The 57,083-nt window shown below is 64.1% G+C and carries 49 protein-coding genes and 8 pseudogenes; 22 read left to right on the forward strand and 35 right to left on the reverse strand.

Going from position 1 to position 57,083, the window contains the following annotated elements; all coding sequences use genetic code 11:
* The 4 genes and pseudogenes from WS62_RS18220 to WS62_RS34065 all read left to right on the forward strand — a co-directional run.
* Positions 1–358, forward strand: a pseudogene (locus WS62_RS18220) (type VI secretion system tip protein VgrG); the annotation flags it as partial.
* Between the two features lie 13 nt (positions 359–371).
* Positions 372–2,612: a DUF3274 domain-containing protein gene (locus WS62_RS18225; protein ID WP_066573485.1), complete on the forward strand. Its 2,241-nt coding sequence runs from the start codon at positions 372–374 to the stop codon at positions 2,610–2,612.
* Positions 2,613–2,630: 18 nt separating this feature from the next.
* Positions 2,631–4,289: a type VI lipase adapter Tla3 domain-containing protein gene (locus WS62_RS18230; RefSeq protein ID WP_066573488.1), complete on the forward strand. Its 1,659-nt coding sequence runs from the start codon at positions 2,631–2,633 to the stop codon at positions 4,287–4,289.
* A 9-nt stretch (positions 4,290–4,298) separates the two neighbouring features.
* Positions 4,299–4,562 carry a PAAR domain-containing protein gene (locus WS62_RS34065; RefSeq protein WP_082721065.1) on the forward strand — a complete coding sequence of 88 codons (264 nt, stop codon included), beginning with the start codon at positions 4,299–4,301 and terminating at the stop codon, positions 4,560–4,562.
* A gap of 123 nt (positions 4,563–4,685) precedes the next feature.
* Here the strand turns inward: WS62_RS34065 and WS62_RS36590 are convergent, their stop codons facing one another.
* The 3 genes from WS62_RS36590 to WS62_RS36600 are packed head-to-tail and all read right to left on the reverse strand — an operon-like array spanning position 4,686 to position 5,620.
* A complete protein-coding gene (locus WS62_RS36590) occupies positions 4,686–4,844 on the reverse strand; it encodes an SMI1/KNR4 family protein (protein ID WP_156441033.1) in 159 nt (52 codons plus the stop codon).
* Positions 4,841–5,074: an SMI1/KNR4 family protein gene (locus WS62_RS36595; protein WP_156441034.1), complete on the reverse strand. Its 234-nt coding sequence runs from the start codon at positions 5,072–5,074 to the stop codon at positions 4,841–4,843. The genes WS62_RS36590 and WS62_RS36595 overlap by 4 nt, the downstream gene beginning before the upstream one ends.
* Before the next feature lie 21 nt (positions 5,075–5,095).
* Positions 5,096–5,620 carry a hypothetical protein gene (locus tag WS62_RS36600; RefSeq protein WP_156441035.1) on the reverse strand — a complete coding sequence of 175 codons (525 nt, stop codon included), beginning with the start codon at positions 5,618–5,620 and terminating at the stop codon, positions 5,096–5,098.
* 418 nt (positions 5,621–6,038) lie between these two features.
* On the opposite strand from WS62_RS36600, the pseudogene WS62_RS34070 reads away from it, so the two are divergent.
* The 4 genes and pseudogenes from WS62_RS34070 to WS62_RS18245 form a co-directional block, all read left to right on the forward strand.
* Positions 6,039–6,206 (forward strand): annotated as a pseudogene (locus WS62_RS34070) (IS66-like element accessory protein TnpA); the annotation flags it as partial.
* 58 nt (positions 6,207–6,264) lie between these two features.
* Positions 6,265–6,993, forward strand: a complete 729-nt coding sequence (locus WS62_RS18235) for an IS6 family transposase (RefSeq protein ID WP_066573491.1) — start codon at positions 6,265–6,267, stop codon at positions 6,991–6,993.
* 210 nt (positions 6,994–7,203) lie between these two features.
* The gene (locus WS62_RS18240; RefSeq protein WP_066573494.1) at positions 7,204–7,821 is read left to right on the forward strand and encodes a LysE family translocator; all 618 of its coding nucleotides are present in this window, start codon (positions 7,204–7,206) and stop codon (positions 7,819–7,821) included.
* Positions 7,822–7,921: 100 nt separating this feature from the next.
* Positions 7,922–8,170 (forward strand): hypothetical protein, encoded by a 249-nt coding sequence (locus WS62_RS18245; protein WP_066573499.1) that lies wholly within the window; start codon positions 7,922–7,924, stop codon positions 8,168–8,170.
* Between the two features lie 40 nt (positions 8,171–8,210).
* On the opposite strand, the gene WS62_RS18250 is transcribed toward WS62_RS18245, so the two are convergent.
* The 7 genes from WS62_RS18250 to pobA all read right to left on the reverse strand — a co-directional run bounded on the left by WS62_RS18250 (position 8,211) and on the right by pobA (position 15,210).
* Entirely contained in the window at positions 8,211–9,566 is a 1,356-nt protein-coding gene (locus tag WS62_RS18250) for an MFS transporter (RefSeq protein ID WP_066573502.1), read from the reverse strand.
* 140 nt (positions 9,567–9,706) lie between these two features.
* Complete coding sequence (gene pcaC / locus WS62_RS18255; protein WP_066573510.1) at positions 9,707–10,090, reverse strand: 4-carboxymuconolactone decarboxylase; 384 nt, start codon at positions 10,088–10,090, stop codon at positions 9,707–9,709.
* Positions 10,091–10,105: 15 nt separating this feature from the next.
* A complete protein-coding gene (gene pcaD / locus WS62_RS18260) occupies positions 10,106–10,891 on the reverse strand; it encodes a 3-oxoadipate enol-lactonase (protein ID WP_066573512.1) in 786 nt (261 codons plus the stop codon).
* A 12-nt stretch (positions 10,892–10,903) separates the two neighbouring features.
* Positions 10,904–12,262, reverse strand: a complete 1,359-nt coding sequence (locus tag WS62_RS18265; RefSeq protein ID WP_066573514.1) for a 3-carboxy-cis,cis-muconate cycloisomerase — start codon at positions 12,260–12,262, stop codon at positions 10,904–10,906.
* 128 nt (positions 12,263–12,390) lie between these two features.
* On the reverse strand, positions 12,391–13,047 hold the full coding sequence (locus tag WS62_RS18270) for a CoA transferase subunit B (RefSeq protein WP_066573521.1): 657 nt from the start codon (positions 13,045–13,047) through the stop codon (positions 12,391–12,393).
* A gap of 17 nt (positions 13,048–13,064) precedes the next feature.
* Positions 13,065–13,778 carry a 3-oxoacid CoA-transferase subunit A gene (locus WS62_RS18275; protein WP_066489267.1) on the reverse strand — a complete coding sequence of 238 codons (714 nt, stop codon included), beginning with the start codon at positions 13,776–13,778 and terminating at the stop codon, positions 13,065–13,067.
* A gap of 154 nt (positions 13,779–13,932) precedes the next feature.
* Complete coding sequence (gene pobA, locus WS62_RS18280) at positions 13,933–15,210, reverse strand: 4-hydroxybenzoate 3-monooxygenase (protein WP_066573527.1); 1,278 nt, start codon at positions 15,208–15,210, stop codon at positions 13,933–13,935.
* Between the two features lie 116 nt (positions 15,211–15,326).
* Between pobA and WS62_RS18285 the strand changes: the two genes are divergently transcribed.
* The 3 genes from WS62_RS18285 to WS62_RS18295 all read left to right on the forward strand — a co-directional run bounded on the left by WS62_RS18285 (position 15,327) and on the right by WS62_RS18295 (position 17,920).
* Positions 15,327–16,250, forward strand: a complete 924-nt coding sequence (locus tag WS62_RS18285) for a LysR family transcriptional regulator (RefSeq protein ID WP_066573530.1) — start codon at positions 15,327–15,329, stop codon at positions 16,248–16,250.
* 134 nt (positions 16,251–16,384) lie between these two features.
* The gene (folE, locus tag WS62_RS18290; RefSeq protein ID WP_066573533.1) at positions 16,385–17,116 is read left to right on the forward strand and encodes a GTP cyclohydrolase I FolE; all 732 of its coding nucleotides are present in this window, start codon (positions 16,385–16,387) and stop codon (positions 17,114–17,116) included.
* The gene (locus WS62_RS18295; RefSeq protein WP_066573538.1) at positions 17,117–17,920 is read left to right on the forward strand and encodes an SDR family oxidoreductase; all 804 of its coding nucleotides are present in this window, start codon (positions 17,117–17,119) and stop codon (positions 17,918–17,920) included.
* An 82-nt stretch (positions 17,921–18,002) separates the two neighbouring features.
* Here WS62_RS18295 and epsC read toward each other — a convergent pair whose 3' ends face one another.
* On the reverse strand, positions 18,003–18,926 hold the full coding sequence (epsC, locus tag WS62_RS18300; protein ID WP_066573540.1) for a serine O-acetyltransferase EpsC: 924 nt from the start codon (positions 18,924–18,926) through the stop codon (positions 18,003–18,005).
* Positions 18,927–19,049: 123 nt separating this feature from the next.
* Positions 19,050–19,286: an HlyU family transcriptional regulator gene (locus WS62_RS18305; RefSeq protein WP_009914080.1), complete on the reverse strand. Its 237-nt coding sequence runs from the start codon at positions 19,284–19,286 to the stop codon at positions 19,050–19,052.
* A 269-nt stretch (positions 19,287–19,555) separates the two neighbouring features.
* On the opposite strand from WS62_RS18305, the gene WS62_RS18310 reads away from it, so the two are divergent.
* Positions 19,556–19,972, forward strand: coding sequence for a DUF3005 domain-containing protein (locus WS62_RS18310; protein WP_066573542.1), 417 nt, complete (start codon positions 19,556–19,558; stop codon positions 19,970–19,972).
* A 423-nt stretch (positions 19,973–20,395) separates the two neighbouring features.
* On the opposite strand, the gene WS62_RS18315 is transcribed toward WS62_RS18310, so the two are convergent.
* From WS62_RS18315 to WS62_RS18330, 3 genes are all read right to left on the reverse strand, one after another.
* Positions 20,396–21,337: an SMP-30/gluconolactonase/LRE family protein gene (locus WS62_RS18315; RefSeq protein ID WP_066573608.1), complete on the reverse strand. Its 942-nt coding sequence runs from the start codon at positions 21,335–21,337 to the stop codon at positions 20,396–20,398.
* 5 nt (positions 21,338–21,342) lie between these two features.
* Positions 21,343–22,923 carry an aldehyde dehydrogenase (NADP(+)) gene (locus WS62_RS18320; protein WP_066573544.1) on the reverse strand — a complete coding sequence of 527 codons (1,581 nt, stop codon included), beginning with the start codon at positions 22,921–22,923 and terminating at the stop codon, positions 21,343–21,345.
* Positions 22,924–23,619: 696 nt separating this feature from the next.
* On the reverse strand, positions 23,620–23,850 hold the full coding sequence (locus tag WS62_RS18330) for a hypothetical protein (RefSeq protein ID WP_066573550.1): 231 nt from the start codon (positions 23,848–23,850) through the stop codon (positions 23,620–23,622).
* 421 nt (positions 23,851–24,271) lie between these two features.
* Between WS62_RS18330 and WS62_RS18335 the strand changes: the two genes are divergently transcribed.
* Both WS62_RS18335 and fnr read left to right on the forward strand, forming a co-directional pair.
* The gene (locus WS62_RS18335) at positions 24,272–24,739 is read left to right on the forward strand and encodes a universal stress protein (protein WP_066489245.1); all 468 of its coding nucleotides are present in this window, start codon (positions 24,272–24,274) and stop codon (positions 24,737–24,739) included.
* Positions 24,740–24,887: 148 nt separating this feature from the next.
* Positions 24,888–25,643, forward strand: a complete 756-nt coding sequence (fnr, locus tag WS62_RS18340; protein WP_010107321.1) for a fumarate/nitrate reduction transcriptional regulator Fnr — start codon at positions 24,888–24,890, stop codon at positions 25,641–25,643.
* A gap of 30 nt (positions 25,644–25,673) precedes the next feature.
* Here the strand turns inward: fnr and WS62_RS18345 are convergent, their stop codons facing one another.
* Positions 25,674–26,567 carry a LysR family transcriptional regulator ArgP gene (locus WS62_RS18345; protein ID WP_066573560.1) on the reverse strand — a complete coding sequence of 298 codons (894 nt, stop codon included), beginning with the start codon at positions 26,565–26,567 and terminating at the stop codon, positions 25,674–25,676.
* A gap of 107 nt (positions 26,568–26,674) precedes the next feature.
* Here WS62_RS18345 and WS62_RS18350 point away from each other — a divergent pair, with 107 nt between their 5' ends.
* The gene (locus WS62_RS18350; protein ID WP_066489241.1) at positions 26,675–27,295 is read left to right on the forward strand and encodes a LysE/ArgO family amino acid transporter; all 621 of its coding nucleotides are present in this window, start codon (positions 26,675–26,677) and stop codon (positions 27,293–27,295) included.
* 393 nt (positions 27,296–27,688) lie between these two features.
* On the opposite strand, the pseudogene WS62_RS38255 reads toward WS62_RS18350, so the two are convergent.
* Positions 27,689–28,054, reverse strand: a pseudogene (locus WS62_RS38255) (GNAT family N-acetyltransferase); the annotation flags it as partial.
* A gap of 223 nt (positions 28,055–28,277) precedes the next feature.
* Positions 28,278–29,498 (reverse strand): alpha-hydroxy acid oxidase, encoded by a 1,221-nt coding sequence (locus WS62_RS18360; protein WP_066573564.1) that lies wholly within the window; start codon positions 29,496–29,498, stop codon positions 28,278–28,280.
* Positions 29,499–29,598: 100 nt separating this feature from the next.
* On the opposite strand from WS62_RS18360, the pseudogene WS62_RS18365 reads away from it, so the two are divergent.
* Positions 29,599–30,159 (forward strand): annotated as a pseudogene (locus tag WS62_RS18365) (LysR family transcriptional regulator); the annotation flags it as partial.
* 230 nt (positions 30,160–30,389) lie between these two features.
* Positions 30,390–31,181: a hypothetical protein gene (locus tag WS62_RS36605; RefSeq protein WP_066573566.1), complete on the forward strand. Its 792-nt coding sequence runs from the start codon at positions 30,390–30,392 to the stop codon at positions 31,179–31,181.
* A 246-nt stretch (positions 31,182–31,427) separates the two neighbouring features.
* On the opposite strand, the gene WS62_RS38260 is transcribed toward WS62_RS36605, so the two are convergent.
* From WS62_RS38260 to WS62_RS18400, 7 genes are all read right to left on the reverse strand, one after another.
* The gene (locus tag WS62_RS38260; RefSeq protein ID WP_331460080.1) at positions 31,428–31,898 is read right to left on the reverse strand and encodes a helix-turn-helix domain-containing protein; all 471 of its coding nucleotides are present in this window, start codon (positions 31,896–31,898) and stop codon (positions 31,428–31,430) included.
* 54 nt (positions 31,899–31,952) lie between these two features.
* Positions 31,953–33,629, reverse strand: a complete 1,677-nt coding sequence (locus tag WS62_RS18375; RefSeq protein WP_066573569.1) for a glycosyltransferase — start codon at positions 33,627–33,629, stop codon at positions 31,953–31,955.
* A 44-nt stretch (positions 33,630–33,673) separates the two neighbouring features.
* On the reverse strand, positions 33,674–34,867 hold the full coding sequence (locus WS62_RS18380) for a phytanoyl-CoA dioxygenase family protein (RefSeq protein WP_066573571.1): 1,194 nt from the start codon (positions 34,865–34,867) through the stop codon (positions 33,674–33,676).
* 51 nt (positions 34,868–34,918) lie between these two features.
* Entirely contained in the window at positions 34,919–36,181 is a 1,263-nt protein-coding gene (locus WS62_RS18385) for a glycosyl transferase (RefSeq protein WP_066573573.1), read from the reverse strand.
* A gap of 26 nt (positions 36,182–36,207) precedes the next feature.
* The gene (locus WS62_RS18390) at positions 36,208–38,832 is read right to left on the reverse strand and encodes a methyltransferase domain-containing protein (RefSeq protein ID WP_197422860.1); all 2,625 of its coding nucleotides are present in this window, start codon (positions 38,830–38,832) and stop codon (positions 36,208–36,210) included.
* A gap of 73 nt (positions 38,833–38,905) precedes the next feature.
* The gene (locus tag WS62_RS18395; protein WP_082721069.1) at positions 38,906–40,432 is read right to left on the reverse strand and encodes an ABC transporter ATP-binding protein; all 1,527 of its coding nucleotides are present in this window, start codon (positions 40,430–40,432) and stop codon (positions 38,906–38,908) included.
* Positions 40,422–41,228, reverse strand: coding sequence for an ABC transporter permease (locus WS62_RS18400; protein ID WP_082721070.1), 807 nt, complete (start codon positions 41,226–41,228; stop codon positions 40,422–40,424). The genes WS62_RS18395 and WS62_RS18400 overlap by 11 nt, the downstream gene beginning before the upstream one ends.
* A 220-nt stretch (positions 41,229–41,448) precedes the next feature.
* Here WS62_RS18400 and WS62_RS18405 point away from each other — a divergent pair.
* The 4 genes and pseudogenes from WS62_RS18405 to istB all read left to right on the forward strand — a co-directional run.
* Positions 41,449–41,613: pseudogene (locus WS62_RS18405) on the forward strand (transposase); the annotation flags it as partial.
* 92 nt (positions 41,614–41,705) lie between these two features.
* Positions 41,706–42,522 (forward strand): annotated as a pseudogene (locus WS62_RS34100) (IS5 family transposase).
* 274 nt (positions 42,523–42,796) lie between these two features.
* Positions 42,797–43,924 (forward strand): annotated as a pseudogene (locus tag WS62_RS18415) (Mu transposase domain-containing protein); the annotation flags it as partial.
* On the forward strand, positions 43,921–44,751 hold the full coding sequence (gene istB, locus WS62_RS18420; RefSeq protein ID WP_066573584.1) for an IS21-like element helper ATPase IstB: 831 nt from the start codon (positions 43,921–43,923) through the stop codon (positions 44,749–44,751). The pseudogene WS62_RS18415 and the gene istB, both read left to right, overlap by 4 nt.
* On the opposite strand, the gene WS62_RS18425 is transcribed toward istB, so the two are convergent.
* From WS62_RS18425 to WS62_RS37470, 9 genes and pseudogenes are all read right to left on the reverse strand, one after another.
* Positions 44,710–46,260 carry an integrase catalytic domain-containing protein gene (locus WS62_RS18425; protein WP_231748339.1) on the reverse strand — a complete coding sequence of 517 codons (1,551 nt, stop codon included), beginning with the start codon at positions 46,258–46,260 and terminating at the stop codon, positions 44,710–44,712. The two genes, istB and WS62_RS18425, sit on opposite strands and share 42 nt — an antisense overlap.
* A gap of 212 nt (positions 46,261–46,472) precedes the next feature.
* Entirely contained in the window at positions 46,473–46,808 is a 336-nt protein-coding gene (gene tnpB, locus WS62_RS18430; RefSeq protein ID WP_066573611.1) for an IS66 family insertion sequence element accessory protein TnpB, read from the reverse strand.
* Positions 46,805–47,701, reverse strand: coding sequence for an ATP-binding protein (locus WS62_RS18435; RefSeq protein WP_197422861.1), 897 nt, complete (start codon positions 47,699–47,701; stop codon positions 46,805–46,807). The genes tnpB and WS62_RS18435 overlap by 4 nt, the downstream gene beginning before the upstream one ends.
* A gap of 17 nt (positions 47,702–47,718) precedes the next feature.
* Positions 47,719–49,275 carry a hypothetical protein gene (locus WS62_RS18440; protein ID WP_066573591.1) on the reverse strand — a complete coding sequence of 519 codons (1,557 nt, stop codon included), beginning with the start codon at positions 49,273–49,275 and terminating at the stop codon, positions 47,719–47,721.
* Positions 49,274–49,870 (reverse strand): annotated as a pseudogene (locus WS62_RS18445) (amidohydrolase family protein); the annotation flags it as partial. The gene WS62_RS18440 and the pseudogene WS62_RS18445, both read right to left, overlap by 2 nt.
* A gap of 277 nt (positions 49,871–50,147) precedes the next feature.
* Positions 50,148–51,467, reverse strand: a complete 1,320-nt coding sequence (locus WS62_RS18450) for an MFS transporter (RefSeq protein ID WP_066573594.1) — start codon at positions 51,465–51,467, stop codon at positions 50,148–50,150.
* Between the two features lie 258 nt (positions 51,468–51,725).
* Positions 51,726–51,935: a response regulator gene (locus WS62_RS18455; protein ID WP_066573597.1), complete on the reverse strand. Its 210-nt coding sequence runs from the start codon at positions 51,933–51,935 to the stop codon at positions 51,726–51,728.
* Positions 51,910–52,383 (reverse strand): hypothetical protein, encoded by a 474-nt coding sequence (locus WS62_RS36610; RefSeq protein ID WP_156441038.1) that lies wholly within the window; start codon positions 52,381–52,383, stop codon positions 51,910–51,912. Before WS62_RS36610 ends, WS62_RS18455 begins: the two co-directional genes overlap by 26 nt.
* Before the next feature lie 290 nt (positions 52,384–52,673).
* Positions 52,674–53,684 (reverse strand): hypothetical protein, encoded by a 1,011-nt coding sequence (locus WS62_RS37470; protein ID WP_197422862.1) that lies wholly within the window; start codon positions 53,682–53,684, stop codon positions 52,674–52,676.
* Between the two features lie 142 nt (positions 53,685–53,826).
* On the opposite strand from WS62_RS37470, the gene WS62_RS18465 reads away from it, so the two are divergent.
* Entirely contained in the window at positions 53,827–55,806 is a 1,980-nt protein-coding gene (locus WS62_RS18465) for an O-linked N-acetylglucosamine transferase family protein (protein WP_066573601.1), read from the forward strand.
* Positions 55,807–56,004: 198 nt separating this feature from the next.
* On the opposite strand, the gene WS62_RS18470 is transcribed toward WS62_RS18465, so the two are convergent.
* Positions 56,005–56,751 carry an EAL domain-containing protein gene (locus WS62_RS18470; RefSeq protein WP_066573613.1) on the reverse strand — a complete coding sequence of 249 codons (747 nt, stop codon included), beginning with the start codon at positions 56,749–56,751 and terminating at the stop codon, positions 56,005–56,007.
* Positions 56,752–57,083: the final 332 nt, after the last annotated feature.

Here is a 57,083-nt window from a genome sequence, read left to right on the forward strand (position 1 = left end):
CGCGCCGAAGATCCGGCTCGTCGCCGAGGACGGCAGCTATCTCGAGATCGGCGACGGCATCACGCTCGGCACGAACGGCGACATCAAGCTGCTGTCGGCGTCGCACCAGTGGGGCGGGCCGTCGACGGCGCAGGCGACGAAGAGCGCGTTCAACCATCAGCCGACGGATCAGCGGTTCAAGCTGCACTACCCGGGCGAGAACGGCGATCTGCTGGCGGCGGCAAACAAGTCATTCCGGATCACACTGGACGACGGGCGCGTCATCGAGGGCAAGACCGATGCGAGCGGCCTGACGGATCTGGTCAAGGACGACGCGATGCGTATTGCGAAGATCGACTATCTGAAACCGAAGCTGTGAACCCGAGCGAACGATGAACGGTATCAACGATCAGTGTTTCACCGCCGCCCGCGGGGCGGGCGTGACGATGGCGAATCGGCCGGGCGACCGGCCCGTCCTGATTCCGCGCGATCTGCCGGGCGTGGCGATCTTCATTCACGGCGTCAACGATCCCGGTGCGGCTTATGCCACTGTGGAGCGCGGGCTGTGCCAGGGGCTCAATGAGCGCTTGTCGCGAGGCGATCTGCGGCCGGGCGAGTATGGCAGGGAATATGCCGAAGCCATCAAAGCGAAAAACCAAAAGAGCCCGTTTTTCGATAGCAGAATCGCTAACGATCCGGACATGTATCTGTATCGACGTGCGGAGACCGGCGGCACTCACAGCATGTTCCTGCCGTTCTACTGGGGCTATCGGGCGTCCGACAACGAGATCGCGAAGATCAGCCATCCGGGCGAGGTCAAGAGCCGCGTGGCGGACAGCGACGGCAACCTGATGACGCGCGGCCAGTATCAGGACATCCACGGCAACCGGCTCGACGCCCATTTCGGCAAGGGCGGCGGTTTTTTCGCCAACGCGACGAACAACATCCCGCAGATGTATAGCCAGGGTTTCGAACCGGACAAGCTGGAGCGCACGGTCATGCAAAACGCGCTCGCCGGCAATACGATCTTCGCCAGCAAGTCGCCCGAGCGCCGTTACTTCGTGCTTGCCGCGGCTCGCCTGGCGAATCTCATCAAGACCATTCGGACCATTCAGCCCTCCGCGCTCGCGCTCGAACATGGAATGGACCCTCAGCACGAAACCATCACGGTGATGGGGCACAGCCAGGGCACGATCATCACGCTGCTCGCACAGGCGATGCTCAAGCAGCAAGGGCAGCGCTGCGTCGATTGCATCATCATGGTCGATACGCCGTACAGCCTGCAGTTCACGAAGGACGGCAGCCAGCAAACCGGGCACGCGAAACTCAAGACGCTGGTCGACATCGTCAACGCGGTGACGAGCGAGCCGCATTCGATTCCGGACCTGGCCAAGCTGATGATCGATTCGGCCCATTCGTGCGGCCGGGCCGGACAGAACTGGAGCCAGACGCAGGGAAAGCGGCTGGACAAGAGCGGCAAGCACTGGATCACGTTCGACGAGCGCGACAACCGCGGCAAGGTCTATCTCTACTTCTGCTCGGAAGACACCGTGGTCGGCCTCGACAAGGTGCGCGGGATCGGCACGTTCGGCGTGCCCGACGAGGTTCCGGCCGATGGCGCGGCCGCCAAGCGGGGCAAAACGATGCCCGCGATGACGGCGCTTGAGCCGAAGCGCTTCTTTCAGCGCATGTGGACGCGGCTCGAGCGCGACCAGGACGGCAGGGGGAAGCGCTCGAAGGTCGCCGTCGGCACGCCGCCCGCGCGCGTGCCGGTTCGCGACCCGTTTCAGCGATTGACGCCAGGCCCCGACACGGACGGCACGATGCTTGGTACCTTGGTCGAATCCGGCAAGAACATGGCGCTGCAGGCATCGTTCAAGCGCAACGACATTCGCCTCATCAACGGCGAGCAACTGAAACCGCCGCACGAGCCCGATCTGTACGGAGGCGAGGTTCAGAAAGGCGGACAGGTGCCGGGGCACGCCGATGTCGCCGGGTTGATGCGTCCGGACGACGTGACGAAAAACGTCGCGCTCGGCAACCAGTACGCGAAGTTCCAGTGGAAGGACGTTGCGACGACGGACGACCCGGGCGCCAGCATCGAGCTGCACAAGCAGGCGTTCAATCGCGGCCGTCCGGTCGACGAGCAGTCGCATAACTGGCGCATCGTGCCGAGCCGGTCGCTCGGCTCGATGCTGTCGGCGGCCGCCACGGGCGGACGGTATCAGACGTACGTGATCCAGCGCGAGGAGACGCCGGACGAGGTTCGCAAGCGCATGCGCACCGATGCCGATCAACTGGAAGCGAACAACTATCATTCGGGCGTGCTGCTCAGTTCGGAGAACCATCGCTGGGTCACGGCGATGGACGTGGCGATCGGTCAGGCGGTGACGCTGGATGATCCGGACTGGCGGCGGTTGTTGCTTTTGATGGCGGATTGGAAGATGACGCCGGATGCAATGGATAAGATCGCGAAATGCAAAGCTTATGGCCGGCTTGAGACGCATACGAGGGAATTTATCGATGCGTGCGCGAAGTACTATCAAAATGGCTCGTTCCCTGCGGAGAAGTTTGTGCCGCTTACTTTGCCACCACTCGTCACCAGCGAACTGAAAGTTGACAAGAGAGCATGAAATTCACCAAGAGGCGCTATGAAACCTCGTATCTGGCCGTTCGCGGCTATATTCGTATTGATCGCGCTGGGTTGGACGTTCATCGTGATGGCGCAGCATTATCACTATTGGCAAGCAACGGGACAGGAGATGCCGGGCATGGTGGGTAGCATTCGGAACGGTATGCTAGTTGCGGCGGGTGTTGCCATCGCAGCTTTCGTGGCGAGCTTTGTGTGGCTTAAGCGCGCACCTGTCGAACCGCCGCACGCGGCCGCGAGTTCAACATCGGCTTCGCCGGTATTGCTTGCCGCAGCAACGCACGGCAATAACGGCGCACCGGCACTGCTCGCTCAAACAGGCGAGAAGTTTGTCTTGGAAGTCCGTGGTTTGGGCCTCGTTACAGGGAGAAACGCGAATGACGAAATCTGGAATGCAATCGAAGCCAAGGCGGACAATCACTCAACCTACATGTCGCAAAACCCCGCCGACTATCCAGACAGCGAGGATAGCCGGATGACTTACCTAGGGGTTGGGACGGGGCTGAGCTTCCAATTGGCAGCCCATCATTCCGTTGGTTATTGGCCGGTTCCGGTCTTCATTTGGGAGCCGCCGAAGGCCTTGCACGTTAGTCGGCCAGCCAACGAGCTTTCTGGTATTCGGCAGGAGGCAAGCCTTGGTGTGACGCTTCTGTTATGGCAACAGGACGCGAACACCGACGACGGTGCCAGCATCATTACGGAGCTGTTCACATTCTTCGAGGCACACCCTGACGTACCGGAGGCCGTAATCTATACACTGGACGGCTCGATGAAGCGGTGGCTGAAAGACACTCCTGGCTACGCCGACACTTTCGGGCAAAGCAACATCCCGGAAATGCCTGATAGCATGGTCGCGCTGCTCGTGTCCCGATCGGATCGCGTCGACCGTCTGATTCGCCCCTACGCCGTCGAGCAGACGGAAAACGTCGACAAGAACACGACCGAATACGACATTACCAAGCTGTGGAACTTCTTCTGGGAGAAGAACAACGGAGAAGGACCAGGCAGCTTTGAAGCGTACTATCAAGAGCAGCAGAAGGCGGCGGGCATCCAGCCGCGCGCTTTTCTCGGCTTCATGTCGGCACAATGGTGGCAGACACAACTCCCCGATTTCTGGAAAACGATCAGCAACAAAGGCCCGGGCGAGTTCAAACCCACGCCGTACATCCCCGTGCGCTGGACGACATGGCAGGTGAGGCAATTCGACAACGCGCCGCTGCTCGGCTACCTGCATCGGCCCATCGACGTGAAGCTCGCCGATGCGCACGGCAAGCCGCTGAAGACCGCGCAGCAGGCGCAAGCGCTCAAGGCGGGGTGGCAGCAAGCCGTCGATACGCTGCCCACCGGCGAAACGCCGAAGCGGATCTTCTATGACACGACGGGCGATCGCGCGTGGGTCGCGCCGATCAACCAGGCGCTCGCGCAAAGCGGGCCGTCCGCGCCGAGTCTCGATGACGTGAAGGAAGGCTACGACATCGGCCGCCGGATCGGGAACACGGGCATCAGCTCGCCGTTGGTGCAGATTGGACTCGGCCTGATCGCGAGCTACAACGAAGGCGGGGCCAGCGCCACGATCGATCGCCGGCCGAACGGCTCGGCGACGATCGTGATGGTGAGCCCGCCGACGCAGAAGCGGCCGGACGTGAATCCTTTCCGATAAGGAGCCCGTATGCGCGGCGTGATTCGCATCGGCGATTCGACCTCGCACGGCGGCCGCGTTGTAACCGGCCGCGAGGGTTCGACCGTGATGGGGCGGGCGGTGGCCTGCGTCGGCGACCGCTGCACGTGCCCGATGAATGGACACGGTCAATGCGTGATCGTCGAGGGCGACGAGAATGTCCGCATAGACGGGCGTGCGGTCGCTTTCGATGGCCACAAGACATCGTGCGGAGCCACGCTCGTCTCGTCGATTTCAACATCGGGGCGCACATAATGAAATTCGCCGGCCAGCACCACGAGTGCGACATAGTAGCAGACCGATATGTCACAACTCGACCAGCTTGGCCGCCACTTGCCCGAGCCATTCCGAAAAGCTGCCAGTGACGAGTTCGGGTGCCTAGTCGTCATGCCAAATTCGGACCACTTGCCCCAGCGTACCGCCTTCGGCAGGGTCGAGATTGAGGCACAGGCGAATGCCGCTGCCGTCGTGCGTAAATGGAATCCATTTGAGGTTGTACCAGTCATCTTTGATGACTTGGTCCGTCTCGGATGTCATGCCATTGAAATCGCCGCTGGCAACGAGGCATTTCCAGATCGACCAATGCGCGACGATCTCGCGCGCGCGCTCAGCAACGCCTCGCCGTCGGCGAACGCGGCATCGGGTTCAGCCAGGCCATTATGCATCCGGAGACTGTCAACGAACTCGCCCGGCAGGGTGGCACCGAGCGCCGCATGCGGCGTCGCCAGATCGTCATCGGTTACAGGGCCGTTGAATCCGCCCGGCAAGCGCGTAGCGTCGGTGGCCCCCTATTCTTCAAGCAGCTTCCATGTGGCGTGCAGATCTGCCTTCGTGGTTTCAGCATCTCGAGTGGCATTTGGAGCGGAGCCGCTCACCGTCGTCACCTGAGCCACATCGTGCTGAACGGCTTGCGTTGTGCAGCACGGAACCGCGTCGGGACCCTCCCGATCGAGACGCAGAAACAAAATTGAACTGCCGGCTGCAAGTGCCTTTTCTCCCGCGGAAATCGCGACGAGCACGTCGGCGCGAGCGACGCCGCCCACCCGTTCGTCACAGTCGAATGGCAACAAGCGGACGTGCCAATCGCCATTGGCGCTGCGATACAGATTGCCCCATCGTATCCCGCTGATTTGGGCGTTACGCCCGACATCGCGCGCGATCGAGCCGGTTTGCCAGTACGGTCCTGGCCTCGCAACATGCTCAAGCAAGTCGAGCACTCGCGGCACGATCGTATGCGCCAGGATTGCTACAGAATCTGTACGTCCGGGTAAATTAATCAGCGTTGCCTGATCGTAGCTGGTCAGAGCTTTCATACCGTCCGGCGTGCCATCGGGTCGCGTAAGTTGAGCGCTGGCGCTAGTGAGGTTATGAGCGACCGGCGAGGGCGCGCGGGTCGTGTCACACACAGCGCGTCCGGGAGGGGCCGATGGCAAGCAAGAAATACCGCGACAAGACCTGTTGTGTATTGCGGGCGAGACCGAGCGTCGAGCACGGGCGATCACGTCGTTGCGCGCGAGTTCTGTCCGGGCACCGCGCGCGACAACCTGGCCAAGGTGCCGGCATGCGTGGCCTGCAACAACACCAAGTCGAAGCTTGAGCACTACGTGCTGGCGGTGTTGGCCGAAAACCCGATTGGGCCGTTTTCCGTAAGCGCGAATTTAAGCGCACCTAGAATCGGAAGCTGAACGAGCGCAGGCTTGCGTCCGCAACTACAACCTGCGGACGCAACCGATGACACAGAACGAAGTTGATTTCCTTCCGCTGCGGGTGACCGGCGTGACGGCGGCGGGCAAGCGCAAGTTTGACGCCGAAGGTAAGCGCAAGCTGATCGATGCCTGCCTGAAGCCGGGCGCGTCAATTGCCGGGCTAGCGTTGAAGGCTGGCGTGAACGCGAACCAACGTAACCACCTCGCGAGGCGCTGTCACGTTGGCGGGTGTGGTCGCGTAAGATGAGGCGATGAAACCGAAAGCGCTCTACCACGGCCACCGATTCCCCGCAGCGATCATCAGCCAGGCGGTCCGCTGGTATTTCCGCTTCCAGCTGAGCCTACGCGACATTGAGGAGCTGCTATTCGAGCGCGGCGTGATCGTCAGCTACGAGACGATCCGCCGGTGGTGCGACAAATTCGGTGCGGCCTTCGCCCGGCGGGTCAAGGCTGCGCGACGAAAGCCGGGCCGCACCTGGCATCTAGACGAGATGTTCGTGAATCTGCGCGGCGAGCCCTGGCTGCTGTGGCGGGCGGTCGACGAACACGGTGCCGAGCTGGATATCCTGCTGCAGAAGCGGCGCGACAAGGCCGCAGCGAAGCGCTTTTTCCAGCGTGTGCTGCGTTCCTGTCCGGCACCGTGCAAGATCGTCACCGACCAGTTACGCAGCTACCCGGCTGCCAAGGCTGGCATCCCGGAGCTCGCCAACGTCAAGCACGTGTTCGTGAAGGCCGCCGCCCGCGTGAACAACCGCGCCGAGAACAGCCATCAGCCGACCCGCGAACGCGAGCGACGCATGCGGGGATTTCACGACCCGAAGCGCACTCAGGCTTTCCTCGCGAGCTTCGGGCCGATCCGCCAGCACTTCGCCCTGAAGCGGCATCTGCTGCGTGCTTCGCTTTATCGCAAACACCTCGCCGTACGCTTCTCGACGTGGCGTGAATTTACCGAGGTCACCCAGAATCCGTCTGCCGCATGAAACATGCAGGTCGCGCCCCCGCCCCTTGTGAACATACTCCGCTAACGTGACAGCGCCTTTTTGAGAAATAACAACACCATGCGAACCGTTGTTGCCGATACCCCACCCCGTACCGGCAACCATCCCACAAACTGTATCGGTACTGTACCGCCATGGTCCACTAAACTCCCTTCGACATCCTTGAATTCCGAAGACGAAGAGAGCATCACCATGGACTACCTCACCGTCAGTGCGCTGCCCGCCGGCATGCTGTTCGCGCTCGTCACCTCGATCACCCCCGGCCCGAACAACACGATGTTGCTCGCATCCGGCGTCAACTTCGGCTTTCGCCGCACACTGCCGCACATGCTCGGCATCAGTGCCGGCGTCGCGATCCTGATGCTGTCGGTCGGCTTCGGTCTCGGCGAAGCGTTCAAGCGCATCCCGGTCCTTTATACGTTGCTCGAGACCGCGAGCGTCGTCTATCTGCTGTATCTCGCATGGCGCATCGGCACGTCAGGCGAAGTGCGCACTCACAACGGCAAATCGCGTCCGATGACGTTCGTCGAGGCGATCGCGTTCCAATGGGTCAATCCGAAAGCGTGGATGATGGTGCTGACCGCCGCCACGACAATCCAGCTCTCCGCCGACTACGGCCGCAACGCCGTCTGGATGGCGCTCGTGTTCGTCTTCGTCGGTTTGCCGAGCATCAGCGTCTGGGCCGCGTTCGGCCAAGGGTTGCGCGGCGTCCTGTCGAACCGGCGCTGGCTGCGCGTGTTCAACATCACGATGGCCGCACTGCTTGTTCTGTCGCTTTATCCGATGTTCGCCAAGATCGCCGGCCACTGAGACGCGGCGCGCCGTTGTGATCCGGTCCGGTAAAGCGTACGCTGTTCTTCCGGACGCCTGTTCGCCGCCCCGCGACCTCGTCCCGGCCGGGAGAACGCAGATGAAGCCACTGCTGAAAGCAGGCGATCGGATCGAAGGCCTGCATTGGATTGCCGAATACCGCCATCGCGCGCACTTGATTCGCGTGCTGCGCGAGCGCGTCGAAGTGGGCACTTACGACGCACCGTCCGCGTTGTTCGGCGACGAGGAGGAGATGGGCGCGTCGACGCCTGCCGATCACCGCAGCCGCGAAGCCGCGCTGCGCGCATATCTGCGCCACTTCGCAAAGGTCCACGACGCTGAAGAATGAAGGGGCGCAAACGCGCCGCCTCGCCTGTCGTCTCAACCGGTCATGCCGCCCGCGTCGGCGCGTTCGGTTCCGCGTCGCGCAACGCGGCCGTGCGCTTGACCATCAGTGCGCCCGCCGCGATCAACGCCGGCACCGCGAGCATCGAGAAAATCGTGCCGAACCCGAGTTGCGCTTGCAGCAGCAAGCCGCCTGAAAACGCACCCAGAATCCCGCCGAAGCGTCCGACGCCGAGCATCCAGGCGACGCCCGTCGCACGTCCGCTCGTCGGATAGAACGCAGCTGCGAGCGCCGGCAGCGACGATTGCGCGCCGTTCATGCAAACGCCCGCGACGAACACGACAGTCGCGAGCAGTGCGAGATGCCCGGCCTGCAGGCCGATCATCCAGACGAACAGCGCCGTCAACGCGTACGTGAGCGCGATCACGCGATGCGGCTCGAAACGGTCCATCAGCCAGCCGGTTGCGATCGCGCCGATGCCGCCGCCGAGCGGAAAGAGCGCGGTGACGAGCGCCGCATCGCGCACGGTGAAGCCGGTGTCGCGGATCAGCGTCGGCAGCCAGCTCGTCAGCAGATAGTAGACGAGCAGTCCCATGAAGTACGTGAGCCACAGCATCGAGGTACCCGCGCGGTAGCGCGGCGACAGCACGACGGCCGCACCCGAGCGCTGCTGTTCGCCACCGTCTTCGGGCAGCACGAAGCGCACGCCGTCGAACGACCTGTCGGGCGCGATCCGGCGCAGCACCGCGGCGATCCGCTCGCGCGGCGCGCCGCGCAGCACCATGAACCGAATCGACTCGGGCAACGCGATCAACAACGCGCCGAGCACGAGCGGCGCGATGCCGCCGACGACGAATACGCTTCGCCAGCCGTGATCCGGGATCAGCGCGGCGGCGACGAGGCCGCCCGCCGACGAGCCGAGCGTGAAGCCGCAGAACATCGTGTTGACGAGAAACGAGCGTTTCGCGTGCGGCGCATACTCGGCCATCAGCGTCGTCGCGTTCGGCATCGCAGCGCCGAGACCGAGTCCCGTCAGCAAGCGCAGCACGGCCAGCTCCGTCACCGATTGCGCAAACGCACAGCCGATGCTGAAGAGTCCGAACAACACGACCGAGCCGACCAGCACGCGCTTGCGACCGATCCGGTCTGCGAGCGGGCCCGCCGTGAGCGCGCCGAGCGCGAGGCCGACGAGCGCCGCGCTCATCACCGGGCCGAGCGCGGCCTTCGTCACGTGCCACTCCTGGCCGAGCGCGGGCGCGACGAAACCAATCGCGGCGGTATCGAAGCCGTCCGCCGCGACAATCAGAAAGCACAGGATCAGAATCAGCCACTGATAGGGCGAGAAGCGCCGCTCGTCGATGAACTGCTGCACATCGAGCTGGCGCGAGAAATCGGTCATTGCTGTCTCCGTTGGGTTTGTCATCGACGCCTTTCGCGTCCTGCGCCAATGCGATGCCGGCGCATGTCGTCGCGCACGGGCGGCAGCCGTTCGGCGCGCCGCCCGTGCGGTGTGTGCTTCGTGTTTCGTGTCGCGCGGCGTCAGGCCGCGTCTTCTTCGCTGAAGATGCGCTGCGCGAGGTGGAACGCCGAATTCGCCGCAGGCACGCCGCAGTAGATCGCAGTCTGCAGCAGCACTTCCTTGATCTCGTCGCGCGTGACGCCGTTGTTCTTCGCCGCGCGCAGATGCAGCGCGAGCTCCTCGCCGCGATTGAGCGCAACCATCATCGCGACCGTCAGCAGACTACGCGTGTGGCGCGGCAGCCCGTCGCGCGTCCAGATCTCGCCCCACGCATAGCGCGTGATCAGGTTCTGGAACTCCTCGGTCAGCTCGGTGCGATTCGCGAGCGAGCGGTCGACGTGCGTATCGCCGAGCACAGCGCGGCGCACCTTCATGCCCGCTTCGTAACGTTGATCGTCGTTCATCTCGATGCTCTCGCGTCAGGCCGTCAGGAAATCGATCAGCGTTTGGTTGAAGCTGTCCGCGCATTCGATGTTCGAGATGTGCGCGCAGTCGAATTCGACGTGCTTCGCGCCCTCGATCGCCGTGGCGAGCGCGCGGCCCTGGTCGGGCGGCGTCGACATGTCGTGCGTGCCCGTCACGACGAGCGTCGGCACGCCGATGCCCTTCACTTCGTCGCGCAGATCGGCGGCATTCAGCGCATCACAGTTCGCCGCGTAGCCGTCCTTGTCGGTGTGATTGAACGTGTCGCGGATCACGTCGACGAGGCGCGGCTCGCGTTCGAAGAACGCGGCCGTGAACCAGCGCGGCAGCACAGCGTCGGCAAGCGCCGCCATTCCTTCGGCACGCGCCTTCTGCGCACGCGGCCCCCATACTTCCGGCGAGCCGATTTTCGCCGACGTGTTCGAGAGCACCACGCGATCGATTCGGCTCGCATGGCGCGCGGCGAGCGCCACGCCCGTCAGGCCGCCCATCGAGATTCCGCAGAAGTGCGAGCGCGCGATCCCGATGTGATCGAGGAGGCCGATCACGTCGCCCGTCAACTGATCGATCGTATACGAGCCTGCCGGTGCGTCCGAGTGGCCGTGGCCGCGCGTATCGTAGCGCAGTAGATTGAAGTGCGCCGTCAGCGGGCCGATCTGCGGCGCCCACATCGACAGATCCGCACCGAGCGAATTCGACAACACGAGCCACGGCGCGTCGGCGCGCGTTGCACGGTCGATCCGGTAATGCAGCCGCACTCCGTTGACTGAAGCGAAAGGCATGGGAATCTCTCCTTAATGGCGGCTCGCGTGGAGCGCGAGCACGGCGTCGACGTAGGCGTGCGCCTCGCCGACGTAATGAGCGGGGTCGAGCAACTGCCGCAGCGCGTCGGGCGCGAGGTGCGCGGCGACGTCCGGGTCCGCGGCGAGCACGTCATGCAACGAGCCGCCGCTTCGCACGGATTCTCTCGATGCGCGCTCGACGAGATGATGCGCGTCGAGCCGGCCGATCTTGTCGCCGAGCGCGAGCATCACCGCTTCGCCGAGCACGAGGCCGTGCGTCGCGTCGAGGTTTTCGGCAAGGCGCACGGCGTCGACGTTCAAGCCCGCGACGATCTGCGTGATCTGCGCGAGCGCGCCGCCCGCGAGCCGCGCGAGTTCGGGCAGCGCGTCCCATTCGGCCTGCCAGCCGCCAAGCGCGCGCTCGTGTTCTTGCACCATTCCGGCGAACACGGTCGAGACGAGCCCCGGCGCGCGCACGGCCGCGGTCAGCACGGCCGCGCAGCCGACCGGATTGCGCTTGTGCGGCATCGTCGACGAGCCGCCCTTGCCGGCGGCGGCCGGCTCGGCCAGCTCGCCGATTTCGGTCTGCATCGACAGCGAAATGTCGCGTGCGATCTTGCCGAGCGTGCCGATCAGCATCCCGAAACAGGCGGCGGTCTCGGCGGTACGATCGCGCTGCGTGTGCCACGGTACGGCGGGCAGCGTGAGTTGCAAGTCGTCGGCGAGCGCGCGCGCGACGGCAGGCGCCGCGTCGCGCAAGCTCGCGAGCGTGCCCGCCGCGCCGCCGAACTGCAACGCGAGCGCGCGCGCGCGCAACGCGGCGAGACGCTCGCGATGACGGAGCAGCGCGTCGAGCCATTGCGCGAACTTCAATCCGAGCGTGATCGGCAGCGCCTGCTGCAGCCATGTGCGGCCGATCATCGGCGTCGCGCGATGCGCGGCGGCGAGCGACGCGAGCGTCGCGCACGTATCGCGCAGCAGCGGCTCGAGCCAATCGAACGTATCGCGCAATTGCAGCACCGTCGCCGTATCGATGATGTCCTGGCTCGTCGCGCCCCAATGCACGTACTTCGCCGCTTCGGCGTCGCGCGCCTTCACGCGTGCGGTCAGTTGCTTGACGAGCGGAATCGCGAGGTTGCCGCCGAGCGCCGCGTCGCGCGCGAGCGCTTCCGCGTCGAGTGCGTCGGCCACGCACGTCGCCTCGATCGGCGGCACCGCGCTCGCCGGAATCACGCCGTGCGCGGCGAGCGCGCGCGCGAGCGCGGCTTCGACGTCGAGCATCCGCTGCAGCGTCGCGCGCGGCGACCAGATCCGGTTGAGCGGCTCGCTGCCGCAGATGAGGGAAGTCAGGCGAGCACTGTCTTCGAGCATGGGATCGATTGGAAAAACGCAATGCGCTTATTGTCCACCGAAGCGTCGGACGCTGCGCGCTCGTCCGTTCGGGCAACCGCGGCGATACGCCGTACGGCCGCACGACGCGAACGGCGCGCGCCGCCGCGTCACGCCGCGGCCTTCTGCGTCGCGTCGATGAGCGGCACGCCCGTCAGCTTCTGCAACGCGTCGAACGAGATGTCGGTGAAGATCTCGCGCACCGCGAGCCCGTCGCTCGTCACGTCGAGCATCGCGAGATCGGTATAGATGCGATCGACGCAACGCACGCCCGTCACCGGATACGAGCATTCCGCGGTGATCTTGCTTTCACCCTGCTTCGTCAGGTGCTCCATCATCACGAACACCTGCTTCGCGCCGATCGCGAGATCCATCGCGCCGCCGACCGCGGGAATCGCATCGGGCGCGCCCGTGTGCCAGTTCGCGAGGTCGCCATGCGCGGACACCTGGAACGCGCCGAGCACGCAGTAGTCGAGATGGCCGCCGCGCATCATCGCGAACGAATCCGCATGATGGAAGTACGCGCCGCCCGTGAGCAGCGTCACGTGCTGCTTGCCGGCGTTGATCAGCTCGTCGTCCTCTTCGCCCGGAGCGGGCGCGGGGCCCATGCCGAGCAGGCCGTTCTCGCTGTGCAGGAAAATTTCCTTGTTCGGATCGAGATGGTTCGCCACGAGCGTCGGCACGCCGATCCCGAGGTTCACGTACGCGCCTTCAGGAATGTCTTGCGCGACGCGCTTCGCCATTTCGTCGCGGGTCAGTCGTTTCATCGTGTTCTCCTCAGGGGTCAGGCGGCGCTCGCGGCGCGTTCGGCAGCCAGCTCGGCCGCATGCGCGGCCTGCGGCACTTCGACGATTCGCTGCACGAAGATGCCGGGCGTCACGATGTGCTCGGGATTCAGCGCGCCGAGCGGCACGACTTCCGACACTTGCACGATCGACGTCTTCGCGGCCATCGCCATCACCGGGCCGAAGTTGCGCGCGGTCTTCCGATAGACGAGGTTGCCCCAGCGGTCGCCCTTGAGCGCCTTCACGAGCGCGAAATCCGCATGGATCGGCGTCTCGAACACGTACTGCTTGCCGTCGATCAAGCGCGTCTCCTTGCCTTCGGCGAGCTTCGTGCCGAAGCCCGTCGGCGTGAAGAAGCCGCCGATGCCCGCGCCCGCCGCGCGAATCCGCTCGGCGAGATTGCCTTGCGGCACCAGCTCGAGTTCGATCTCGCCCGCGCGATACAGCGCGTCGAACACTTGCGAATCGGCCTGCCGCGGGAACGAGCAGATGATCTTGCGCACGCGCTTCGCCTTCAAGAGCGCGGCGAGACCCGTCTCGCCGTTGCCGGCGTTGTTGTTGACGATCGTCAGGTCGCGCGCGCCTTGCGCGATCAGCGCGTCGATCAGCTCGGACGGCATCCCGGCCGTGCCGAAGCCGCCGATCATGATCGTCGCGCCGTCGTGGACGTCGGCCACCGCCGACTTGAGGGAATCGAAAATCTTGTTGACCATGTCTCTTCCTGTGCGAATCCGCGCGTGCCGCCCGCTGCGGCACGCGTCCACGCATGGCTGCGCGCCTCGCTCGACGATCCGATTTGTTCGAAATACGAACTCAGATTCGATTAGCGAACGGTGTGCCGATCATAGAGGCGTACGCGCAGGATTGTCAAGGCGACGCCGTGTCTGCAACTGCGGCCGTGCCCGCGATTGCCGCGCCGTGTGCCCGTGCGGCGGCGGCCGTGTCGAATGACGCGACGCCTGCCGCATCGTCGAACGGCAAGCCGACGTAGTTCTCCGCGAGCGACTGCGCGGCCGCGCGCGAGCGCGTCACGTACCTGAGCTCGGCGAGCTTCAGCCGGTTGACGAACGGCGAGTCGTCGACGGACGGGTGCAGCATATTCGTCATGCAATACGAAAAGTGCTCGGCACGCCATACCCGTTCCAGACAGGTTGACGAATACGCATCGAGCAATTCGTCGCGGCCTTCGCGATAGTGCGCGCCGAGCGCGCGCGACAGCGCCCGAACGTCGGCGACCGCGAGATTCATCCCCTTCGCACCCGTCGGCGGCACGATGTGCGCGGCGTCGCCCGCGAGGAACAGCCGCCCGTACCGCATCGTCTCGGACACGAAGCTGCGCATCGGCGTCACGCTCTTCTGCGTGATGCGGCCTTTGTTCGGCGTCCAGCCGCTGTCGTTTTCAAAGCGCGTGCGCAACTCCTCCCAGATCCGCGCATCCGGCCATTCGGCCAGGTTCTCGTCGGGCCGGCATTGCAGGTAAAGTCGGGTAACGGTCGGCGAGCGCATCGAGAACAGCGCGAAGCCGCGCGCGTGATGCGCATAAACCAGCTCGTCGAGCGACGGCGCCGCATCGGCGAGGATTCCGAGCCACGCGTACGGATACACGCGCTCGAACGTGCGCAGCCGCTCGGCGGGAATCGTCTGGCGCGCGGTCCCGTGGAAGCCGTCGCAGCCGGCAACGTAGTCGCAGTCGATTCGCTCGGTGCGTCCGTCCGCGTGCGTGAACGTCACCGACGGCCGCTCGGTCGCGACGTCGTGCAGTTCGACATCGCGCACGTCGAAATGGATCGACTGGCCGTGTTCGAGCGCGGCCGCGATCAGATCGCGCACCACTTCGTGCTGGCTGTAGACGGTGATCGCGCGTCCGGGCGTCAGCTCACCGAAGTCGATCCGGTGGCGGCGGCCGTCGAACAGCAGTTCGATGCCGCTGTGGACGAGGCCCTCGCGCCGCATCCGCGTGCCCAGGCCGGCTTCGTTCAGCGTGTCGACGGTGCCCTGCTCGAGCACGCCGGCGCGGATCCGGTTCTCGCAGTATTCGCGCGAGCGCGCCTCGAGTACGACCGATTCGACGCCTTGCAGGCGAAGCAGATGGGAAAGAAGCAGCCCGGACGGACCGGCGCCGATGATCGCGACTTGCGTGCGCATTGTTCGTCTCCTGAACATTGATTCGAATAGTGAATCGATTGTCAGCGCTATCCCGACTATGCAGCAATGCGATTCAGGAGATAAGTTGTATACGGATTTCCAATAGTACTGATCCGATGCCCGAACTCGATCTGAACCTGATTCCGTATCTGGTCGCGCTCAACGAGACGCGTCACGTAAGCCGCGCGGGCGATCTGCTCGGCGTCAGCCAGCCGCGCGTGAGCGCCGCGCTCGGGCGGCTGCGCGAGCACTTCGGCGATCCGCTCTTCGTGCGAACGTCGCGCGGAATGGAGCCGACGCCGCGCGCGCTCGCGCTGATTCCGGCCGCGCGCGACGCGCTCGCGAGCATCGAGCGCGGCCTCGTCGCGCCGCACGATTTCGACCCGGCAAAGAGCACGCGCACGTTCTCGATCGCGTTGTCGGACGTCGGCGAGATCGTGTTCCTGCCGCGGCTGCTCCAGGCGTTCGCGGAACGCGCGCCGCATGCGAATCTGCGTTCGGTATCGCTGTCGCATGCGGAGGTCGGGCGCACACTCGAGGACGGCGGCGTCGATCTCGCGATCGGCTACTTTCCGGATCTCGGCGGCACCAACTTCTTCCAGCAGCGGCTCTTCACGCACCGTTTCATTTGCCTGCTTCGGCGCGGCCATCCGCTCGCCACGCAGCCGCTCACGCTCGAGCAGTTCCTCGCGTGCGGCCACGCGGTCGTGCGCGCGGAAGGCCGCAGCCAGGAAGTGCTCGAGCAATATCTGGCGAAGCGGCGGCTCGCGCGCCGCGCAGTGCTCGAGACGCCGCACTTCATGAGCCTGCCGTTCATCCTGAGCCGCACCGATCTGATCGCGACGGTCCCGCACGCGATCGGCTATGCGTACGCAACCGAGCACGCGTCAATCATGCTCGTCGAGCCGCCGCTGCCGTTGCCGCGCTTCGACCTGAGGCAGCACTGGCACCGCAAGTTCCACAACGACGCGAGCGTCGCGTGGCTGCGCAGCGTCGTCGCCGATCTGTTCAACGACGCGCTCGACGAATGGCCGAAGTGACGCCTGCCCGTTACGCGTGCGGCAACGCACGCCCGGCATTCGCGAATGCGCACCACGGCGCACGCTCGATGCGAAAGCATGAAACAATGATCGACCGGCCGCGAAGTCAGCGGTCCTTACGGAGTTCAGAGCATATGGCTAAAGGAAAGACCGCAAGCAAGACAGCGGCCCCGGCCGCGCACAAGGCGGCGAGCAAGACAACGAACAAAACAGCAAGCAAGCAGACGACTCGCGCCGCCGCGCCCTCGCCCGCGCCTGCCCCCGTGCCCGCGAACCGGCCGAGCCGCGACGAAGCCGAATCAGCGGTGCGCGTGCTGCTGCGCTGGGCGGGCGACGATCCCGACCGCGAAGGCCTCCTCGACACGCCGGCGCGCGTCGTGCGCGCGTACGAAGAATTCTTCTCGGGCTACGCGCTCGAACCGCGCGACATCCTCGCGCGCACGTTCAGCGAAGTCGACGGCTACGACGAGATGATCGTGCTGAAGGACATCCGCTTCGAAAGCTATTGCGAGCACCACATGGTGCCGATCATCGGCCGCGCGCACGTCGCGTATCTGCCGCACCATCGCGTCGTCGGCATCTCGAAGCTCGCGCGCCTCGTCGACGCGTTCGCGAAGCGCCTGCAGATCCAGGAAAAAATGACCGTGCAGATCGCCGACACGCTGTTCGACGTGCTGCAGCCGAAGGGCGTCGGCGTGATCCTCGAAGCTGCGCACCAGTGCATCTCGACGCGCGGCATCCACAAGCCCGGCGTCGAGATGGTGACGTCGCGGATGCTCGGCACGTTCCGCACCGATCCGTCGACGCGTCGCGAATTCCTGTCGATCGTCGCGAATCCGTCCTCGGTCAATCTGACGAATACGTAAATGCAGTCGAGCATGAAACCCGCCACCGCACCCGTCGTACTCGTGACGGGCGCCGCGCGCCGCGCGGGCCGCGCGTTTGCGTTGCGCTTCGCCTCGCGCGGCTATCGCGTCGCCGTGCATTACGACCGGTCGGCCGACGCCGCGCACGCGTTCGTGCAACAGATCGAAGCGTCGGGCGGCGAAGCCGTCGCGCTGCAAGCCGATCTTGCCCATGCGGACGCCATCGCGCATCTCGTCGACGCGGTCTACGCGCGCTTCGGCCGCCTCGACGTGCTCGTGAACAATGCGTCGGTGTTCTGGCAGGACCACCTGCCGAGCTTCGATCTCGCGGCATTCGACAACGCGTGGGCGATCAACTGCCGCGCGCCGATCCTGCTGACGCGCGCGTATTACGAGCGCGCGAAGGCGGCAGGCGCGCAGGGCGTCGTGATCAACGTCGTCGACCAGAAGATCAAGGAAAACTTCCATCGCGACCATTTCAGCTACACGGTCGCGAAGGCGGCGCTCGGCAATCTCACGCAGATGCTCGCGCTGTCGGCGAGCCCGGTGCTGCGCGTGAACGCGGTGTTTCCGGGGTTGATGCTGCCGAGCGACGACCAGACGCCGGCCGACTTCGAGCACGCGAGCCGCGCGTCGACGCCGCTTGCGCGGATCGCCGGGCCGAACGACGTCGCGGACGCGATCCTGCTGCTGACGGGGCCCGCGTACAACGGCGCGGACTTCGTCGTCGATGCGGGACAGAACCTGATTCGCGTCGATCAGGACGTGCTGTACAAGCACCGGTCGCCCGCCGGCAAACACTGAGCGAAAGCCGCAACCAGCAACCGGAGCAAGCGACAAGCGCGGCGCGGGCCAGCGGCAGCCGCGCCGCCCGCCCGATGCCCGCTCAATCCTTCTCGGCGTTCTCTTTCTCGCCCTCGCGGATCTTCCCCTGCGCGACGCTGCTGCCGGGCGGCACGCTATGCGTGAGCCACACGTTGCCGCCGATCACCGAACCCTTGCCGATCGTCACCCTGCCGAGGATCGTCGCGCCCGCGTAGATCACGACATCGTCCTCGACGATCGGATGCCGCGCGTTGCCCTTGACGAGCATCCCTTCTCCGTCGGCGGGGAAGCTCTTCGCGCCGAGCGTGACCGCCTGATAGAGCCGCACGCGCTCGCCGATGATCGCGGTCTCGCCGATCACCACGCCCGTGCCGTGGTCGATGAAGAAGCTCGGGCCGATCCGCGCGCCCGGGTGGATGTCGATGCCCGTCGCCGAGTGCGCGATCTCGTTGATGAAGCGCGCGAGAAGCGGCACGCCGAGTTGATACAGCGCATGCGCGAGCCGATGGTGCATCATCGCGAGCACGCCCGGATAGCAGAGCAGGATTTCGGTGATGTGCTGCGCGGCCGGGTCGCCGGAGTAGGCGGCCTGGATGTCGCTGACGAGGAGCGCGCGGATGCCGGGCAGTTGCGTGCCGAACTCGCGCGCGATCTCGAACGCGCGTTCGTCGAGCGCGGCGGACCGTGTCTCCGCGTGCTCGGGCAAGAACGGCAGCGCGCGGCGGATCTGCTCGGCGAGCAGGCGCAGCGTGCTTTCGAGCGTGTGGCCGACGTAGTAGTCGACGGTTTCGTCGGTCAGATCGGGCGCGCCGTAATGCGTCGGGAACAACGAGGCGCGCAGGCCCGAGACGACCGTGCAGATCGCGTCGCGCGACGGCAGCTCGCGAATGCCGCGCGGATGGCGCGTGCGATGCAGCTTCTCGCGGGATTCGCGCAGCTCGGTGACGATCTGTTCGAGGCCCCAGTTTCGGACGGATTTCGACATAGGCAAAACGCACGGCCGCGCTTCGTCGCACGGCCGTCTGATAAAAGTGACGGGTTCCGCAAGATTACCGCGTTTTTGCCGTGCCAGCGGAACGCGCGCCGCCGGGCGCGTCGTCGCGCCGTCCTAAATGGTGAGGCTGCTCGCGTCGATCCATCGGACGGCCCAATCGCGCGCATGCGCGATCGCCGCGTCTTCGTCGTTGAAATGCAGATCGGAGGGAAAGAAACGATTGGCGACCAGTTCGCCGTCGCTCGATCGGGAGATGACGACGTACGGCTGGAACGAGCCGTCGCTCGCGCGCGCCGGCGCGCAGTTCAGCAGATACCCGCGATGCGTGAATGCAGTTGTCGTAGAGTGCATAAGTCCGCCCACCTTAAGTCCCCTTTACCTTCTTCTTCGCTACCGTCCGTTAAGGATGCCGCGGCGCCCGGTGCGGGCGGAAGCGGGTGCGCCGAATGTCGCGCACCGCTTTGTCGGAAAAGAATCATACTCTGTAGAAAACGCGTCTTCTAGCTGAAATAATTATTTGGAAAGTGTGGCACGCGGCGCGGCAGCGGCGCTCGCACGCGCGCCTTTTCCCGTCGTGCCCGGAACGGGTCTTGCAATGCTCCGGGCGTCGCGCCGCTGGGATGACCGCGATGAATCCGTTCGAACGCAAGACGCCCGCCGACGCCGGCCACGCGCATCCGCGCAGCGTCGAGTTGTACAACGACGCGACACACGACAGCACTGTCGACACGGACGGCAAGAATCGCGAGGCCGCCCGCATCGCGAGCGGCGAGCCGATTTCTCCTGACCAGATCACGACGAGCAATGCGTCGCTCGTCAATGCGATGTCCGAAACGCCCGACGGCTTCGCCGGCTTCGACAGCCGGCCCGGCGGCAATCATCCGCAGTTCGCGCCGCGTGCCGGCTACACGGTCGTCGACAAGGGGTTCGACGCCGCCGCATCGGGCGGCGCGCACGCGGACGACGAGCTTCCGTCGCCGTATCATCCGCCGCGTCGGCCGGGGCGCATCATCGAGTTCGCGCCGATTCCGCGTTGATGTCGGTGTCGGTGCCGGTGCCGTCGCCGTGTGCGTGCCGGCGCGGGGCCGGTCCGCGCATGGAATGGTTGCTGTCGATGCGCCGTCGCCGCGCAGCGGGGCATCGGTTGCATTCTTACATCGATGCGTTCGGGCGTCCGCGCGTTGAATCCGATCCACTATTTGATTCGGGCATTTGAATGTGCGCGTCTGACAATCGTCGCTTTTCGTCGTTCGTAACGTTGTCTCGACATGAACGCGGCACGCATGGAAGATGTCGGGCTCGCGCGGTACGCGGCGCACGATGATCGATGCAGCGCCGCTCCGGCGCGCATCATGAAACGCGCGTTCGAATTCTCTTTTGGCGCTCGCGTGGATGCAACGTCGTGGGTCTTCGCGCTATCAGAAATCGGTACCGGTACCAGCGCCGATATCGATGCGCGCTCAACCGCCCATCGCCCCCTGCGTATTCACATACAGCGAGTACAACCCGTGGCTCGCCGCCATGAACAGCCGGTTCCGATGCCGTCCGCCGAAGCACACGTTCGCGCAACGCTCGGGCAGCGCGATGTGCCCGATCGCGTCGCCTCCGGGCGTGAACACGCGCACGCCGTCGAGTTCGTCGGTGCCCATCCCCCAGCCGCACCACAGGTTGCCGTGCGCGTCGACGCGAAAGCCGTCCGGCGTGCCCTGCCCCGCGTCGATCAGCACGCGTGCGTTGCGCACCGACTTGCCGTCGCTCGCGACATCGTAAGCGCGGATCGTGCGCGGCCGCCCCTTCGATTCGACGACGTACAGAACGGATTCGTCCGGCGAAAACGCAAGGCCGTTCGGCCCCGGCACGCCCTCGACGACGGGCTCGACCGCGCCTGTGCGCGGATCGATACGGTAGACGCGCTCCGGCATCTCCGATTCCTGCTTCTCGCCTTCGTAAAAGCTCTGGATGCCGAAGTCCGGATCGCTGAACCAGATCGAGCCGTCGGACTTCACGACCACGTCGTTCGGCGAATTGAAGCGCTTGCCTTCGAAACGCTCGGCGAGCACGATGATCGCCCCGTCGTACTCGGTGCGCGTGACGCGGCGCGTCAAATGCTCGCACGTGACGAGGCGTCCCGCGCGATCGCGCGTGTTGCCGTTCGCGTTGTTCGACGGCTGCCGGAATACGCCGACCGCACCGCTCTGTTCATCCCAACGCAGAATCCGGTTGTTCGGGATGTCGCTCCACAGCAGATAGCGGCCGTCGCCGAACCATACCGGGCCTTCGGACCAGCGCGCGCCCTGGTACAGGCATTCGACGGAAGCGGACCGGATGCGCAGCGAATCGAAGCGCAGATCGAGCACGCGGACGGTCGGATCGGGATAGCGCCGGGAATCGATTGCGTCCATCACGCTCACGCCTTGCCGAGCTGGCCGTCGCGCAAGCGCCAGAGATCGAGCGGATTCGCGTCGGCGAGCGCGGCCGGCAACAGCGCCGCGGGCAGGTCCTGATAGCAGACGGGCCGCAGGAAGCGCTCGATCGCGAGCGCGCCGACCGACGTGCTGCGCGGGTCCGACGTCGCCGGGAACGGCCCGCCGTGCACCATCGCGTGCGCGACCTCGACGCCCGTCGGATAGCCGTTCGCGACGATGCGGCCCGCCCTGCGCTCGAGCGTCGGCAACAGTTTGCGTGCCAGATCGACATCGTCGTCTTCGAGATGGAGCGTCGCGGTCAACTGCCCTTCGACGTGCTCGGCGAGCGCGATCATATCGTCGACGTCGCGGCACACGACGACGAGCGACGTCGGCCCGAAAATCTCGCCTTCGAGCTGCGGGTCCTGGACGAAATGCGTGTGCGTCGTCGTGAAAAGCGCGGGCAGCGCGGCGTTCCGCGCGTCGCTGCGCGTGCCTTGCGCGACTTCGCTCACGCCGGTCGTCGCGCGGCGCGCCGCGATCGCGCTCTCGTACGACGACGCGATGCCCGCCGTCAGCATCGTCTGCGCGCCCTTTTGCGCAAGCGCCTGGGCGGCCGCGTCGACGAACGCCTTCAGGTCCGGCCCGTCGAGCGCGACGACGAGCCCCGGGTTCGTGCAGAACTGTCCGACACCGAGCGTCAGCGAATCGACGAAGCCTTGCGCGATCTTCGCGCCGCGCGTGCGCAGCGCGCCCGGCAGCACGAAGAACGGATTGATGCTGCTCATTTCGGCGAAGACCGGAATCGGCTCGCGCCGCCGCGCGGCGACGCCCATCAGCGCGACGCCACCCGCGCGCGAGCCGGTGAAGCCGACCGCCTTGATCGCCGGATGCGCGACGAGCGCCTCGCCGATCGCATTGCCCGCGCCGACGACGAGCGAGAACACGCCTTCGGGCAATCCGCAATCGGCCACCGCCTGCTGGATCGCGCGTCCGACGAGCTCCGACGTGCCGAGATGCGCGGGATGCGCCTTCGCGACGACCGGGCAGCCGGCCGCGAACGCCGATGCGGTGTCGCCGCCCGCGACCGAGAACGCGAGCGGGAAGTTGCTCGCGCCGAACACCGCGACGGGGCCGACCGGGATCTTCTGCAAGCGCAGGTCAGCGCGCGGCAGCGGCTTGCGTTCGGGCTGCGCGGAATCGAGCGTCGCATCGAGCCAGCGGCCGTCGCGCACGATCGACGCGAACAGCCGCAATTGGCCGACCGTGCGCGCGCGCTCGCCTTCAAGGCGCGCGACGGGCAGCGCCGATTCCGCATGCGCGCGCTCGATCAATTGATCGCCGAGCCCGACGATGCGCTCGGCGACCGCTTCGAGAAAACGCGCGCGCGCCTCGAGCGGCGCTTGGCGGAACGCGTCGAATGCCGCGTTCGCGAGCCGGCACGCGCGGTCGACGTCGGCCGCGCCGCCCGCGCCGAACACCGGCTCGAGCTCGACGCCCTGCGCCGGATCGTACGCGCGCATCGTGCCTTCGGTGCCGCGCACCGCGGCCGCGCCAATCAACATCTCCCCAGTGATCTGCATGCTTCCTCCGGATTGAAAAATCCGCCGTGGCCGGGCGCGCGTCACGACGCGCGCCGCCTGCGGATGGATTGGGCGAATCGGGTCATTCGGGCGAATCGGGCGAATCGGGACGACTCAATCGGACGCACCGATCCGGTACACGCGAATCGCATTATCCTGCCAGCCCGCGCGGCGCGCCGTGTCGCTCGAATCGGCGAGCGGGCGGCGAACGCGCGCCCGAGCGCCGAATAGGTCACGCGCAGGCCCTGTCCCGTAATCGGCCGACACATGGGCACGGCGCGCCGTAACCGTGATGGACGGAGGCTCGAACAGGCCCTTGACGACGCATGGCAAACGCCTTCGATGACACCCCTTGCTCGGCGCAAGATGAAAGACATGCGAGCGATGCGGCGGCTGCGCCGTTGCATCAGCCGCGAGAATTCACGAAGCGCCTTGCTTCGAAATATCCGCGATACGCGCGGCGGCTCCCATCAATCCCGAAGCGTTGTGCCGTATCGAGCAGTTCGAGTTGGTCGTGGTCGGTTCGCACGAAATGGATAACCATCGACAACAGCGTGAGTGCGCACATTCCCAGCCATTCGCAGACAACGCGCGCACTCGGGTCTGCGTTGGGAAACGCACAAGCCGCGCGATCACTCGCGATTCAGCGACGGCACTGAATCGGCTCGATGTCCGGATCGCCGGCCCCCAACGCCGCTACCAACGCGGATTATTCCTCGGCACCCGCCGCGCCGTGCTCGGCCGCGCGAACTTGTACGGCAACTCCTGCCGATCGAGATAAGCCTGAATCGTCGGCCATTGAGCGTCCGCGAGCAGCATTTCGCAGACGTGCGGCATATCGGGCGACGCGCTGTCTACGCCGATCAGGTCCGGCAGCGAGTACCGGTCGGCGTCTTCGGTCAGCAGTTCGAGCGCGACATACGGCATTGGTCTCCTCCTTCTCCGGTTGAACGAAACGAACAAGCAGGCGCAGCGGCTACGCCCATCGATACGCATTTCGACGCCAGCGCCTGCCGTCCTCCATCGAACGCCGCACCAAACGCCGGGAACGGTATCGCCCAATGCGTTTCAAATCAGCATCGGCTCGCGTCGGCAGGCGAGCAAGCCCGAGATCCGGCCAAGTCTATTACGGCGTCGAGGAACGCGGCATGAGCCGACCTGGTCGATATGCAAATCGCGCGCAAAAAAACGCCGCGTTCGATCGAAATCGGAAAAGTCCGGCGCCGCGTTTACTCGGCTGCGTCAGTTCGCTGCACCGTAGTCAGTAATCGTTTACTTTGTAAAAAGACATCGTCAAACTCGATCGGCCGAACGGCCGGTCTTTTCTCAACCGCACCACGGAGACATCATGTACCAGCGCATTCTTGTTGCAGTCGACGGCAGCGAAACGGCACGCCACGCATTCGACGCGGCGCTCGACATCGCGAAGACGAGCGGCGCGGAATTGCAGCCCTTCTACGTCGTGGAAAACGCTGCGATCTACTACAACGTGCCCGGCTACGATCCGTCGATCCTGCGCACGCAACTGCTCCAGCAGGGCAACGATCTGGAAAAGGAATTTGCGCGGAAGATGCAGGAAGCCGGCGTGAAGGGCGCGATGAAAATCGGCGAAGCATCGTCGCTCGCCGACGTGCCGTCGCTCATCGTCGACGGCGCCAAGGCGTTCGGCGCCGATCTGCTCGTGCTCGGCACGCACGGCCGCCGCGGTTTCAAACGGCTCGTGCTCGGCAGCGTCGCCGAACAGTGCGTGCGCCACTCGGCGCTGCCCGTGCTGCTGATCCCGTCCGCCGCCCACCCGGAAGATCGGGAAAGCTGACCGAACGCAATGGATGCGATGTTTCGCCGCAACCGCGCGTTGCGGCCGAACAAGGAAATCGCACGGGAGTCGCGGCGTTTTGTCGCTAAACAGGCTTTGCCCACGATGGGACAATGGCTTTACCGATTCAACCTCAGAGCCATCCATCATGCTTACGCCCGTCGCCCGACCCGCCGCCGCCGCTGCTCCCGTCCATGCCTCCAGCACGTGGGCACCGCGTCAGGCCGCGCACTGCTCGACGTGCGCAATGCGCCATCTCTGCATGCCCCAAGGGCTCGCACCCGAGGCGCTCGCGCGCCTCGAATCCGTGATCTGCACCGCACGCCCGGTCCGCCGCGGCGAAACGCTGTTCCGCGAAGGCGACAATTTTGACAACGTGTACGCGGTTCGCTCGGGATCGCTGAAGACCATTGCCACACGCCACGACGGCCGCGAGCAAGTCACCGGCCTGCATCTCGCTGGCGAAGCGCTCGGCCTCGACGGCATCTGCGACGACGCGCATCCGCGCACCGCGGTCGCGCTCGAAGACAGTTCGGTCTGCGTGATTCCGTACAGCGCGCTGAAGACGCTGTGCTCGGAAGCCGGCACGATGCAATTGCGGATGCACAAGCTGATGAGCGAGCAGATCGTCCGCGAGACGTCGCAGACGATGGTGCTCGGCTCGCTGAACGCCGAGGAGCGCGTCGCGGCGTTCCTGCTCGACGTGTCGTCGCGCTACATGAAGCGCGGCTATTCGCCTAACGAATTCAACCTGCGGATGACGCGCGAGGACATCGGCAGCTATCTCGGCATGACGCTCGAGACCGTCAGCCGCACGCTGTCGAAGTTCCACAAGCGCGGACTGATCGAGATGCAGGGCCGGATGGTCCGCATCGTCGATTTCGACGGCCTCCATCGCCTGTAACCCCGCGCGGCTCGTTTTCATCGCATCGAATCAATCGAGAAACTGCGCGGCACGCTTCTTGAGCACCGCGCTGAACTCGTCGAGCCAGCCGATCGACAATCGCCAGCTCTGCCAGTAAAGTTCGACGTCGATGCTTTTTCCTTCCGACAAATCAACGAGTTCGCCCGCGGCGATCTGGCGCTCGACCATCCGCTCCGGACACATTCCCCAGCCCAGCCCCGCCTCGCACGCGCGCAGATAGCCGGCGACGTGCGGAATCCAGTGCTGCGGCGGATCGAGATCCACTCGCGTCACGCGCCGGATGAAGCGCGCCTGCAGGCCGTCCTTCGGATTGAACATCACGCACGGCGCGCGCCGCAGCGCGTCGCGGTTGATGCTGTTGCCGAAATAGCGCGCGTGGAACGCGGGCGAGCACACCGCGTGATAGCGCATCCGGCCGAGGCGCGTCGAGCGGCAGCCCTGGATCGGCTCGGCGAGCGCCGTCACCGCGCCCTGCACGCTGCCGTCGCGAATCCGTTCCGCCGTGTAGTCCTGATCGTCGATCACGAGATCGAGCAGCGTGCCGCTTTCCGCGCAGAACGGGCCGACCGCGTCGACGAACCAGGTCGCGACGCTGTCGTCGTTGACGGCGACGCGCAGTATCGGCCATGCGCCCGTCTCCACGCCGGCGAATCCCGGCATGTGTCCGGACAGCTCGGCTTCTAGCATCCGGACGCGCTCGGTGTGGCGGCACAGCAGCGCACCCGACGTCGTCGCGACGCACGGCTGCCCGCGCTTGACGAGCACGCTCCCCACTCGCTCCTCCAGCAGCTTCACGCGCTGCGACACCGCGGAAGGCGACACATTGAGCGCCTTCGCCGCCCGTTCGAACGAGCCGTGACGGATCACTTCGGCGAGCGCATCGAGCAACGCGTAGTCGAGCATCAGTTTTCCTTAATCAGCATTAGCTTATTTAGCTTTTCTTACTCAAGCGATCATCGCAGACTAGCGCCTCTCGCTCCGTTAGTCCATCGCCTGAAGCAACAACGAACATGAACTGGATCGCTTTTTCTCACGGCGCGATGCTGTGCGCATCGCTCATCGTCACCATCGGCGCGCAAAACGCGTTCATCCTTCGGCAGGGGATCATGCGCTCGCATGTCGGCAAGATCATTCTGCTCTGTGCGCTGTCGGACATGATCCTGATCGGCGCGGGCGTCGGCGGCGCGTCGGTGCTCGTCGAGCGCTATCCGACCTTCGTTCACGCGGTGCTGTACGTCGGCCTCGCTTATCTCGCGTGGTTCGGCCTGAGCGCGCTGCGCCGCGCGTTCAAGCCCGGCCACGAGACGCTCGACGCGACGGGCGCCGCCGTCGCGCCGCCCGCGCAGCGCGCATGGCCGATCGTGCTGATGACGCTCGCGTTCACGTGGCTCAATCCGCACGTGTATCTCGACACGTTCCTGTTGATCGGCACGGCCGGCGCGCGCGAGCCGGAAGGCGCACGCAGCGCATTCGCAATCGGTGCGATGGCGGTCAGCGCGATCTGGTTTGTCGCGCTCGGATACGGCGCGCGTTTGCTCGCGCCGTGGTTCAAGCGCGCGCTTGCATGGCGCGTGCTCGATGGCGCGATCGGCAGCATGGTGCTGTTTCTCGCGGCCGTGCAGTTGCGTTGAGGGTGTGATGTGCTTCGCGCGGCTCGCGAGCGCGTGGGTCACGTGTGCCGCAAGCCGCGACGATCGGCGCGCCGCATGCAAACGTCGAGATTCTGCGCAGCTCGACCAGCGCGACGCTTGCCGCCGAATCGAATAGACGACATGTCGGCGCAGCGGATGTCCGTCCGCAAGCGCGGGATGATCGAAATCGCGCAAAGCCGTTCGCTGCATGCCGATCCTGCACAGGATGCTTTGCGACCGAAGGAAGATTCGCGGCGGCCGTCCACGCGAATACTTCGCTTGGCTGAATACTGTCGAAACCGTCGATGAGCGCCGCATGCGCGACTTCCGGCTGTAGCTGCGCCGCCATGCGAAGCGCACTTGCCGCCACGCGATCTCCACGCATGGCGTCATCGGATGATCGTCCGCGAGCACGTGTCGAAGCCCGCAAGGGCCGATCAGCGCGCCGCCGGCTCGCGTTTCGACAGCCCACGGGCCGAAGCCGTGCGCATCGAAGTGCGCATCGAAGCGATGTATGTCGCCGCGCGCCTCGGCCAGCGTCATGGGACTGCGCCGCCCGAGCCACGCAATGACTTCGGAATCCGAATTCAACGCCGCCCACGCTTCGGCATCGTCGTCCCGCCAACGCCGCAGGATCAGACGCTCGCTCCGTCTCGATATCCGCCGGTCGACTCGTCTTTCGTTCCGAAATTTGCGGTCGGCCGCGTGATCGGCGGCGACACGGTTGCGATCGACAAACGATGCGATCCGGCGCCGCATCCGCGGCCATCGTGTCGCGAACCGATCACGCTGCAGTTGATACGCGTACGACACGGAATTGTCGCCAATCCCAACGCCCGAAGCACCGCTGCGGCGGTAACGAGAGGATCGGCGGAACACAGACGACAGCCCGTCGTTGCAGCCTTTGCTGCGGCGTCCGGCGCGAACGCGACGGTGACGCGGCGGTGACGCGACCGAACGCGCGTGAGGTTGGCTAATGCGATTAACGCTTGCGGATCAGCATGTCCGGGGTGAGCTGACCGCAGCCGTTCGCCCCCAGCATGGCCATGTTGCGGTCCACTTCTTCCTGCAACAGGCGAATCGCATGCGCCACGCCGGCCTCGCCCGCCACGGCCGCCGCGTAGTTGAAGGGCCGCCCGACGAACACCATGCGTGCGCCCAGCGCCAGCGCCTTCAGCACGTCCGATCCTCGGCGAAAGCCGCTGTCGATCATCACCGGATAATCGTCGCCCACTGTCTGCACCACATCCCGCAGGATTCGCATCGGCGACGAAGCGCCGTCCAGCTGGCGGCCGCCATGGTTCGAAAGGATGATGCCGTCGGCGCCCGCCTCACGCGCGATGACGGCATCCTCGACGCTGAGGATGCCCTTGATCACCAGCTCGCCCGTCCATTGCCTGCGGATTTCCCGCACGTGCGTCCAGTCGAGGTGGTCGCGCGCGGAGAAATCCCGCAGCACGTTGGCGGAGAGAATCGGCGCGCCGCGTGTCGCAAAGGAATTCTCGAAGTGGGGCATGCCGTGCTTGAGCAGCGTGCGAGCGAAGGTGCCCAACAGCCAGCTCGGCCGCGTCAGTCCGTCCCGGAAAAGGCGCAGGCTGGGACGCAGCGGCGTGGAAAAGCCGGTGCGCACGTTGTTTTCACGGTTCGCGGACACCGGAATGTCGACGGTGACCACGAGCGTTCTGTAGCCCGCACGCGCGACGCGTTCGAGCAGCGCGCGAATGCGGCTCGCGTCTCCCGGCAGGTACGCCTGGAACCACGTCCCCGGTGCGGCGGCGGCAACTTCTTCGAGCGGAATGAGCGAGGAGCCGCTCATGATGGAGACGATCCCCGCGCACTGCGCCGCACGCGCCAGCACCACATCGCCGCGATAGACCGACAGCGCGTTGATGCCCATCGGCGCGATGCCGAACGGCGACGCAAAGCGCTGACCGAACAATTCGACTGCCTGCTGCCGCTGGGAAACGTCGCACAGCACACGGGTCACAAAGCCGTATTCATCGAACACGGCGCGGTTATCGTCGCGCGTGCGGTTGTCTTCCGCCGCGCCGCTGACGTAACCGAAGATCGGACGCGGCAGCACGCGACGCGCCTTGGCCTCGAAGTCGTGCAGACTCAGTACGTCTTGCAGCACGCGCGGCGGCTTGCCGAGGCTGGCCACAGGCCGGCTCTCTTCCACGATCGGGGAGGTAAGGGTGGTCATCTATGGGCTTTCCTGAAGCGACGCCGCCATTCTATGCAGCCGAAGTATCGATAAAAAGCGATAATCTTCAAATAAAATCGTTCGATAAAAGCGAAGAACCATGGCAACTCCGACGCTCAAGCAACTGGACGCCTTCTATTGGGCGGCGACATGCGCCAATTTCTCGACTGCGGCGCAGCGGCTTCATCTGTCCATCTCTTCGTTGTCCAAGCGGATCAACGAACTGGAACAGGTCATGGGGCGCACGCTGTTCGACCGTAGCGGTCACCGTGCGGTGTTGACCGAGGATGGCGAAACGCTGCTGCCAGCCGCGGTTCGAGTTCTGGAGTCCGTGGCGGCGCTACAGGACGCGTTTGCGGAAGACAAGGGATTGACCGGCCGTCTGCGCTTTGGCGTAGGCGAACTGTCGGCGTTGACGTGGCTGCCCCGTTTCGTCGCAGCCGTCCAGAAACGGCATCCGCAATTGATCCTGGAGCCGTATGTCGACGTCGGCGCGGCGCTCGAAGACAAGGTGGATGCGGGAGAGCTGGATTTTGCGGTGATCGCGGGCCGTTCGTCGCGCGGCAGCATCCTGTCGCAGCCGGTGACGGAAGCCCGGTTCGCATGGATGGCCGCGGAGAAACTGGTCGGCCGCGAGCGCACGTTGACGCCGGCGCTGATTGTTAACACAAAATAAAGTTGTATAGTTGGCGGCCTGATTTCACGGCACTTTTCCACGTGCGACTGACGGATTCGCGGAAAGTTGTATAGTGACATCGTTGATTGGCAAGGGAAAAGGGTCGAAAAATGGACCGTGAATTCACGAATTTTCCGTGGTCGTCCGAAAGCCTGAGTTGCTGTCATGAGGCGCTCTGCCGGAACACCGTATGCGGTGTAAGCCTCCGGTGAAATCTGTGCTTGCTGCTGGCACGCGACCTGCCGAAGATCACCAGCTACCACGCGCAATGCGAACACAAGCCGTGGCATGCCGAGGGCCCGTTCTTCGTCAACCTGCTCGAGGCCGTCGGCGATCACAATCCCAACGCCGGCACCAATTCGGCCAAGCGCATGCGTCTGACGCTGCGCATCCGCGAGGCGGCCGCCCGCGCCGGCAGCGGCACCGTGCTGTTGTTCTGCGACGAAGCACAGCGCTACAACGAGAACGAATACGAATGGCTGCGCGACGTCCACGACGCGCTCGATCAGCAGCAGATCAAGCTGCTGACCTTCCTCGTCGGCCAGCAGGTACTGCTCGCGCAGAAGACCGCGTTGCAGATGGCCAGCAAGACGCAGATCGTCGCGCGCCTGATGGTCGAAGAGTTGGCGTTCTACGGGATCCGCAACGTCGAGGAGGTTGCGACCTGCCGGAACGGCTACGACCAGACCGCGTATCCGGCAGGCAGCGCGTGGAGCTTCACGCGCTTCTATGTGCCGCAAGCGTTCGACGCCGGCTATCGGCTGCTCGACGATGCGGACACGCTCTGGCACGCGTTCGAGGCGGCCCACCACCGAGCCAGCCTGCCGGGCGCGCTCGAGATTTCGATGGAGTCGTTTGCGCGCGCGGTCGAAATCGTGCTGGAGGACAGCGAGCTCCAGGATGCGCCCGGCTATGGTCCCGCGCCGGCGTTGTGGGCGCATGCGGTGCAGCAATGCGGTTACGTGCAGTCCCGTCATGCGACCGGCCGCGTGCTCGTCACCGCGTAGCGGGCCGTCGCTGCGACCGTCGCGCCTGCCGATCCTGACGCTCGACGAGCAGACGCTGACGCCGTCGCTGGGTTACGTGTTCAACCCGCGCTGGCTCGATCCGTGCGAATCGCTGGTGTCGATCTTGTGGAAGGTCGAGACCGTCAACGCGTTGCCCGGCCACGTCGTCGCGCGCCTGCACCGCACGCTCGGCCTGCCGCGCGCGCCGTTGGAAATCGCGCTGCTGCAGCCGAGCCAACGGCGCCGCTACAGCCCGCTGTTTCGGCACTGCCGGCGGTGCATCGCGCCATCGCGCGGGGCTATCACAGCGTATGCACCAGATGCTGAACCTCGCGACCTGTCCCGCGCATGTTCGGGCGCTGGAAACCGCGTGCTGGCGCTGCGGTTATCAATCAGGCGCCGTAGTCCACACGCCAGCGCAATCAATTGCAGTCGGGCCTCGTGCGTGATGCGTGGCGGACGGCCACTTCGCTCGCCTTCGCGAATGCCTTGGACACCTTGCCGCGCTATGCGCTTGCGCCACAAGCAGACGGTTTGTACGGATACCCCAAGTTCCCGTGCAATCACCGTATTGGAGTGGCCCTCGTGGGCCCACAACGCGATGCGCGCCCGCATCACATCTCGCTGCGCAGCCGTCTTCCGCTCGATCAGTGAGAGCAGTTCCTGTCGTTCTTTATTGGCCAGCTTCACTGGCGTCGCATGGCGGCCTCGGCTCATCCCGCAATGATAACTGAGACAGCTATTTATTCAATCTAATTACGGGATGTTGTACTAGCTGTCAACTTGACAGTACCGCGCCGCGTTCAGCAGATCCTCCCGCAACGCCGCCGCGGCCTCGAGCAACTCTTTGCCGTCACCGAGCGGCACCACCCGGCCGAGGCTATAGTTTTTCACGCGCTCGGCTGGCGCGCCCAGATCGAAGCAAACGATCGGGATGCCGAGGCTCATCACCTCCGCCACCACGAACGAGAACGTCTCCGGCCAGATGGAGGTGAACGCGATGACATTGACCTTGTGCTTAACCATCAGGCTCGCCAGCTTGTCGCGTTCGTACGACCCCGTGACTGTGAGGGTGCGTGACTTTCCCGGACCATCTAGCGCGCCTAGTACGGTGATATGCGCGTCCGCGCTGCTTTCTTCGATCGCGGTCACCATCTGACCAACCACGCGCGCGCCTTTGTGCGCATTGATGCGACCCACGACGCCAATATTCAACGGCGCTCGCAGATCAAACGACAAAGGCTGCGACATGAAATCGGAAACGTCGTGCGGCTGAAACTTCAAGCCCGGATGCCGCGCAAGCTGCGGATACGCGCGAATTAGCAACATCAGGCTAGCCCGCGAGAAGTAGACGATCTCGTCCGCTGCAGAGAGGAATGCGTCCCAACGCCGGCGCCAAAGGTGGATGTCGCGCTCGGCGAACAACGACACCAGACCATCCTTCATCTCAGGCAGGCACTTCAGGCACTGGTCAATGTTCGGCACGCCGCAGTACTCGCCGTCCTTGTCCAGCAAGAAGTGTGACGGGCAAACGCTGTGGTAGTCGTGTAGGTAGTATGTCACCGGCACGGCCTTGCGCCGCATCAGCGCAGTCAGGGCATCGAGCAGGGCGACCTGGCGTGTGAACGAAACGGCGTTGTTCCAGTGTACTCGACGGAGGTTTAAATCTGGGAGAGTCTGCAGGAACTCATCCAAACTGACAGTGAGCCGCATCAATTCGTTGTGCCGGCGGCATTCCAGCACGTACTGCAGCGTTAGGACGTGGAACGTCAAGATAAAGACGACGGTCCCCGTAACCAGCAATTCCTTTACCAGCGTGTGCCGTACGTGGTTTGCGCCCCCGCCGAGATCATGATCGACGATCAACTGCGCGGAACTGGCCTCGGCCGCCATCCTGCGCACACGCCCGATGGTGTCGGTGGCCTGTTTGGGTTTGCCGCGCAGATAGCGGCGAGCCGCCGACACCAGATCCAGAAAACGCCCGGAGCGGATGAACTGCAGCGAGCGCACAGCCAGATGCAGATAGACCGCGGTCTGCGGCGCAACAGCACCCTGCGCCGCAGACCGCGGGGGCACCGCGATCGTGCTGTTGGTCGGCAGTGTGACAAACGCGCCGTTGGCGAGCTGCACTTCCAGCGACAACGTCACGATGTCGGTGTGTAGCGCCTGCCCGAAAAAGTAGTAGCCGCTGCTCAATGCACGAGGGTTGTCCTTGACAGACTGCGCGACGTCCGTGCGTTCGGTACCATAGACGGCCTGGAACTTTTGGTGTGAGCCATCTCTGAACTTGAGCATCACTCGCAGTGCAGCGATAGCCTGCGCATCGTGCAATGCCCACCCGAAAATGAGCAGAGCCCCGTCTTCGTTGATCGCGGAGTGGTCTACCGACCAACGAAACCTGATGAGGTCGGTCTCCGCGCAAACTTGCTCATTGTCCTGTGAATGCATACTTTTCTCATTCTGAACGCGACGGCGCGACGCGCGTGCACGCATTACGTTGACAGCGACAATTCCTCGACCTCGACGGCGGATGCGGCCATTCCGGTGGAGTCGTAGTAACCGACGGCGCCGTCGGCGAACGTATGAATCACGACGGAGCGGCGCGGACGCGACATGTCCCGGCGAACCGAGCCGGCATGCAGCAGGTTCTCGTGCCAGATGAGCACGGTGCCTTTCTTTGGCCGATAGACGAACGGCTCGTAACGCGACGCCATGTCCTGCCAGATCGGTACGACCTTCGCGCCGAACTCCGACCAGTCGGATTCGACCTTCGTGCAGCCGGAATCGCGCAGATAGACGCGCGGCTCGCGGTGGCTGCCCGGATAGACGACGAGTTCGCCGCTGTCTTCCTGAACGTCCTGCAACGCGATCCAGATGCCGCACATGTAGCCCGCCGGAAACGGCGTCAGGTGAATCGTGTCTTGGTGTGCGTCTTGTTGGCTGCCGAAGACGTACGTGAGCGTCTGGCACGGTCGCGCGCGGCCGTTGAAGATCAGGTCGGCGAAACGCAGATGGCGGCGGTCCAGCCACAGCTTGCGCATGCCCGGATAGGTCATGTGCATGTGCTCGATGCGCTGGCTTGTGCCGTACTGGTAGTCGCCATAGCCGGTCTCGATCGCGTGATCGATCTCGCGGTTGACGTCGGCGACGAGCGAATCGTCGATCAGGCCTTCGAGCACCATGAAGCCATTCTTCAAGAAGTCGCGCAACGCCGTGGCTTCCGTCGCGTCGATCTCGCCTTCGGCCAGCAGGCGCGCAATATGCGCGTCCGCATCGGGGCGATCGAACCACACCTTCGCGTCGTCGGCGTCGTACGGATAGAACGACGAGTCGCAGGCGCCGGCGAATAGCGCGGGCGCGTTGCTGTTGGCGAGCAGCTTCGCGACCTGCCGGGACAGCGCGGAGTCGTTCGCCACGGTGAATTCCGTGCTCGCGCTGCCATTGCCGAACAGCCCTTGCCGCGGTGCGCTCACGCTGAGGTCGTGCGGACCGTCGTTCAGTAGGTGCGTGTGCACGTTGAACCCGATGTTGTCGCCCGGACGAAACGTCGCCGATACGGCCTGATCGTCGCGGCCGTCGAGCTTCGCGACGAACACCGTTCCTTCGTCCGCGACCTTCGCGCCTTCGAGACGGTACGTGAGGATTCCCGCTCTGCCTCGTGCCTGCGATGTCGCAATCAGCTTCATCTTGTCAGTTCCCTTGATTGTTCCGGATGTCGTATTTCGTCGCGCCGGCGCTCACGCGAGACGCCGCTTGATGCCGCTCAGGCCTTCCTGCTTCAGGATTTCCCACGCGCGCTTCGCATAGCGTCCCACATGCCGCGGGCTACTGATCGCATCCCCGGCGAGGCGGCTGATGCGGCGCCACTGCAGGCTTTCCGGATGATTCAGCGTGAAGCCGGCCGTCAGCTGCTGCTTGAGCTGCAACAGCGATTCACCGAGCGGGCCGCCATCGACGCCTGGATACTCGAGCTTCGCCTGCCCCTGAATCCACCCGTGGAACCCGTCGTTCGACGCATCGAAAGGATCCGCGAACGCGCGCTGCAGGTCGACGCGTTCGCGATAGATGAGCCGATGCAGCGGCTGGATCTTCTCGCCGTTCGAATACGCGCCATACGCCCAGCGCTTCTGCGTGAGAGAATCCGACGCGAGGTGCTCCGTCACGTTCGCGTACCAGTCGATCAACACCCCGGCCTGCGACCCGGACTGGCCGTTGACGGCCGCCATGATCCGGTGCGCACCGCTGTCGAAGCCGGTGAAGTGATAAAAGCCGAGCGGCTCGCCATTGACCTCGAAGCCGTCGTTGAAATTGCCTGTGATCTCGCGCGTAGTTAGATTCCACGGCGCGACGTTGTGGCGCGGCGAACGGATGATCGCGACGTTCGAGAAGAACGCGGGGACGAGGTCAATCCAGCGCTGGTCGGTAAAGAGGCCGTGCGGGATGTCCACGCGGCAGAAATAATAGATCCGCTGCTTCCACCATTCGGCGAAGCGCATTCCTTCGTCAGTCGCCGACACGCCGACGAAACCCAGGTTGTACACGCCGTGCTTGAGGCTGCAGATCTCGTTGTCGATAACTGCCCTAAGACGAGTTTCTGGCTCGACTTGATGCGGCGTCAGGATCACGTTCGCGTTGTCGAGCGCGTCGAGCAGGTCGTCCACACGCGAGAACAGCACCATGTCGGGGTCGAAGTACAGCACGCGGCCCACATCTTCGCGTTCGAGCAGCTTCTGCAGCAGGAACGGTTTGATCGCGGTCGACAGTTCGACGATGTTGTGGCAGAAGGCCCACCCCTTCACATCGGGAATGTTGAGTGTCGACAGCGGGTGGACCTCGTCGAACGGCTCGTTGCTAAGGTCAACGTCTTCCGGCAGCAAGTCGGAAAGAGCGAGGTGCAGCTCGATTTCCGGGTGCAGCTCGCGTAACGAATTGAACAGCAGCCGGACCTTCGGAATGTAATTCAGTGCGGCACTGGTGAAGACGCAGGTCTTTTGGGGCATCGGGGTCAACTCAGGGGACGGGCTTGTCATCGTGCCGAATGGGTGGTCTGTATGGAATTCGGGGCGGACGCGACGGCTGGCGCGGCGGCATCGAATGCGGCCCGCGCGCACCGCAGTTGCTCCTCAAGCGCCTCGATGCGCTTCAGGCGCTCGATCGACAGCTGCTTGACTTCTTCCAGCGCGGCGTCGGTCTGTTCGATACGCTTTTCGAGCGCGATCTTTTCCTTGAGGCGCTGCACCGCCTGCCCCTTGACCTCGTCGAGGGCTGCATTGGTATCGCGCAGGCGCAAGTCGAGCGCGATAATCTGGTCAAGCCGTTCGAACGACGTGCGCTCGAGGCTCGACTTCTGCGCGTCCTGCGCCTGCAGCTCCGTGCAGACGCGGTCGAATTCGACGCGCAGGCTTGTGGCCTCGGCGCGCGCGGCGGCGAGTTCGGCGTCGCGCGTGCGCAATACCGCTGTGATGTGTTGCAGCGCGGCGTCGGTCTGCTCGACCCGCCGTTCGAGTGCAATCTTGGCTTCGAGGCGCTGTACCGACTGCGTCTTCACGCTGTCGAGCGCCGCATCGGTGTCGCGCAGACGCGCGTCGAGCGCGAGGATCCGGTCGAGGCGCGCCCGCGCGGTCGCTTGCGTGTCGTCGAAGGCGGTCTGCGTGCTCGCAAGTTGCGCCTCCAGCGCATGAATGCGCGCGAGGCGTTCCATCGATGTCTGCTCGAGGCTCGCTTTCTGCGCGTCCTGCGCGCGCAGTTCACCGCAGACGCGATCGAATTCGTTGCGCAGGCTCGTCGCGTCGGCGCGGGCCGCGCTGAGATCGGCATCGCGCAGACGCAAGGCCGAGCGCAGCGATTGCTGGCCGATGTCGTAAAGCATCGCCGCGCACGCATCGTTGCACCGATGCGTGCGCGACAGTGCCTGCGCGCAGGCCGTCGCGCGATCGACGATCTCGACGGCGTCATTCATCGCGAAGATGAACGGTGCTTCGATATTGCCGAAGAATTCCGGCCACGCGGAGCCGATCAGATGCCCGGCCCTCGTCAGACCGAGGCGCCACCAGTTGCGCGCGTCTGCCGGTGTGTCGCCGAGCCAGGACAGCGTGCCGGCCTGAAAGGCCGCGTCGATGACCTTGGTGCCGAGCGTCGGCGTGATATGCGCGACGTCGGCCGTCGCGACGGCCGAGAAGTCAGCCAGCGCGCCGTGGCGATCGCCGCGGCGCAGACGCAGACGCGCTCGCGCATAGGCGAGCGAAACCTGCCAGCGCCGGATATGCGGATTGTCGACCGATAGCACGAGATAGCCGGCGATGACGGCGTCGAGCCGTTTGAGCTGCGCGTCGTCCGCGCGCTCTTCCAGTGCGCGATAGCAGAGGACTGCGAGCGCCGCGCCTTGATCGGCGGTGCCTGGCGGGTAGGTGTCGCGCACCTGCTCGGCGAGGCGTTTCAGCGCATCGGCGCGCTGCAGGCGGAACGGAATCTCGACCATCGCATGAACGAGCCACGGATTCGTATAGTGGCCATCGAAGTCGACGAGATGAGTGGTGCCTTCGAACCGCCCGTGCACGGTCTCGCGATACGAGACGTCACGGCCCGCTTCCGGCGACTTCATCGCGACCGCGAGCCACCATTCCGCTTCCAAACATAGCCCGTTGGCGGGCTCGACGGCTTCGAAGACGCGCGGGCGCTCGCCCCACTGGCAATGCGCATCGACGAGCTTGCAGCCGCTCGCGATCTGTCGCACCGACTGTTCGATCGTGAAGCCCACAGCCATTTCCCGCGCGAGTCGCTCGTATGTATAGACGTGCAGGTGATGCGGGTTCGGATCCTCGCCGGCCTCGTCGCTCCAGTCATTCGGCACGCTGACAATGATGCGGCCGCCGGGCCGCAGCACCCGGTGGAACGCTTCGAGCAGCGCGGCAGGCTGGGCCACGTGTTCGAGTGTCTCGAACGAGACGACGACGTCGACCGATGCGTCTTCAAAACGCCTCAGCGCATCGGGAAGAAAGCCAGTGATATATTCGGTGTTTTCGCCCCCAAAGCATGCCGTGGCGTAGTCGATAGCCCAGCCGCTGCCGTCGATTCCGTAAAAGCGACCCGCTGCGGACAGATAGCGCATAGTATACGTGCCGTAGCCGAGACCGCACGCGGCATCGAGCACCACGTCGTTCGGGCGGACGAACTTCGACGCCCAGTCATAGCGAACGACGTGTGCATCGGAGCGCCGACCGGCCTCCCGCAGCATGTCCATATGGAGGTCGCGCTCTTCGAGGAGTCGAGGCATCGGAAAGCGCTCCGCGGCGGCGGCGGGCACCGGCTCCAATAGCGTCGCGAGTTCGCGCGAGATCTGCTCGAGTTCAGCATAACCGAAGAGGCGATGGTACGCTGGGTGCTTGCGGTAACCGAGCGCGAAAGCGCACCGCTCGACACTCTCGACGGTGTCAAGCGCCTCGCTCGCGGAATGCTGAACGTAAATTCCGCGCGTGCGCGCAAGACGCGCGTCCGACAGCACGGAGATGAGCGCGTCGTCGGAAAGGTTCAGGCAGACGACGCAGGATGCCGCAAGGAATTCTGGCGTCCAGGTCGCGTGGGACGCACCATCCATCGCGGTGCTTTGTTCGACGACTTCGCTACCCGCGTCGCGCAACAGACTGCGAGCCACCTCCGGCATCGCGCCGAAAACAATGAATCGGCGTGCCCCGAACGCGAGCAGCAGGCGGCGGGCTATGTCGGAATTACGCAACGCATTCTCCGTTCACCCCCCCCGCCGGCGCGGCAGACACCTTCACCTGCGTGCTCGGGCAGATGTCACATACTCCCCCGTACCAACGCTCGAACTTGTTCATCGAGACTCGAAAAAACGCACTTTCGTCAACCCAGTGGAGCATGCGCTGATGACCCGGCACCAGCAACTTCTCCTCTGTGACATACGACTGCACTTCGTAATAGCCCTCCCCGAGACGACATTCGAAACGCTGCCGAAGCTCGATAATTTCGCCTAGTGCGAATTCGCGATCCCACGTGCGCGTGGCGCCACTCGGGCGCGTCGGGAGCAGATCGTCGTTGAATGTACCCCCCGAATAGATTTTCACGCCTTCCTTGTTGCGCAGGCGGAAACCCAGATTGAGCCCCTTGATCGACTTGTTTACGCGGTATTGCACGCAAACCTCGATCCCGTCGTCGGGGTAAAACAGGTTGCACTGTTCGCCGTTCGAGTCGAAGATCGTGGTGTTTAACACTTCGACATCGAGATCACCAAACGACATGCCCGAACTGCGGCTTCGGACGGGCGCGGCCATCATTTCGACCGCGTCAGGAGCCACGTTCTGCGCTGCCTCCACCTTAACGTTTCCGGCCGATCCGTCAAGTTCTTTGGTGCCTGCTTCCACGGCGGCGGACGTGGCCGGCTGCACGTGCCGGTTCGTCGAGCTTGTCAGGTATTGCAGAACATCGCGCGCCTGCTGGTTCTCCGCCTCGTGAAGCAAGCGCCGGTACTCCAACACAACTTCCGAAGAGGTGCCCATGCAGACCGTCTCACCACCCTTCAACAACAGCGCGCGGTCGGTGAGCGTGCGTACCGACTCCTGGTCGTGCGACACGAAGAGCAGGCTGCCACCGTCGGACAGGAAGCGCTCGATGCGCTCGTAGCAGCGCTTCTGGAACAGCGCGTCGCCGACGGCAAGCGCTTCGTCGACGATGAGGATGTCGGGATTGAGCTGCACCTGCACGGCAAACGCGAGGCGCACCATCATCCCGCTCGAATAGGTTTTGACCGGGCGGTCGATGAAGTCGCCGATACCCGCGAACTGCTCGATTTCGTCGAACCGCTCAAGGACCTCCGCGCGCCGGAACCCGAGCATCGCCGCGTTCAGGAAAACGCTCTCACGGCCGGTGAATTCGGGATTGAAGCCGGAACCCAGCTCGAACAGGCCCGCGAGCCGGCCGCGCGTCTCGACGCGCCCGGTCGTCGGTTTTAGGATGCCAGCGACGACTTGTAGCAGCGTCGACTTGCCGGCGCCGTTCATGCCGAGAATGCCCACGCTCTCGCCGCGCTTGACCTCGAACGAGATGTCGCGCAGCGCCCAGAACTGACGGTGGTATTCCTTATTCAACAAATGCGGGGGCAACAGGCGTTGCGCCGCGTCCGGCAGCATGCGCTGCATCCAGCGCATGCTGTATTGCCGCAGACGGTCGGACGGTGTCGGGTAGATGCGGAAGCACTTACTGATTCCCTCGACACGCACCACGGAATCAAAGGACATCGGCAAACCCGTCCGAGGTATTCGAGAACCAGATGAAGCCTATCCACGCGGTGATCCAGCCCAGAACGAGCGCGGTGAGAAAAGCAGTGAAATCGGGGAGACGGCCCCAGAGCAGCACGTCGCGCATCGACTCCACCTGCGTCGCTATCGGATTGACGGCGGCGAAGCCGGTCAGCGCAGCGGGGATGTTGGTCGGCGGATAGAAGATCGGCGTGAAGAAGAGCAGCGCAGTCGTGACGAGACCGACCAGTTGCGCGATGTCGCGCACGTAGACGCCGAGAGAGGCGAGGAACCAACTGACGCCGAGAGAGGTGAATGCAATCGGCACTAGCATCAACGGGAAGAGAACAGCAGTAAGCGGAACGTGTCCGACCCACAACCACTCGCCGATGAGCAATATCGCGATACTGATCGAAGAATTGATGCCCGCCGTGAATACTGTCATCCACGGAAGGATCTCCAGCGGGAAGACTGACTTCTTCACGAGATTTGGCGAACTCGACACAAGTGTCGGCGCACGGTTCACGCATTCGGCAAAGAAGTTGAAAGCGATCAGACCGGCAAACAGGACGAGCGGAAAGGGAAAATCGGAAGCGCCAGGCCCACCCCAGCGCGATTTGAACACCGCACCGAACACATATGAATAAATGCCCAGCATGGCAAGCGGCAGCAGCACTGCCCAGAGCATCCCGAGGTGAGAGCCCTTGTAGCGAGAGGACAGGTCACGCTTTGCCATCTCCCATAGCAAGTGTCGATGAGTATGCTGAACAGCAGCAAAGACTTTGAAAGGATGCATTGGGAGCTCGCATCGCTAAAGCCCCCACGAGAGGGACGGAGGAAGTGGATCATGTGCGACAAACGGCAAGCACAACATATCAAAACATATAACTCCTATTATATCATATCACAAAACATTGACTCACGCCATATCATTTGCATCCAGATGAGCTTTCCCCCTGAAATTTCGCCTTCCAGCAGGTCGTGTATAAACTCGACCCAAAGGAAGGAAAGCAGAGATGTTCAAGGTACCGCACCAGGTGTACACGGCAGAGTTCGAGGAAGCCGCCGTGCAACGAATCAAGGACGGGCAAGGCGTGAGCGCCGTGGCCCGCGAATTGGGTATGTCGACGCAGACCCTGTGCAACTGGGTGAAGGCTTTCGAGGCCGGCAAGCTGAATGGCCTATAAGAGACGGTTTCAAAAAGCCCCGTGGGCCTGTTAACATTCGCGGCGAGCTGTTAATCTCAGGCATCGGAACAACCGAGACCGAGGCGATGGGCAAGCCGATCATCGACGACGAACTGTGGACACTGATCGAGCCGTTATTGCCGCACCCAAGCCGCGGCGCGAGAAGAACCCGGGCCGCCTGCCTGTCTCGAATCGCGCCGCGTTGACCGGCATCCTGTTCGTTCTCAAGACGGGACTGCGCTGGCGTGACCTGCCCGCCGAGATGGGCTGCGGTTCGGGCGTGACTTGCTGGCGACGGCTCCGCTATTGGCAGGCTGCGGGTGTATGGGATCGCTTGCACGGGTTGCTGCTCGCGAAGCTGCGAGCAGCAGACCAAATCGACTTCTCGCGAGCCGCCGTCGATTCATCATCGATTCGCGCCGTTGGGGCGGGCCAAAAACTGGGCCAAACCCTACCGATCGCGCGCGACCCGGTTCCAAGCACCACATCGTCACCGACGCCAACGGCACGCCGCTCGCCGCGATCCTGACCGGCGCGAATGTCAACGACGTCACGCAATTGCTGCCTCTGATCGATGCGATTCCACCGATTCGCGGATTGCGCGGCCATCCACTGAGCAGACCGCGTGTGGTCTACGCCGATCGTGGTTACGACTCCGAGCGGCATCGGCGAGCGTTGCGCGATCGTGGTATCGAGCCGGTGATCGCGAGGCGCCGTACCGAACATGGCAGCGGCCTTGGCAAGTATCGCTGGGTCGTTGAACGCACGCCAGCCTGGCTGCATCACTTCCGTCGTCTCCGTATTCGTTTCGAGCGCCGTGCTGACATTCACGGCGCGTTCCTCAAACTCGGCTGCTGCTTGATCTGCTGGAACACCTTGCAGCGGACTCAGCAGTCTTTATGAAACCGTCTCTAAGGACCTCCCCATTTTGGCAAGCGATTTTTGAAGCGTATTGGTCAAGCTCCTGTGTCGCTCGAGACGCGGGTGGCACGGATGGCGGCCAGACAGACTGCACGCGGTACTGTCAAGTTAAGCGATGCCGCTTCGCATGACTCCCACTGGTTGGTCAAATTTGGCAAGCAAATCGTCCTGTCCGATGGGAATTCGGCTATGATTTCATGTCGATTTCGCACTTCCGACTCAATAAATTTCGACGTTTTTCCTTAACTTGACAGTACCGCAGGAACACCTGCCCGGCGTGCAGGGGCTGTCGGACTTCACCAACATGCGCGATCTGCATGTGACGGTCGCCGGCGCGCCGTTCGATCACCGGCTGTATCACTTCGTGCTCGCGTTCTCGCACTGGGAGTATGCCGGCGTCGTTGACGGCGGCGAGAGCTTCGAAGCTCTGTCCTCCGGCTTGCAGAACGCGCTCTGGCAGGCCGGCGGATGCCCGTGCGAACATCGCACCGACAGCCTGTCGGCGGCGTTCAAGAACCTGCAGCAGCACGAGGACTTCACGGCGCGCTACGCCGCGCTGCTCGAGCCCTACGGCATGACCGGCACGCGCAACAACGTCGGCGTGGCCCACGAGAACGGCAGCGTGGAGTCGTCGCATCGCCATCTGAAGGAAGCCGTCGACCAGGCGCTGATGCTGCGTGGCCATCGCGACTTCGCCGATCGTCTCGCTTCCGAGGGCTTCGTGCGCGAGGTCGTGATGCGGCGCAACCGCCACAACGCCGCCGCGTTCAACGTCGAGCGTGAGCATTTGCGGGATCTGCCGCTGCGGCGCACCACGGACTTCGTCGAGGAGGAGGCGCGCGTGACGCGCTGCGGCACCTTCACGGTGCGTGGCATCCTCTACAGCGCGCCGTCACGCCTGATTGGCCACCGGCTGAAGGTGCGGGTCTATGCCGAACGGATCGACTGCTATCTGTCGGGCGCCCTGGTGCACAGCGCCGCGCGTGGATCTCATGCTGCCAACAGTCGCCGCCGCGCGCTCGACTACCGGCACTTCGTCGACGAACTCAAGCGCAAGCCTCAGGCGTTCAAGGGGTTGGCGTTCCGCGACGACCTGTTCCCGCGCGAGGCGTACCGCCGAACCTGGGAACAGCTCGAAGCCCGGATGACGCCGCGCGATGCCTGCAAGACCATGGTCGGGCTGCTCGATCTGGCCGCCAACCACGGCGTCGAGGCCGTGCTTGCCGACCGGCTCGACGCCGTGCTGGCTGCGGGCGAACTGCCGGATCTCGAGCAACTGCGCGGCGAGTTCGCGCCGCGGCAAGCGCAGTGTCCGGAGGTCGTGCTCGACACGCCAGCGGCGTCGCTCTACGACACGCTGCTCGACGAGGGGGTGACGGCATGAACGCTCCCGCCACCTACGATGCCGCGCGCCTGGGCCTGATGCTGGGCGAGCTGCGGTTGCCGACGATCGCCCGGTTATGGCCCGAGTTTGCCCAGCGCTCCGACAAGGAGGGCTGGCAGGCTACCCGGCTACTCGGCGCGCTGCTCGAGCACGAGCTCGCCGAGCGGGTGAAACGGCGCATCGAACGGCATCGCGTCGAATCGCGCCTCGATCCGACCAAGAGGCTCGACAGCTTCGACTTCGGCATGGTGCCGATGGTCTCGAAGGCCCACGTGATGGCGCTCGCGACCGGCGATTCATGGCTGGAGAAAGGCGCTACGATCCTGCTGTTCGGGCCGCCGGGCGGCGGCAAGACGCATCTCGGCTCCGGCATCGGTCACGCCCTGATTGATGCCGGCTACCGCGTGCTGTTCACGCGCACCAGCGAGATCGTGCAGAAGCTGCAGGTGGCCCGCCAAAGCCTGCAGTTGCCGTCGCTACTCGGCAAGCTGGACCGCTTCGACCTGATCATCCTCGATGACCTGTCGTACGTGCGCAAGGACCAGGCCGAGACGAGCGTGCTGTTCGAGCTGATCGCCGAGCGATACGAGCGGCGCAGCCTGCTGATCACGGCCAATCAGCCGTTCTCGGGCTGGAGCGAGGTGTTCCCCGACCCGTCGATGACGGTGGCCGCCATCGACCGCCTGGTCCATCACTCGACGATCTTCGAGCTGAACGTCGAAAGCTACCGGCGTCGCAACGCCAGCGACGACAAGCGTGCGAGCGTGTTGCCTCACGGGAGGATGTTACTCCCGGGTAATTGTCATCGTGCGATTGTTTCGCAATGAAGGCTGACGCTGCGTAGCAGCGTCAGCCTTCATTGCGTCGGCGCCGTCGAGTATCCGGGTCACCAGTTCTCGCGCTCGATTCGATCGGCATGCCTTCACGCGGCGCTGCAGGGTGCGCAACTGGGCGCTGGAATACATCGTGGGAGCCATCGCGGTGAGGCGCTCATGGAGCTTTTGCGCTGTGATGCCGGGCTCCGTTTCAAGCCACTGCTGTATCTTCGGCCAGGTATGCTCGAACGGATCCTCGCGGGTGCGCCAGTCATGAGGGACGCGCGCTTTTCGGTGGTGCGTCGGCCGGACCTCGCCGGCCTGCCACGCTGTCCCAAGGCTTGCCAGGAAATCCGCGAGTGGAACTTGACCAGCTGTTTTTGCCTCTGTCGCCGCCGTGCCGGAAGCGCTGCATTCGGCAATGCGCTGTTGGGCTTCGCGCATTCGACGTAAGAGGTCCAGTGGGTCAAGCGCTCTGAACTGGGCACGCAGTCGGCGCTTGGTTGACTCCGGCACCGAAGCCGAACGCAGCACGCGCTCGAGCGGCGTCAAGGGCGCTTCGTAGCGCTTGGTTACCTTCGCGCCGTGACGGGTCTTCGATATCAGCTTGAATGACGGCTGGAAGAAGTTGATGTACAGCCGCGACGCTTGATAGAGGGAGGCAAGCGTTTCTGTGGCTTCGAGGCCTCGTAACCGGCCATACCCAACAAGGCGACGCACGATTGATCCATTTTTCTGCTCGACCCACGCCTGGTCGTTTTTCTTGTAGGCCCGTGAGCGTGCCAGCTCGATACCCGTTGCCTTGCAGAAATCGAACACAGCTTCGTTCATGAAGGCAGTATCGTTATCGCAATCCAGACCGCGCAGCGGAAACGGCAAGGCACGGGCAACACGCTCGATGTGCTCGAGAACAAATGCCCCACTGCGATACGGCATGGCTAGACATTCGGTCCAGCCGGTTGCGATATCTGTCATCACGAAGCTGTGCACGAAGTCACCGTCGATCTTGGTGCCGCCACAATGCTCGACGAAATCGACCTCGAGATAGCCGGGCAACGGATCGTTCCAGTCAGAGAACGTGCGGATCGGCACCGCACGGCGGATCGCATTACCGACTCCGCCAGCACGCCGACGTTGACCGGCGAAGGCTTGCTCGCGCACATCCCGCAATAGGCGATCAATGGTAGCGGCGCTGATTTGCTTGAGCCGTTGGCGCACCTCCTTCGATAGCGACAGGTGACCATGCCGTGTCATCGAATCGATCAGTGTTGGGATGAGCGCTTTCAGTCGCTTGCCGCAGATCCGGTCGGCAGCCTCCCACAGCGTGATCAGCCCGGCCCGCACCTCATCGTCATACCATCGCTGCGGGCCGGGCTTCGCCTTCGGCGGCTGCGGCTCCCGGCCCAGCACACGGATGGCGTGCTTGCGGTGATAGCCCGTCAATTCAATGAATTCGTCCAGAATCTGGCGCTTCTCGTTCCGCTCAGACCGGCGGTACCGCTCACCGACTGCTTCAGTCAATTCCCGTCTTGTTGTCATGCTGAGCCGCCTCGTCATAAGTCGCTCCCGCCAGCCATCTGACGGGTAGCAAAATACTTGAGGCAACGACCCTAGCTCGGTAACAAAAAACCTGAGTCAATGCGCCGGCCAAGGTAGTTGACGCTCTACAGGCAATTGTGCCGCACCTCTCATCGATAGGACATGGGCACGCTCACCGATTGCCGTCATGAACCTCATACGACACGGATTACGCCGCCTTCGCCAATGCGTTGCCACGGCAGGCCAATAACCAGGCCCGCCAGTTGTTCGTGCGTGAGCGCGTACTGTTTGGGCTCGCCGCTGCTCGGCCACGCAAACTGCCCCAGATTCAATCGGCGGGCAGCAAGCCAGATGCCAATACCGTCGTGAACCAGCACCTTCATGCGGTTGGCGCGGCGATTGGCGAACAAGTACGCGTGGTACGGATGCGCGGCGCCGAACACCTTGATCACACGGGCCAGCGCAGTATCGAAACCAGCCCGCATATCCAGCGGGTCGACCGCCAGCCACACTTCATCGATGCGGATCACCGCAGCCACTCGCGCAGCCATGCGGCACATTGCGCCGCTTCCGAGGTCGGCCAACTGACCGTGATCGACTGATCCGCGCGACGTACTTCGATGCGAATCTCCGCCGGATGCGCCGTTGCCGTTTCGAGCGGCACCGGAACAAACGCCGGCGCCGATGCAGACTGCGCGGCTACGGCGCGGCTCAGGTTCTGAAGTTCGTCGATGATCAGCACGCCGAGAAAGTGATTCGCCGCCACAGCCGACATTTCCTCGAGCAGCACGGCAAGCTTCGGCGACCGTCCGCTCGAGGGAAAATTCGCGCGCGCGTATGAGGTACCCAACGCCTTGTCCACCGCCGCGAAGAACCGCAGCGCCAGGCCGGACAAAGAGCCGTTATGCGGGCAGTCGATCTTGATCCACACCAGTTGAGGGTGAATAAACTGATGGTCGCCGTAGCGCGTATGTTGGATGACTTGCGGATAGAGCTGCAGCAGGCGGTTGACGAACGTCGATTTGCCGGTGCCGCTCAGCCCCGAAAAGAGAATCCCGGACGAGCGATGTGCGCACGGCTCAGGCACGCCGTAGGTGTGCTGCCCGCCATTGTTCACGTAGTGAAGGTGCTGCCAGGTTTCGGCGCGCACCGGATTGCGCGTCGTGTAGCCCTCTCGCAGCACGACCGAAAAGATCGAGCTGTACAACCCGTATTCCGGCAGGAGATAGATCAATTTCCGAATCGACGGCAGTGCGTGGATACGGAGTTCGGCGGAGGCGGCACGGTCGCTCTCCTGCGGGGCTGGCAGTAGCCACTCGATCATGGAGGCGATCTCGGCCGTCGAGCGGATCGGCGGCAGCGCCTCAATCAAAGGATTGCCGTCATATGCCGCGATACCGGTAGGCCGGTAGATGGCTTGCATGAGAGGTGGGCGTGGCATCAGGAATTCTCCGGTTTGGCGATTGAGCGCCGCATTGCAACGACGTTGTTGCGCCGGGTCCGCATCTGGCTGCGGTGTTTCGCGGCCGCCTCACGTTCGCGCACGGTTAAGCTCTCCTGGGCAGATGGCGCTTGGGCTTGGAGTGCGTTCTGTATCGCGACTTCGCGTTCGCGGTTCGCCTTGGTCGAATTCAAGTATTCCCGGTTGGTTGCGGGTTTCGGCGCGGCACGCTTGGCGGACGTCGCGCCGGACACGACGCGTTGCTGTCGCTGCTTCTTGAGGGCTTTCTGCGCGTTTTCGTAATCGGTTGCGTCATGAGCGGCGAACTGCAACGAGGCCCTCAATTCCAGCATCTCCTCGAACCGCAAGCGGGTATATCGGGCCGATGCGGACAGATTGAGTTGCCAGCGCGACCAGTGGCCGGATTCGGGATCGGCGACATACACGAAGTCCATGTAATTCTCATCGTAATGGACGACGACGGACCGACGGGCGCGTCGTGCCCGTGCAAGCAGGAGCTCGTGGTCGCCTCGCTCCGGCAGGTAGTACAGGTCGTCGACCTTCAAACCGCTGTCGGTGAGTGGACACCGTCGCGAGGGGAGCAAGCAGCGATAGAGCGCGGCTGGGTCGGCATGTCGTGCCCGTTCGCCAGACTCGTGTTCCAAACCCCACTGATAGATATCGCGGCGGTACGGTTTGACACCAGCTTGAATCATGTCTTTGGTGAGCAAATCCGGGATGGCAGCAGCGTTGTTGTGATACAGCACTTCATCGATGAGCACTTGCGTGAATTCCCGCAGCGTTAGCGCTGCATCCCAGCGCAGATCGAGGTCCTTGCGCGCATCGTGCTCGAGCGCCCGAGCCTTCCAGGCCCCAGGCACCCAGCTGACGCATTCGTTGACCGTGGCGAACTTGTTCTCGACCGTGCCCTTGGCGACCGGCAAGCCGACCGGGTTAATGTTGCAATCGATGTGTAGCAGATGCTGTAGGGAGCGCTCGGCATGACGGCTCAAAAGCTCGGCATTGTCGGCGACAACCAGATTGCAAAGTTCCTGCGCCGGCCAGTCTTCGGAACGAATGTTTACGCCATATTGCGCACAGAAGCTCACTTTGTCGCTGAACGCGCAATAGAGGGCCATGCGGGCCGCATTCCACGACGGTCCGCTCAGACCCACGTGCAACCCCACAATCATGGTCGATCGGCGGTCGACCACAAAGTAGATCACAGGCCGCCCGATCAAATGGTTGCGGTGGAACTCCGAAACCAGATAGAAATTGCCGACGGTGGCGTCGATCTCGAAGATGTCCGCAGGGCCGATCGTCGTATCGCGGGCGCGACCTGCGCGACCACGCAGGCGCTTGCGCCAGAGAAGATCGTCTAGCGCTTTCTTCTGCAGGTCCATGTCCTCCATTAATCTAGCGGCCCAGTAGCGGTATGCTGGCAACTGGATCAGACGATTCGAAGGGTAAGGGATTTTGCGCACTTCGCCGTCGACGAGTTCCGGCGTCGAGTAGTGGTGCAGGATCATCTCATCATAACTTTCCTTGAGCGTCATAGCCGTGCGCGGACACGAGATGACGCAACGCAACGAAGCCCGGAGCCGAGAGACCTTCGGCGACGGGCGTGTGACCCATGTGATCGATCACGCCTGTCACCGGCAGCTTCATCATGCGCGGCATCAGTTCGGGCAGGGCCTTGACGTCCATGAGGAATTGCAAATGCCAGCCCAGATCCTTCACGCGGCTGGCGAGCGTCTCCATGGCCGCGAAGCCTATGCCGCCGCCGAACAGCACGTTGATGCGCAGGCCGCGCACGCCGGCCGCATGCATTGCCTCCAGCTCGCGATCGGACACGTCGGGCGCGACCACGGCGACACCGCGCAATCGCTGCGGATTGCGGTCGAGCACTTCGAGCATGTAGCGGTTGTCAGTTCCATAGACACTGATCTGCACCAGTACGCCATACGTCATCCCGGTTGCGTCGAGCATCGCGAGATACTTCTCTTCCGGCGCCGGCGGCGGCGTGTAGCTGCGGTCCTCAACCATCCGGTACGCCGGGTCGGCCGAAACGACATGGGCATGCGTGTCGAGCGCGCCGTGAGGAATCCTGAAACTCGGCGGCTCGATGTTCGGCAGCGGCGCCGCACACATGGAGGCGGTTGGAAAGCGGGAGCGTTCGATCATCGCTGCGTCCTTGTTGCGTAAGAAAATCCATGCGCAAATAGGACGGAGACCGCCGTACCTGCGCGACAGGTTGCCGAGTCGTCGAGCGCGCCTGTTCCCTGCTGCACGACTTTTCCACCTGCCCGTTCGGGTCGGGCACTTCGCGATTCTCCGTGCGGCGCGCGTGGAAATCGCATGTTGCGTCAGTGGCCGCCGATGGCGCCAGCATTCATTGCGCTCGCGCTTCACATGCCGTCGACCGGATTCAATCCTGATCGATGCAGGACACCTGCTTCGGATCGGGCATCCAGAGATAGCACAGCAGCGACACCAGAACGCACGCAGACACGTACCAGAAGAACCAGGATTCGTGCCCGATGCTCTTGGTCCACAGCGCAATGTACTCGGCCGTACCGCCAAACAGCGACACCGTGATCGCATAAGGCAAGCCGACGCCCAACGCGCGTATCCCGACCGGAAACAGCTCGGCCTTGGCCACCGCGCTGACGGACGAATACAGGCTGACGATCAGCAGCGCAGCCGAGATCAGCACAAGCGCGCCGCCCATGCTTCGAACCATCTTCAGCTCATTGAAGATCGGAACGGTGCACACCGTTCCCAGCACGCCGAAGGCGATCAGCAGCGGACGACGGCCGACGCGATCCGACAGGCTGCCGAACACCGGTTGCATCAACACGAAGGCAATCAGGCTGATGACGGACACCATCGAGGCATCCGCCTTGCTCATCCCCGCGCTGTTGACCAGGAATTTCTGCATGTACGTCGTGTAGGCGTAGAACGCGACCGTCCCGCCGAGCGTCAGGCCCGCCACGATCAGACATTCGCGCTTGTGCCTGAACAGCTCCGCGACGGACGTGCGGCTGCGCTTGCCCTGCCGGTGCTGCTCGAACGATTCCGTTTCTTCCATATTGCGGCGCAGAAAAATCGCGGCGCCCGCCGCCAGCGATCCGATCAGGAAGGGAATGCGCCAGCCCCAGCTTTCCAGTTGTGCGGCGCTCAGGAAGCACTGCTGAAGCACCACCAACACCGCCATTGCGAGCAACTGGCCGAGCGACAGCGTGGCGAACAGGAAGCTGGAATAGAAGCCGCGATTCGTCTTGTCGGCCATTTCGCTCAGATAGGTGGCCGAGCTGGCGTACTCGCCCCCGAGGCTCAACCCCTGCAGCAGCCGCGCGACGACCAACAGAATGGGAGCCGCTATGCCGATGCTGTTGTAGCCCGGCGTCAGGCCGATGATCAACGAGCCGAAGCACATCGCCAGCACCGAGATCAGCAAGGCCGCCTTGCGCCCCTTGCGATCCGCGTACTGGCCGACCAGCCAGCCGCCGATGGGCCGCATGACGAAACCGACGGCGAAGATGGCCGCGGTGTTGAGCAACTGCACGGTCTGGCTGCCGGCCGGAAAGAAAACCTTGGCGAAGTACAGCGAGAAGGCCGAATACACGTACCAGTCGTAGTACTCGATGAGATTGCCGACCGATCCGCTGAAAATGGAACGAAGGCGGGCGAAAGTCCCGGCCTGCTGGGAATAGGGGGCAGTTGCAAGGGGGCGGGCTTGCGACACGTGATGTCTCCGGTTTCGATTGTCTCCATTGCCCGTGCGAATGCCAGCGGCTGGCGACGGCGCGCGATCGGGTGCAGCAAGGGTAAGTGGAGGAAACGATCCGCAGAAAGCGAAATAATCGGAACAAGTTTGTTCGCTTTTGTGGAGACATCGCGAAAGGCAAAGGCTGGCGGGCATGATGGGTTTCGCTATCCTCGCTATCCCTGATGGCCAAGCCAATAACCAGCGCTGGCACGATGTCATCCCGCGCGTGCGTAATCAGGCGCGCAGCGTCAGGGTCAAGGTTCGGCGCCGAAAACGGACTCGCCGCGACGGAAGCAGCTCGATGGGGTGCTCGCGCAGGAGTGCCATGGCCTCGGCTGCGTTGGCTGCTTCGTAGAACTGCCCAAAATCCTGGCCTCTGGACAGCACGGTACGAATGGCCAACCCAATGGCAGGGTGGTCATCGACAATCAGAATGGCGGGCATCGCTGTTCCTCAGTTCGGCCTGACGACATGTCCCGCCATCGGCGGGCACCATCGGGCTCAATGCGGGCACGCTCGTCGCGACGGCCCTTGTGCCCGTGCCGGGTGCGACACCGTCGACGCCACGGATGTTCGAACCGGAACCGGACGCCGCGCCACCGCCCGCCTCGCGGGAAACGGGCGCCGCCTGGTCGAACGCCCATGCCGGCGCCGTTGCCGCCGACAGCGGGCCAAACGTCGATCCTCCATCGATTGCGATATTCCATTTCGAGTTCGCATCGAGATCCTGAGCCGAGCCGCCTGTCGCCAAGAACGATCGTCGCCGCGCCCAGGTTCTTCTCGTCGCGGAATCGCGATCGCCACTCGTCGCGATAGCGGCATTGCCGGTCGCGGAACGGTCGCCGTAACCGCTGACGGCAGTGTTTGCGTATGCGGCCGCTGCTGACGGCATGTGCTCTCCTGTGGGCCGGTCAAAACCGGCGAGATATCGTGTCGTGAACGAGAAAGTCATTCGTTGAAGGCGTCCCGAGCGCATGCCACGCGGCGTCGGCGGGAGCCCAACATGAGCGGACGTGAACGGGGCACGGCAAGCATGCGCGAACTCGAGCGGGTAAAACCATTGCGGCAGTCATCGCCGGCCGTCTGAGGCGAGGTCAGGCGGCCGACCGGTTGCAGCTCGGCAAACGTCGGATCAGCCGGCTGTGTCGACGATATGGGGCTGCCCGCGTCGCGGGTCTGGTATCAATCAAACGTGAGATGCCGAGCAACCGGGCGTTGCCGATCGATTTGCGCGCTCGGGCGATGCACGCTATCGGCACGCGGCTGCTCGTTCGCCGGCCCAGCGAAGCGCAATCGGCCACGCCAACACGGCGATTGCGCCGACCGCGATGCCGGCGCCGATCGCCTTCGGCGACGACCGGCAACGCGAAACCTGCAGGCTCCGTCGGCGGCGGCCATCCCGCGCGGCGCGGTGTGCGCTTTGCCGCGCGAACGGGCCGACGGCACGGGTATCGACAGCCGCGGCGCCTTCGGGAAATATCGCGGCTGCCAGTGGCTCATCCGCGGCACGAACCGAGCCCGATGCGTCGCCGCATGAAAGCCGTTCCACCGGGCCCGCGACCGTTCTCCCGCCGGACGCAACGCCCAATCGCGACAGTTCAGCAACGTCAGTGCGGAGAGCGAAGGCATCCCCAACGCGCCTGGGACGCCGATCCAATCATCCGCCATAACCGGCATGCTGCCCTCCCTCATCGCCGATGAACCGGACTTGGCGCGATCACGCGAGTCCTGGCTCGACATTCCACAACGCAATCGTCGGCCCCCGCCTTGAACGCGGATACCGTCGCGATAAGCGGAGAAATCGCATTCCGCGCCCACCTCGCCGATCTGCATTCGACTGTACAGATTGCCGGTCCGCCGTTGAATCAAAGTTCTTAGAAAATTCGGCTCCGTCCCGTCGGCGCGATGCGCTCGCCCGACGCCCGCCAACGCCACGACGGACGACGGAATCGCGAGCGTGCGGCCGCCTGAGGGCCGTGTCTCTAACAATTGCGATTCCCGCCGGGAAAAAAGCAAGGCAATGTCTGATTTACGCGTCCGCTCTCGGCGCGGTTGCCGCTCGTTGCGCGACGTCGTGCGCGGCCGGCGGCGGGAAACGCGCCCGATGTCGCGGGCCGCGCATGCATCATGCGATGCCGCCGGCGCGCGGCGGCGGTCGGTCGCGATCCTGCTTCCGTCGAAATCCGCCGACACGGCTCGCCCCGGCTGCATCGGCACGCCGGCGTGCGACGCGTTGGCGAAGACTGCGGCTCGAATGCAAGCCCGGCCTTCGGCCGAAACACCCGACTGCGGCAGGCGCGAGTCTGTCGCTCAACCGAACGCAGGGACAGGAAAAATGAGCGCTGATCTCATCAAACGTTCGCTGGTTGCGCTGTTGCGCGTGTCCATCGCCGGCGGGCTCGCCGACAGGCTCGGAAACATACTTACGTCCGAACTGCTCGACGCCGCGTCAGACCCGGACATGTACTACCTCGCCGGGAACGTGGAACTGCGCGCGGGCAATTTCGAGCGCGCGATGCCGTTGTTCCTGCGCGCGTCGGAACTCGCGCCGCGGTGGGACGCACCGTTGAACAACCTCGGGGTGTGCTACGAGCGACGGAACCGCCGCGAGGACGCCTATCGCTGCTACGCGATGGCGGCGGCGCGCGCGCCACGCGACAAGAACGTCGTCCGCAACGCCGCGTTTCTGGCGTTCAACCTCGGGACCGAGCACTACCGCCGAATCGCCGCGGAGCACCTGGCTGCTTTGCTCGAGCACTATCCGGCCGACGCCGGTCTTCACGCAAGGCTCGGCTACGTTCATTTCCATCTCGGCGATCGCGAGCGCGCGCTGACTCGCGCGATGCGCGCGGTTGAGCTGGATTCCCAGTGCGTGGCGGGAATCGTCCAGAAAGTGGCGTTTCGTCTTCCGGTGGCATACCGTTCGAGCGACGAGATTGATGCGGTTCGAAGCGCGCTGCGCGACGCGCTGGACGACATGGCGGACGACGTGGACCGGGCCGTCGCGCTGTCGCCAATCTCGCCGGACGCATTCCGGGACGTCTGGTGCGACGCGCTGTTCTACCTGACATATAACGGACGATCCAATGTCGACCTGATCGGCCGGTTCAGCGATCAACTCGGTCGCCTGATGCGATCCGCGTTCCCCGCCGCCGAAGCGAGCGCCGCGCGCGCCTGGCGCGCGAGGCGGCGTCAAGCGGGCGGGCGCAAGATCCGGCTAGCGTTCGTATCGGCGTTCTTCAACGGACATTCGATCTGGAAAATTCCGACGGTTGGGTACTACGAGCATCTGGATCGCGACGTCGTCGAAATCTTCACGTACCACGTCGGGACCGTCAGCGACCGATTCACGGACGACGCCGGACGGCTGTCGGATGCCTTTTTTGCGAGCACGCTGATCCACGAAGTCATCGAGCGGCTGACGGTCGATGCGCCCGACGCGATCGTTTTTCCCGACGTCGGCATGCACTTCGTCGCCTATTGCCTGACGTGCCTGCGTCTCGCGCCGCTGCAGGTGCAACTGCTGGGACATCCCGACACGTCCGGCTCTGCCGCGATCGACTATGTCGTGTCGCCGTCGGCGATGGAGTCTCCGGGCGCCGGCGCGTTCTACCGCGAGACGCTGCTGCGGCTGCCCGGTCTCGGATGCGCGTATTCGTTCGACTATCCGAAGCCCGCGGCGGTCACACGGGCGTTCTTCGGGTTCGCCCCAGACGATATCGTGTTCGTTTCGCCGCAGTCGACGTTCAAGTATGTTCCGGAGGACGACGATATCTATCCGTTGATCGCCCTGCGCGTCGGCCCGCGGTGCAGATTCGCCTTTTTCCCGCGTTCGGACGAGTCGAGTGTCCGAATATTCGAAGATCGGATGCGACGAGCGTTTGCACGCCATCGCCTGTCGTACGACGCGCATGTGACATGCTTGCGCGATCCCCTCTCGCAGCCCGAATTCATCGCATTGTGCGCGTCGAGCGATCTATTTCTCGACAATCCGGCGTGGTCCGGCCACAACACGGTCCTCGACGCGCTGCACGGCGGCGCCGTGGTGCTCTGTCTCGAAGGATCGTTCATGCGGCAACGTCACGCTGCGGCGCTGATGCGGCATCTGGATTTCCCGCAACTCGTCGCGCGCGACAAGGCCGAACTGATCGATCTTTGCGCGCGCCACGCGCGAGATGCGGCGTTCAGAGACGAATACCGGACGCTGCTCGCCGAGCGTCTTCCCACGCTGGCCAGCCCAGAGAGCGTCTACGCGTTTCAGGCGTTCCTGATCGAGCGGATGGAAGCGATTTCGGACCGGGCGACGGCGGCATGAGCGTCGTTCGCATCGATCCGCGCAGCCATCCGCGCGCCCGTGCGCGGCATGGATCGCGCCGGCCGCGTCTGACTGCGGTCATCGCGTCAGCGCACGCGGAGCGGATTCGCGACCGGGCCCGCAACGGCCTCCGGTCGATCTGCGGACGCACGCGACCGTGATCGGCACTCTGAACCCATAGCCGTCAAGGTCGACGTGTCAGAACAACGACTCGCGTAGATTCAACTGCGAGAGAGCACGCGGGTTCACGTGCTCGTGCCAGACTTCCGCGCGCATCGGCTTGAATAGATAGGCGCCTTGCAGCTCGATGTCACGATATCGACGCAGCAACGCCAGCTGGCGTCCGTTTTCGACGCCGGACACCGTCAACGTGAAACCCAGATCATGCGCGAGCCTCGAGACGCTCGACAATATCGCCTCGGCGGTCGGCGAACCGAGCAGACGCCCGGTGAACGATTCGCCAAATTTGACGCCGGTGACGGGCAGCACCATTAACGTCGACATCGCCGTATGGTGCGCCCCGAAATCGCCGAGCACGATGCCGTATCCTTTCTGCCTCAACCGCTTCAGGCGCTCGATGAGACTCGCCGATTCCTCCGGCGCCGACATTTCCGGAACTTCGAGCGTCAACTGGCTGCTCGATATGTCGAATTCCGCGATCGACTGCGCGAGCCGTTCGGACACGCTCTCCGCACTCAACTGGGCGCCCGAGAGCCTCATCGAAAGCGCCGACACGCCGACGCCGTCCTGCTTCCAGTGCGCAAGCTGGCGGCATGCCTCGCCGACGGCATGGCCGGCGATCCGGGATGACGCGCCGAGCCGGTCCGCGACGGCGTACACCGCGCGCTGGGACAACGCGCCCCAATGCGGGTGGTCCCAGCGTATCGTCGCTTCGGCGCCAGTCACGGCCCCCGAACGGACGGAAACGATCGGCTGGTAATCCATGACGAATTCTCCGACTTCAAGCGCCCGCTCGAGGTCGGCCTCGTCCAAAGGAAGTACGATTTCGTGTTCTCGGGCAAAAAATGCACCCCTATAGCGCGTGATGCCCGCTTCCATATCACTCTCCCAAAGACACTGCACGGCGTCGTCTGTCGCGGCTTCGCGCCGGCCCGAAGGCGGCGTCGCCTCGCGAGACCGACATCCGTCGGTCCGATCGGACTCCAATCTTCAGGAAACGTTAAATCATGCTGCGAGCGGAGAGAATCACAAATCTTCGATTCCGAACCGGGACCGACAGCGGCACACGCCCCCGGGACGGGGACGGCTCGCCGCGC

The sequence above is a fragment of the Burkholderia sp. ABCPW 14 genome (assembly GCF_001523835.1).
GTDB lineage: Bacteria > Pseudomonadota > Gammaproteobacteria > Burkholderiales > Burkholderiaceae > Burkholderia > Burkholderia mayonis.

Excerpts from the sequence above, each read along its gene's own strand:
- WS62_RS18225 (WP_066573485.1), top strand. The coding sequence starts at position 372 with ATGAACGGTATCAACGATCAGTGTTTCACCGCCGCCCGCGGGGCGGGC.
- WS62_RS18230 (WP_066573488.1), top strand. The coding sequence starts at position 2,631 with ATGAAACCTCGTATCTGGCCGTTCGCGGCTATATTCGTATTGATCGCG.
- WS62_RS34065 (WP_082721065.1), top strand. The coding sequence starts at position 4,299 with ATGCGCGGCGTGATTCGCATCGGCGATTCGACCTCGCACGGCGGCCGC.
- WS62_RS36590 (WP_156441033.1), bottom strand. The coding sequence starts at position 4,844 with ATGACATCCGAGACGGACCAAGTCATCAAAGATGACTGGTACAACCTC.
- WS62_RS36600 (WP_156441035.1), bottom strand. The coding sequence starts at position 5,620 with ATGAAAGCTCTGACCAGCTACGATCAGGCAACGCTGATTAATTTACCC.
- WS62_RS18235 (WP_066573491.1), top strand. The coding sequence starts at position 6,265 with ATGAAACCGAAAGCGCTCTACCACGGCCACCGATTCCCCGCAGCGATC.
- WS62_RS18240 (WP_066573494.1), top strand. The coding sequence starts at position 7,204 with ATGGACTACCTCACCGTCAGTGCGCTGCCCGCCGGCATGCTGTTCGCG.
- WS62_RS18245 (WP_066573499.1), top strand. The coding sequence starts at position 7,922 with ATGAAGCCACTGCTGAAAGCAGGCGATCGGATCGAAGGCCTGCATTGG.
- WS62_RS18250 (WP_066573502.1), bottom strand. The coding sequence starts at position 9,566 with ATGACCGATTTCTCGCGCCAGCTCGATGTGCAGCAGTTCATCGACGAG.
- pcaC (WP_066573510.1), bottom strand. The coding sequence starts at position 10,090 with ATGAACGACGATCAACGTTACGAAGCGGGCATGAAGGTGCGCCGCGCT.
- pcaD (WP_066573512.1), bottom strand. The coding sequence starts at position 10,891 with ATGCCTTTCGCTTCAGTCAACGGAGTGCGGCTGCATTACCGGATCGAC.
- WS62_RS18265 (WP_066573514.1), bottom strand. The coding sequence starts at position 12,262 with ATGCTCGAAGACAGTGCTCGCCTGACTTCCCTCATCTGCGGCAGCGAG.
- WS62_RS18270 (WP_066573521.1), bottom strand. The coding sequence starts at position 13,047 with ATGAAACGACTGACCCGCGACGAAATGGCGAAGCGCGTCGCGCAAGAC.
- WS62_RS18275 (WP_066489267.1), bottom strand. The coding sequence starts at position 13,778 with ATGGTCAACAAGATTTTCGATTCCCTCAAGTCGGCGGTGGCCGACGTC.
- pobA (WP_066573527.1), bottom strand. The coding sequence starts at position 15,210 with ATGCGCACGCAAGTCGCGATCATCGGCGCCGGTCCGTCCGGGCTGCTT.
- WS62_RS18285 (WP_066573530.1), top strand. The coding sequence starts at position 15,327 with ATGCCCGAACTCGATCTGAACCTGATTCCGTATCTGGTCGCGCTCAAC.
- folE (WP_066573533.1), top strand. The coding sequence starts at position 16,385 with ATGGCTAAAGGAAAGACCGCAAGCAAGACAGCGGCCCCGGCCGCGCAC.
- WS62_RS18295 (WP_066573538.1), top strand. The coding sequence starts at position 17,117 with ATGCAGTCGAGCATGAAACCCGCCACCGCACCCGTCGTACTCGTGACG.
- epsC (WP_066573540.1), bottom strand. The coding sequence starts at position 18,926 with ATGTCGAAATCCGTCCGAAACTGGGGCCTCGAACAGATCGTCACCGAG.
- WS62_RS18305 (WP_009914080.1), bottom strand. The coding sequence starts at position 19,286 with ATGCACTCTACGACAACTGCATTCACGCATCGCGGGTATCTGCTGAAC.
- WS62_RS18310 (WP_066573542.1), top strand. The coding sequence starts at position 19,556 with ATGACCGCGATGAATCCGTTCGAACGCAAGACGCCCGCCGACGCCGGC.
- WS62_RS18315 (WP_066573608.1), bottom strand. The coding sequence starts at position 21,337 with ATGGACGCAATCGATTCCCGGCGCTATCCCGATCCGACCGTCCGCGTG.
- WS62_RS18320 (WP_066573544.1), bottom strand. The coding sequence starts at position 22,923 with ATGCAGATCACTGGGGAGATGTTGATTGGCGCGGCCGCGGTGCGCGGC.
- WS62_RS18330 (WP_066573550.1), bottom strand. The coding sequence starts at position 23,850 with ATGCCGTATGTCGCGCTCGAACTGCTGACCGAAGACGCCGACCGGTAC.
- WS62_RS18335 (WP_066489245.1), top strand. The coding sequence starts at position 24,272 with ATGTACCAGCGCATTCTTGTTGCAGTCGACGGCAGCGAAACGGCACGC.
- fnr (WP_010107321.1), top strand. The coding sequence starts at position 24,888 with ATGCTTACGCCCGTCGCCCGACCCGCCGCCGCCGCTGCTCCCGTCCAT.
- WS62_RS18345 (WP_066573560.1), bottom strand. The coding sequence starts at position 26,567 with ATGCTCGACTACGCGTTGCTCGATGCGCTCGCCGAAGTGATCCGTCAC.
- WS62_RS18350 (WP_066489241.1), top strand. The coding sequence starts at position 26,675 with ATGAACTGGATCGCTTTTTCTCACGGCGCGATGCTGTGCGCATCGCTC.
- WS62_RS18360 (WP_066573564.1), bottom strand. The coding sequence starts at position 29,498 with ATGACCACCCTTACCTCCCCGATCGTGGAAGAGAGCCGGCCTGTGGCC.
- WS62_RS38260 (WP_331460080.1), bottom strand. The coding sequence starts at position 31,898 with ATGAGCCGAGGCCGCCATGCGACGCCAGTGAAGCTGGCCAATAAAGAA.
- WS62_RS18375 (WP_066573569.1), bottom strand. The coding sequence starts at position 33,629 with ATGCATTCACAGGACAATGAGCAAGTTTGCGCGGAGACCGACCTCATC.
- WS62_RS18380 (WP_066573571.1), bottom strand. The coding sequence starts at position 34,867 with ATGAAGCTGATTGCGACATCGCAGGCACGAGGCAGAGCGGGAATCCTC.
- WS62_RS18385 (WP_066573573.1), bottom strand. The coding sequence starts at position 36,181 with ATGCCCCAAAAGACCTGCGTCTTCACCAGTGCCGCACTGAATTACATT.
- WS62_RS18395 (WP_082721069.1), bottom strand. The coding sequence starts at position 40,432 with ATGTCCTTTGATTCCGTGGTGCGTGTCGAGGGAATCAGTAAGTGCTTC.
- WS62_RS18400 (WP_082721070.1), bottom strand. The coding sequence starts at position 41,228 with ATGCATCCTTTCAAAGTCTTTGCTGCTGTTCAGCATACTCATCGACAC.
- istB (WP_066573584.1), top strand. The coding sequence starts at position 43,921 with ATGAACGCTCCCGCCACCTACGATGCCGCGCGCCTGGGCCTGATGCTG.
- WS62_RS18435 (WP_197422861.1), bottom strand. The coding sequence starts at position 47,701 with ATGCAAGCCATCTACCGGCCTACCGGTATCGCGGCATATGACGGCAAT.
- WS62_RS18440 (WP_066573591.1), bottom strand. The coding sequence starts at position 49,275 with ATGACGCTCAAGGAAAGTTATGATGAGATGATCCTGCACCACTACTCG.
- WS62_RS18455 (WP_066573597.1), bottom strand. The coding sequence starts at position 51,935 with ATGCCCGCCATTCTGATTGTCGATGACCACCCTGCCATTGGGTTGGCC.
- WS62_RS36610 (WP_156441038.1), bottom strand. The coding sequence starts at position 52,383 with ATGCCGTCAGCAGCGGCCGCATACGCAAACACTGCCGTCAGCGGTTAC.
- WS62_RS18465 (WP_066573601.1), top strand. The coding sequence starts at position 53,827 with ATGAGCGCTGATCTCATCAAACGTTCGCTGGTTGCGCTGTTGCGCGTG.
- WS62_RS18470 (WP_066573613.1), bottom strand. The coding sequence starts at position 56,751 with ATGGATTACCAGCCGATCGTTTCCGTCCGTTCGGGGGCCGTGACTGGC.